This is a genomic window from Gilliamella sp. Pas-s25, from assembly GCF_009795885.1.
Taxonomy (GTDB): Bacteria; Pseudomonadota; Gammaproteobacteria; order Enterobacterales; family Orbaceae; genus Gilliamella.
In genome coordinates this window covers 1-47,064 of record NZ_WTEV01000020.1, presented here as the reverse complement: position 1 = coordinate 47,064, position 47,064 = coordinate 1, and the positions used below count along the sequence as shown (strand labels likewise).

Genomic DNA, 47,064 nt, shown 5'->3' with positions numbered 1-47,064 from the left:
TTAAGCAAGAAAGGGTGTCCTTATGACAATGCGGTAGCGGAAGCGACATTTAAAACAATTAAAACGGAATTTGTAAAAGGCCAACGTTTCAACTCAACGGCTGAGTTACAACGCGCTTTTTCGGCTTATGCTTATTGGTATAATCATAAACGATTACATTCTTCGTTAGGCTACTTGCCTCCCGTTGAATTTAAAAAACACTTATCCCTTAATTTTTTTGTTTGAAAATGTGTTGCCATTCCACTATGTACCAAAACAAAAAAAAGCCTAATTTTCCGCCCAAAAATCGGTCAGAAAAGATATTAATTTTATTGAAGTTTTTGTACGGTGTTTTTTACCAAAACTCATAAAAAAACCCAGCATAAGCTGGGTTCTTATTTTAACCAACTAAGTCGGGTAGCAACGACACATTACTGTATCGCCGCCCCCTAAGAACTGTACGAGCGAATTTCTCCGCATACAGCTCAAGCCTTTCTATTAACTTATTGCTAAGTCGGTTTCAATACGTCTAACTTCAGTGCATGAACTTTAGTATGACATACAGGATGTAATAAAACCCTGTTTTTCAGCTTATTATCCCCGCCATTTACACGGTATATGATATGGTGGTCATGCCAACCCGTCTCTTTTGTGATAGGAAGATGACATAATCCACAACGCCCTTTTTGTTCCTTATACAACCTTTGCCATTGACTTCTGTGCGAATAATCCTCGTACATCCGTTTTTGGTATAATGTTTCACCGTATAATTCCCATTCGGGTAAAAATGGGTTGTACTCCGATTTTACCTTTACATGACGTTTAATTTCTGTCCTACTGCAAAACAGTAATTCAGTCCATATCTTTTCACCGTGCCGATTCGTTGTATGTGTGCCAAATATCCAGTCCCTGCTTTGTATCTTTGTAAAGTATTTCGCTTTAACAAATCGTTTCCGCCTGTTACTGTGTCTTCGACAACACCATCGCCAAATCGCTTGCCAGACTAAATGGTCTACTTTACTGTACGTTTCTTTAGCGACAATGCTGCGGTGATAGTTAGCCCATCCCCTTAACATTGGATTTAACTTTCCTATTAATATGTCTTGTTTAACCATCTTCATGGCACTGATTGTTTCTTTCACCTTGCGATAGAATGCTTTCACATTCTTTTTACTTGGCTTAATCAACAATTTGCCTTTAAATGATTTCACCGTCCAACCAAGAAAATCAAACCCTTGCTCGATATTAACAACGTGAGTTTTCTTTTCCGATAAGGTTAATCCCCTCTCTTTCAAAAATTCCCGCATTATTGGCAGAACTTCATTTTCAAGTAATTCTTTCGAACTCCCCGATATAATAAAATCGTCCGCATATCGAACCATATACACCTTATTAGCTCGCCGTTGTCTATTTCCAATTACACCAAAGTGTTTAGTTAATAGCTCGTCTATGCCATCTAGTGCCATGTTTGCTAAAGTTGGTGAGATGATACCCCCTTGTGGTGTACCCTCTTCCGTCCGCTTGACCTGTCCCATGTCTACTACGCCCGATTTTAACCATTTTGATAATATCCGTTTATTCATCGGAATATTTTCGATTAACCACTCGTGGTTAATATGGTCAAAGCAACCCTGTATATCGGCATCCAATACCCATTGCGCCGTTTGTCTCATTTGACGCCCTTTGCGTGAAAATATCTTATGCACGTGGCTTATCGCATCCGCCGTTGAGCGATTGATACGAAATCCATACGAGTTTTTATCTGCTGTCGTTTCGGCTACAGGCTGTAAAGCAAATAAATACAGCGCTTGCATTGCTCTGTCTTTCATGGTCGGAATGCCTAAAGGGCGCTTCTTTCCGTCAGACTTGGGAATATAAACTCGCCTTAACGGCATGGGTTTATATCCTTTACTTGTCAGCGTTGCAATGGCTTTCCATTTACTCATTGGCGTTGACCATGTTACCTTGTCAACTCCTGCCGTCCTTTTACCTCTGTTTTCTGTCACTCTTCGAACCGCTAATTGCTTAGCATACGTTGAGCGTGTTAGTAACCTTTGTAAGCGTTTGACCTTACGGTAGTCACCTTCAATTGTTGCCTTCGCAATCCGTACCTGCAATCCCTTAACATGTTTTGTTGCTTTAACCCAATCAATATTGTGCCATAGCTCATTCATGTCAGGAGTCGCTGGAGCTGGACTACTTTTAACTTTTTCGTTAAACTTAGTGTACTCTTTCATACTTACTCCTGTAGTAACAGAAATAAGCAGAAATCTACTTGGTTTTTGGTGAATAATTTCTTCGTCCAGTGAAAAGAAGAAGAATTATTCAGGTTACCAAATAAATTCTACTTCTCTGTCACATGGTGAATTGTTAGAGTAGGGAAATGGGCTTGTTTTCACTTGCCTGTTTCCTTTCCTCACCCAATCATTCCCGAAGAAATGACCATAAAGGATTAGCCAACATCTTACGATGAAAGACCAGTTAGAAGTCTGCACCCTTTCGAGTTAGGTCATGTTTCATACCCTATATCAGCCATTACAGCCAATCATTCGCTTTCTCTAACCTCCTTTACCTGCACCCCCATCAGTATCGCTTGCGCTTTACCTGCCCTAAGGCGGAAATACAGGCTTACCAAGTTCCATTATTATCACACAAATAGTTAAGATGCTGTCTGTTCGCCGATAGTGTTATGATGACGTATCCCCAATCTAAAAAGAGATAACCCACTATGTACCTTTTGGTTAGAGCTTGTCAGTAGCTTAAGCTCTTTAACGATCACGACGTTTATCAACAATTCACTTACGTTCATCTTTCTATTTAGCCTAGCCCCTCATGGCATACTACTTGCCATTACTTAATGTTATCTCACGATAAACATTAACCTTGCTATTCCTCAAGGGGGTACATTGTCAGGAAGCTCCGCACCAAACCGTTACCAGTTTCGCACTATCCCTAGACTACTGTTAGTCATATAACAGGTTGACTCGCACTTTTACCTCATTTATCAGTAATTGTACTTCAACAATGATAATAACAGCTTATGCACTTATAACTTCACAATAGGTCAATTCTAGCTTAAACTATATGCTGATGGATTCTTTCGTTTCCTTGGTCGATTCAATAATTTCTTATTGAACTCCTTGGAATCTTCCAGAATATCAGATAGGATTAATTGAATTGTCCAAAGAATTTTGTTCTTTAGTTATGAGATTTGTCTCTCACAGACTAAGGTAAATTCTTTACCGAATATAGGTTATGCAATATCCTTTCGGACATTGTATAACGTCTTACTCAGATATTGCAGGGAGTGGCTAGTTAAAGTTATTCACCTTAATAGCCCACCTAACTTTTGATTAAAAATCAAAGGTTTAGGTGTATAAGCACGCCTTTGTCGCACTTAAATTTTCGTTGTAAATGTACGAGCAATAACATCGCGTTGTTGTTCAGCAGTTAGTGAGTTAAAACGTACCGCATAACCAGAAACACGAATAGTTAATTGTGGGTATTTTTCAGGATTTTTTACAGCGTCTTCTAATGTTTCACGGCGAAGTACATTAACATTTAAATGTTGACCGCCTTCAACTTTAATAGTTGGGGCAACATCTAATGGAACTTCACGATATTCGAATTTACCTAGTTCTGCAGTTGGGATCACTTGATCTTCTTTATAAACTGATTTAGCAGCTACACAACGTGCTTCTTTTGTAGCGTCGTCTAATAACCAGAAAGAGTTAAGAAGTGCTGCATTATCTGCTTTAGTAATTTGGATACCTGTAATCATTTTAAATCCTCCTAACGGGGCCTTATTGCCCTAAAATAATTAGGGTTAATATAGCACTTTGGATATTTGATTAAAGTCAAAAAAAGCTATCAATTCAATAAGCAATACCTTTGTTTAGTATTTTAGTTATGATTGTATGAAAACTATTTATTACATTAATTATTTTTTTATTTATTCCTCCTTGTCAATTGTCTTTTTAACAATATAAGGAGCACAACTTAATATTCGATTTAGCCAAACTGATTGTGATTTAAAATTTTGTAAAAATATGTCATTAATATTGAAGCATTAAATACTTGGTTGTATTGCGTGTCTAACTGAATATTTAATAATCTTGCTGTAGTGAGGTTTAAGCTGATTAGCATTAGGTTTATTATTATTTTTAGGTATAATTATTGTAATCAGCAAATAGTGTTGTTGAGTCATATAAAATTATAGTATAGGTATTGTATGAGTAATCAATTAACATGGCATGACGTCATCGGCGGTGAAAAACAGAAGCCCTATTTTCAACATATAATACAATTTGTGGCATCTGAGCGCGCTAATGGTAAGATTGTGTATCCACCCCAGCATGATGTGTTTAATGCGTTTCGCTTCACGCCATTTGATCAAATCAAAGTCGTGATTTTAGGGCAAGATCCTTATCATGGACCTAATCAAGCTCACGGACTTTCATTTTCTGTTTTACCGGGAATTAAGCCACCACCATCGTTAATGAATATCTATAAAGAGCTATCAACGGATATTGCGGGGTTTACAATTCCTTCTCATGGCTATTTAGCTTCTTGGGCGACTCAAGGCGTATTATTATTAAATAATGTGCTCACTGTTGAAGCAGGGCAGGCGCATTCTCATGCAAAAATAGGTTGGGAAACTTTTACTGATCATGTGATAGCAGCAATTGATAAACATCTTGAGGGTGTGGTTTTTTTATTGTGGGGATCGCCAGCACAAAAAAAAGGGCAGTTTATTAATCGTCAAAAACACCATGTATTAACGTCAGTGCATCCATCACCGTTATCTGCTCATCGTGGATTTTTGGGCTGTAAGCATTTTTCAAAAGCAAATGATCTTATTGTACAACAAGGTAAAGTAGCTATAAATTGGCAGCCAACGCTACCGGAAAAAGTGAATGAATAGCCATAAAAAACGTCGAACGGGTTTGCAAGAAATCGCCAATTTAATTGGGATTAGTAAAATGACAGTTAGCCGTTTTTTACGTGATCCTAATTTGGTCTCTAAACCTCTTCAATTACAAATTTCAGCCGCGATAGATGAGCTAGGCTATATTCCGAATAAAGCCCCTGATATGCTATCTAATGCTAAAAGCAATGCAATTGGTATTGTGTTTCCTTCTTTTACCAATCAAGTTTTTGCTGATATTTTAAAAGGGATTGAAACGGTGACGGATGCTCGGGGATATCAAACCATGATTACTCATACTGGATACAGTTCAGATAAAGAAGAATCACGGTTGCGATCATTACTTTCTTATAATATTGATGGATTAATTCTAACCGAAAGAACACATACTCCAGCAACTTTAAAAATGATTGAAATTTCGGGCATACCTGTGGTTGAAATTATGGATAGTGTTTCACCTTGCATTGATATGGCGGTTGGATTTGATAATTTTACTGCGACTAAAAATATGATTCAGCGCATGATAACTAAAGGGCGTCGAAATATTGTCTATTTTAGCGCAAGGCAAGATCAACGGAGTATTATTCGCCAACAAGGTTATGAAAAGGCGATGGAAGATGCAGGATTAATCCCACGAACACTAGCGACTAAAGAAGCGTCGTCTTACGAATTGGGGGCGAGATTTTTGCATCAAATTTTAACAGAATTTCCTTGTGTTGACGGTATTTTTAGTACTAATGATGACTTAGCTCTAGGGGTATTACTTGAATGTCAAAGGATGGGGATTGAAGTGCCCAAAAAAATAGCGATTGTTGGTTTTCATGGACATCAAATTGGTCAATTTATGAATCCCAAATTGGCGTCTATACAGACACCAAGGATTGAAATGGGAAAAATTGCCGCAGAGCTGTTATTAAAACGGATTAATGGTGAACAAATTGATAAAAAAGTGATTGATTTGCCGGTTGAGTATTTAGACGGGGAAAGTATTTGATAAAACAGAAAGTGCATTTTGAATGATTTAACCTTATCACTTTTAGTGATAAGGTTAATGGTAATTACATCCCTTTAGGATTTTCACCGTATTGGTTGCTACCTGGTGTTGAGTCTAGCATGCATAAGACTAATATTATAATACCACCTACGTATGGAATAAATTGCAACAAAATCCACCAACCGGATTTATTTGTATCATGTAAGCGGCGTACAGTAACCGCTAAATTAGGAAGAAGCAGTGCTAACGACAAAATACAGGTTACAATCATCAGGTCGTTTCCAATTATTTTATCAATGATGATTGTTAAAACTGCTAAAATAACACTGAATAAAACGAACATCCAATATTCTTTACGACGCGCTCGTCCATTAAAATTTGCATAATTTTTTGTAATACAATCAATAAACCAATTCATTTCTTTATATTCCTTTTTAGTTTAATTAATAAAACAAGTTATTTATATTAGTTATTTTAATGAAAATAAAATGAAAATAAAAATTATTTTTATGATTAAATTTCCTATTTTTTATTTTTTTATCGATAGTTATATCATTGATAGCTTGTTGATTCGAGGTTTTCATAAAATGATAACTATGTTAGAATTATCGCTCAGTGGTTATTTATACCGATTAACAGATTATAGAAAATAGCACTGAGGCCCTCCATGAAAATAGTTGAAGTAAAACATCCTCTTGTACGCCATAAAATTGGATTAATGCGCGAACACGATATTAGCACCAAAGACTTTCGTGATCTTGCCAGCGAAGTTGGCAGTTTATTAACTTATGAAGCAACTGCTGATTTACCAACTGAAACAGTGACTATAAAAGGTTGGTGTGGACCTGTGCAAGTTGAACGAATTAAAGGTAAAAAAATTACGGTGGTACCAATTTTACGTGCGGGTTTAGGTATGATGGATGGTGTGCTTGAACATATACCAAGCGCCCGAATTAGCGTTGTGGGTTTTTACCGTAACGAAGAGACACTTGAACCAGTTCCTTATTTCGAAAAGTTAACCTCTGATATTGAAGAGCGAATGGCTTTGGTTGTTGATCCAATGCTGGCAACAGGCGGTTCAATGGTTGCGACGATCGATCTGCTTAAAAAAGCAGGTTGTAAAAATATTAAAGTATTAGTTTTGGTTGCTGCACCAGAAGGCATTAAAGTGCTTGAACAAGCTCATCCTGACGTTGAACTTTATACCGCATCAATCGATGAGAGGTTGAACGAAAAAGGCTACATATTGCCAGGACTTGGGGACGCTGGAGATAAAATCTTCGGCACAAAATAAAATCTCAAATTTTAGACCGGTTAATCCGGTTTTTTTATGCCTGTCAATTAGGCAAGTTATACAACAAATTAGTTAAGTAAGAGAGGCGCGATGTGAGCAATATCACAACAGACAAAACAAAAAATATAACATCTCTGCATAAGCATTCTTGGCAGGATATTTTTACTGGCGCACAAATGTTATTTGTCGCATTTGGTGCATTAGTGTTAGTACCGTTGTTAACGGGGTTAAATCCAAATGTAGCGCTGTTTACTGCTGGAGTTGGTACTTTACTATTTCAATTAACCACTAAAGGTAAAGTGCCGGTATTTTTAGCTTCATCATTTGCTTTTATTGCCCCTATCTCATTTGGTGTTGCTCAGTGGGGGATCCCCGCTACGTTAGGTGGTTTAGTTGCCGCTGGTTTTGTATTTATGCTTTTTGCTTTTTTAGTCAAAATGAATGGTAGTGATGTTATTGACCGCATTTTACCACCGGTTGTGACCGGTCCAATTATTATGGTTATTGGCTTATCGCTTGCACCGGTTACTGTTGGGATGGCAATGGGTAAAGATAGTGGCCTGCAAGCAGAAAATTATCAATTGATTCTTATTTCAATGGCTTCACTATTAACAACTTTAGTGGTGGCTATTTGGGCAAAAGGGTTTTTAAAATTATTACCAATTATTTCTGGTATTGTGGTTGGTTATGCGCTTTCTTGTTTGTTTGGTATTGTCAATTTTCAACCGGTGATTGATGCACCATGGTTTAAAGTACCTGATTTCACGTTTCCTGAATTTCACTGGCAAGCGATTTTGTATATGCTGCCAATTGTGATTGCACCAACCATTGAACATGTTGGTGATATTATGGCAATTAGTACTGTTACAGGTAAAGATTATACGCGTGATCCTGGTTTACAGCGCACATTACTCGGTGATGGATTAGCAACTTCGACAGCTGGATTTTTTGGTGGACCACCTTGTATTACTTATGCCGAAGTGATTGGTGCGGTTACATTAACGCGTAATTTTAAAACTCGCGTTATGACATGGGCGGCAATTTGGGCTATTTTAATGTCTTTTATTGGTAAAATCGGTGCATTTTTAGGATCAATTCCAACTGTAGTCATGGGGGGAATTATGGTGCTATTGTTTGGTTCAATTGCATCAGTAGGCATTAATATCTTAGTCAAACATAAAGTAGATCTATCCGTGCCTCGAAATATGTGTATTGTCTCATTAGTCTTAGTTTTTGGAATTGGTGGAATGATTTTTGATTTTGGGTCATATGCTCTACAAGGTATCAGTTTGTGTGGTATTTTAGCCATTGTGTTAAATCTGATCTTACCACATCAAGTTAAACCGACTGATAGCCACTAAATTAATTCACATTTCGTTGACTATATTTATAGTCAACGATAGCCATAATATGGCTATGTTAACCTATTATTATAAATTCTCAATTAATCACCAAACGGTATAGACTCCTGAATATTTTTTACAAAAATATCACTTAAACGTGCATATCCCATTTTCATTAAAGTCACCATCTCTTTTTGTTTTCTTATGCATTGGTGGGCAAGCTATTTTGTGAATTGTTGATTGATACCATGGTTATGACTAATTGATGCTATAAATGCTCAATTAATCACGAAACGGTATAGACTCCTGAATATTTTTTACAAAAATATCACTTAAACGTGCATATCCCATTTTCATTAAAGTCACCATCTCTTTCTGTTTTCTTATGCATTGGTGGGCAAGCTATTTTGTGAATTGTTGATTGATACCATGGTTATGACTGATTGATGCTACAAATGCTCAATTAATCACGAAACGGTATAGACTCCTGAATATTTTTTACAAAAAATATAACCTAAAAATTGAATAGGTAGGTAGATACCTCATAGTTAGTACACAACTTATGTATAAAATTATGTTGCCTGTTTTTATTCAATGCATTTTACAATTTTATTTATGATATAAGCTGCTTATCCGTGATAAAGTGAAGGTTTTTATATGGTTATTACAGTTGTTTGTCAAAAAGTTTCAGGAAACTATGTGTTTGAGTATAAAAGTGTTTGAGTATAAAAGTGTTTGAGTATAAAAACACACTTATCATAAAATAAGTGTGTTTTTAGTAAAAAGTTATTTATTTGATTGGACGCATAGTCGGGAATAAAATAACATCACGAATAGTATGACTATTGGTAAATAGCATCACGGTGCGGTCAATACCAATCCCAAGTCCTGCTGTAGGTGGTAAGCCGTGTTCAAGTGCAGTAATATAATCTTCATCATAAAACATGGCTTCATCATCACCCGCATCTTTTTGTGACACTTGGTCAGCAAAGCGCTGTGCTTGATCTTCCGCATCATTAAGTTCTGAAAATCCATTACCAATTTCACGACCACCAATAAAGAATTCGAATCGATCAGTAACAAATGGGTTGTCATCGTTACGGCGAGCAAGTGGTGATACTTCTGCAGGATATTCAGTAATAAACGTTGGTTGAATTAAATTTGCTTCAGCCACTTCTTCAAAAATTTCAGTGACAACCCGACCAAGTCCCCAGCCTTTTTCAATCTTAATACCAATAGATTGCGCAATGGTACACGCTTTTTCAAAATCATCTAAATCGGCATTATTGGTTTCAGGACGATAATGGCAAATGGCTTCACGCATCGTCATTTTTACAAATGGTTTGCCAAAATCAAAGGTATGATCGCCATATTGCACAACAGCATCACCTGTCACTGCAATCGCTAAACGACGGAATAAGGCTTCTGTTAACACAATTAGATCTTTATAATCAGCATAAGCCATATACATTTCCATCATGGTAAATTCTGGATTATGTCTTGGCGATACGCCTTCATTACGGAAGTTACGGTTAATTTCAAAAACACGCTCAAAACCACCAACAACTAAACGTTTTAAATAAAGTTCGGGTGCAATACGCATATACATATCTAAATCAAGTGCATTGTGATGCGTAATAAATGGTTTAGCTGATGCTCCACCTGGAATGACTTGCATCATTGGAGTTTCAACTTCCATAAAGTGATGTTCAAGCATAAAGTTACGGATTTCGCTAACCACTTTTGAACGAGCCTTAAACGTCTCTCTTGACTCTTGATTGGTGATAAGATCCAAGTAACGTTGACGATAGCGCATTTCTTGATCGGCAAGTCCATGAAACTTATCAGGTAATGGACGTAGTGCTTTGGTTAATAAGCGAATTTCTTCACAATGAATAGAAAGTTCGCCTGTTTTCGTTTTAAATAGGTAGCCTTTCGCACCGACAATATCACCTAAATCCCATTTTTTAAATTGTTCGTTATAAAAACCTTCAGGGAGATCATCGCGGGTAACATAAAGTTGGATCTGCCCAGCAACATCTTGCAAAGAAACAAACGACGCTTTACCCATAATACGGCGCATCATCATACGCCCAGCAACTGTTACAGTAATTTTGTTTTCAATAAGTTCTTCGTTAGTTTTATCGCCATACTGTTTGTGGAGATCATTGGAAATCGCATCACGGCGAAAATCATTAGGAAAAGCAACACCTTGTTCCCGAAGGTGAGCGAGCTTTTCGCGACGTACTTTTAGTTCGTTATTTAACTCTTCAATTTGGTTTTGTTGCTCTTGCTGCTGTGTTGACATAGTTTTCCCTTTTATTTATAACTAAGCTGTTTTTATAACCCTGCTTTCAAGCTTTCTTCAATAAATTGATCTAAATTGCCATCTAATACGGCCTGTGTATTACGTGTTTCAACGCCAGTGCGTAAATCTTTAATACGCGAATCATCAAGTACGTAAGAGCGAATTTGACTACCCCAGCCGATGTCAGATTTGTTTTCTTCCATCTGTTGTTTTTCGGCATTTTTTTTCTGCATCTCAAGCTCATACAGTTTTGCTTTTAACTGTTTCATGGCTTGATCTTTATTGCTATGTTGTGAACGGTTATTTTGACACTGCGTCACAATACCGGTTGGCACATGGGTAATACGTACAGCAGACTCAGTTTTATTCACATGCTGCCCACCCGCACCCGATGCACGGTATACATCAATGCGAAGATCAGCTGGGTTAATGTCGATATCAATATCATCATCAATTTCAGGATAAACAAATACTGACGAAAACGAGGTGTGACGTCGATTGCCTGAATCAAATGGACTTTTACGGACAAGGCGATGCACACCTGTTTCAGTACGTAACCAACCGTAAGCATAATCACCGGATACTTTAATAGTTGCTGATTTAATACCGGCAACATCGCCATCAGAGACTTCCATTACCTCGGTTGCAAAGCCTTTTGATTCAGCCCAACGCAAATACATTCTCAGTAGCATTTCAGCCCAATCTTGTGCTTCAGTACCGCCCGATCCAGATTGAATATCCAAATAACAATCTGCACTATCGTAATTGCCTGAAAACATACGCCGAAACTCAAGTCCGGCCAGTTTTTTTTCTAGTTGTTCAAGTTCGCTATTTGCTTCATCGAAAGTCTCTTGATCGTCCGCTTCAATAGCCAGCTCAAGTAAACCTTCAACATCGTCAAGACCTTGATTTAACGAATTGATAGTATTGATAATTTCGTCTAGTGCAACGCGCTCTTTACCTAACGCTTGTGCTTTTTCGGGGTCGGCCCAAACTTCAGATTGCTCTAATTCAGCATTAACTTCTTCGAGCCGTTCTTTTTTTAGATCATAGTCAAAGATACCCCCGAATCACAGCTGTGCGTTCGGTAAGTTCTGCTATCTTTGATTTAACAGGATTAATTTCAAACATGATTTAAATTGGTTTGCTCAGTTTCATGATTTTTTAACAAGCGTTCATTGTAGCGGATTTGGGCATAATTTAGCAATTGCCAATTGCCATTTTTGGCTTGAAGTTGATAAATGAAGTATTGGTTTGAAAAGCAAAGATGGCGCAACAAGCGCCATCTTTTAAGTTGAAAATAATGAGTGCAACCGAATTATTTTTTTGCTTCAGCATATAGCTCAGCAACTTTATCCCAGTTAACTACATTCCAAAATGCACCGATGTAATCAACACGACGATTTTGGTATTTCAAGTAATAAGCATGTTCCCAAACATCAAGCGTTAGGATAGGTGTACCAGAAACACCAGCAAATTTTTCGCCCATCAATGGTGAATCTTGGTTAGCTGTTGAAACAACTTCAAGTTTACCATTTTGTAATACTAACCAAGCCCAACCAGATCCAAATCGAGTGGCTGCCGCTGCTGCAAATTTTTCTTTAAATGCATCAACTGAACCAAAATCTTTTTCGATGGCTGCTTTAAGTTCACCTTTAAGCTCGGTACCGACTTTTAATAGTTCCCAAAAAAGAGTGTGATTAACATGACCACCTACGTTATTTTTAATGCCTGTAAGTTTATCAGCGGGTACTTTATCTAAATTTTTTAATAAATCGCTTGGGCTAAATTCTTTAATTTCAGCAGATAAAGTTTCAATGATAGCATTGGCATTGTTGACATAGGTTTGATGATGTTTATCGTGATGAAGATGCATTGTTTCAGAATCAATATAAGGTTCTAATGCATCATAAGCATAAGGTAAGGGAGGTAAAGTATAAGCCATGAAATTTGCTCCTTTCATATATTAGGTATTATTAACTACTTTATCTTGTGAGTATACGGGCTATTAGTATAGCCCTCAAACTATCACTTAGATAGTTAGTGGCTATCTGTAATTAGGGTGATTATTATTTTTCCAATTAGCTTTCATTACTTGCTATAAATGGGGTATACATCATAATTGCGTGATTTTCGCTGATGAGCTTTTCTTCGACATGGTTATCAATTAAATGTGTTTTGCGTTGCCATATTTTATTATGTCTGGTATAGCCTCCCCACCACTGTTGTTCAATGCGATGATCGGTTTCTAGGATTACATAATGATGAGTTAAGGGGGTATCAGCAAGTAATTCACCATGTAAATACTGATCATCAAGCCAAAGATTAAGCCGGTAAGTGATATTGGTTTTATTGATTAATTGTAAATCAACATAGTTATAAGACAAGGTTGCGCCACAAGCAAAAGGAATCGTACGATTGATATCGGGGAAAACATCAAAACTATGCCGCCAACGCTCCGTAATGGTGAGATCAGAATGTAACACGATCCAATAAATCAAATTACCTAATTGGCATAATCCTCCGCCAATGTCTTTGCCTATCTGCCCGTTATGTAATGATAGTCCTTCTAAAAATCCTCGTTTTTTCGATGGGCGTCCTACTTTTTGCCAGATCGAAAAACGTTGATTGGGCTTAATGATTGAACCATTAAGTTTTTCAATGGCTAATCTAAGATTAGTGATTTTATTATATTGTAAATACATATCAACATCTTTTAGTTGCCTTAATAAAACAGACTGATGTTTTTTGTGTGAATAACAACAAGTATTATTATTGATGTCGACAGTACTATAGGCGTGACGATGCCGCCACCACTCAAATTTTCTCTTTAAAATAAAATACTCTTTGCCTAATTTTAGCCTTAATTTACTGCGTTTTATCGGTTTATCGACAATGATATCCTTCATATTTTTCCATTCCTTTATCTACAATATATAATCAGTTATTTTTCTAAAGATGACAGATAGTGCTCGCTCAACTTGTCGAGAAAAGCGAAAAGTTTTTGATTCATTGTCGTGTAATCATGCGAGCGAAGCGTATCAGGCGTATCAACAAAGCGGTAATTTGCAGCTTGTTTAAGCTCTTTTTGCGAATGGGCAATCAGCAATTCAACGACTTCAGGCGTGAACTCCATATGGCATTGAAATCCATAAACGAAGTCATTATAAGCAATGATTTGCCGAGGGCAGCCTGCACTATAAGCTATAATTTGGGCATCTTGGGTTAAACCAGGCATATCATTGTGCCAATGACCGACTTCTAATGTATTGCCAAAATCAGCAAATAGAGGATTGGTTTTACCCAGTTGCGTTAATGTAATTGGGAATTTTCCAATCTCTTTTTCTGGGCTTTGGGCATGACTTGCGCCTAACGCCTCACCAATTAATTGAGCGCCTAGACACACGCCAATAACTATTTTACCGGCATTTATCATAGATAAGATCACAGCTTGTTCTGCTATAGAATCAAAATGAGCACACTCTTGTTTGGTTGTTGACGGTGATTGTGGACCACCCATAACAATAAGAAAGTCGATATCATCAATGCAATTAGGAAGTGGTTCACCAAGATAAACGCGACAATAGGTTATGGAGTGATGATGCATGCTAGCCCATAGCTCATAGGCACCAGGTGCTTCGAAAGCTTCATGAATAATAAAATGTATATGCATTAATAAAGGTTCCTTGCCTATAAATATTATCACCAAAAATCATGGTTCAATGACATTATACATATCTAAAGATAAATTTATTATTGAATTATTATGAATAATTTTTTCGCAAATACAATATAGACTTTTGATATCAACAGGATAAAAATTTGGAAGAAAAAAGAAGTTTGGTAGAGGTAATTTATCTAAGATGGTTTTGGAATTTAGAAATTGGCTCCTCCAACAGGACTTGAACCTGTGACATACGGATTAACAGTCCGCCGTTCTACCGACTGAACTATGGAGGAACCGAAATGTAGCGCGCATATTATAGATTTTATGGCGCTATGTCAATAGTTAAATGCTTTTTTTGTATGAACTTGCCTCCTTTATAATCATTCAAGTGTTAGGATTGTCTTGAATAAATGTTTTTGTCTGAGTAATTGTTGGGGATGCGAACCAAGCTCTTGTTGTGGGATGCTCTGTTTTAGATCGCGATAATAATCAATCCAATAAGGCAAAATTTGATTTGTCGTTACATCCTTAAAATTCATTGGATATAATGCGAAATAATCACTACCTTGTTTAGTTTTAAAAGCATAAGTAATTAGTTCACTGCAATAAAACCCATCTGTATTTTGATTAAAGCTATGATTGTAAGGTGAACCTAAGCAATGTTTAGCTCGCTTTAATGCATTTTGAATAACAGCCAAATCATGGATTCTACCAATGATATTACGTCTAGCCGCACCAACAAAGTCAGTCAAAGATTGTTCAATCACGCCATATTTTTGTGTGGCTTCAATGACGCTATTATTGCCAATATATAAACCGACATGATTGATATTTTTTGTTATCTCATCCATGTTAGGCACTGCACCAGAACGGTTTATAGCGTCACTAAAATCATCATCTTCGTTAAGGCTTTGAAAGATGATATCGCCACTTTGAATATTATTTATTTTTAGCACGATAACGCCATAGTGAAAACATTACACAAGTTGCAATAATAAATTTAAGTGCATCAATACCAACAAATGGAAAATAACCTACTTTTAACGCATCAATAAGTGTAATGTGTAAATAGCCCATTAAATAGACAACACCAAATACAAATAACAATTGATGCGCACAAGCGAATGCAATTAAGCCTAAAATAAAGCGACGATCGTACCCTCTTTCTGCTGCAAAACCGGCTAAATAGGCACTAAATACATAGCCATATAAGTAACCAGAAGAAGGTGACGCTAATGCCATAATCCCACCACTGCCATTAGCAAATAGCGGTAATCCCATTGCGCCTAAAAAAAGGTATTGGATTATTGCTAATGCGCCTAATTTACGACCTAAAAAAGCACCAATTAACAATACCGCCAATGATTGTAGTGTAAATGGAACAGGGTAAGTTGGAATACTAATATTAGCCGCTAATCCTAAAAGTAATGCTGCACTGGTAGTAGTCAATAGCTTACGTTGCCAAGAAGATAAATTAACCAGTGTCGTGATAAATGTTGGATAATACGAAGTAATTTGTTGTTTCATTATTTTCTACCTTTGATACATAAATAGTAGAACTATAATAGCGCAACGCATTTTAATGTAAACTATTTTTTTATTTAAAAGTTTACATTGAGTTTAAATTTTGTTATCACACCCAAAACAAAGAGCGTGATAACAAAAAATAAGGTTCTGCTTAAACTAAGTAAGGATTGCTTATTCGTTCATGACCAAAACTTGACATAGGGCCGTGTCCTGGCACAAAAATAAAGTCATCACCAAGTGGTAATAATTTATTAGTGATTGATGAAATTAAATCGGTATGGTTGCCTCGAGGAAAATCTGTTCGTCCTATACTGCCTTTAAATAATACATCACCGACAAAAGCTAGTTTATCCAAATGATTAATAAAAACAATATGTCCTGGAGTATGACCAGGGCAGAAAAGAACATCAAGGGTTATGTTACCTACTTGAATTTGGTCGCCTTCTTTTAACCAACGATCAGGTAAAAAGCTGTCAGTATGAGGAAAACCAAATTGTATGCATTGTTGTGGCAAACTTGTTAGCAAAAATTCATCTTCTTGGCTTGGTCCAATAATTTTTACATCATAATATTGAGCTAATGTGGTTGCCGCACCAACATGATCTAAATGTCCATGGGTTAATAAAATCTGTTTAATATTTACGCCTAGTTTTTCAACGGCTTTTTTCAGTAGTTCTGATTCACCACCAGGATCAATCAGTGTGCCTTCCATGGTTTGATCACACCAAATAATGCTACAGTTTTCTTGAAAAGCGGTAACGGGGATGATTTGATACTGAAACATATATTTATCTCCTTGTTTCTTGGCGATGGGTGATTAGATTTTTGCCATCTTCATTTTTTAGTTGCGCAAAAATAAAGCTTGATAGCACTGTAACCACACCGAGTATAACAAACGTTAATTGAAATGCGTGAATAGTACCAGTTGAGTTGCTAATTAATCGCAGTAAAACTGCACCAAATCCTGTACCAAAACTGATTGCAAGCTGTTGATTAACTGCCATTAAACTATTACCACTACTCGTATTTTCGTTTTCTAAGTTCGCTAAAGTTATGCTATTCATCGCGGTATATTGCATAGAATTAATACCACCTATACAAAATAACAATAAACTGATTAAGATAAGGGGCGTCGATAAATTTAGTAGAGACATTAAAACAATCATGACGCCCGCTAAAATGGTATTAGCAACGAGCACAAAACGATAGCCTAAACGAGCTAAAATACGTGGAATAAAAATTCGAGTACAAATTGATGCAATGGCCATTGGCATTAGCATCACACCGGCAAAAACAGCCGAGTAGCCAAAACCGACTTGTAATAACAATGGAATTAAAAAAGGCACACCAGATATACCTAATCGGCAAATTAAATTGCCAATAATGCCTATTTTGAACGTATGGATCTGAAAAAGTGATAGTGGGAATAAGGGGGTTGGTTTCTTTTTTGCATACCCATAATAAACAAGTAGAAAAACGAAGCTGATTACGGCAAGTAGCAATGGAAAATCATATGTCTGATTTTGGTTTAAAACCTCTACACTTAAAGTGGCACTAATAAAGGCAATCACAATAAATATAAAGCCAAACAGATCAAAAGGCATGTGTTCACCCTTTAGATTGGGCATATATTTCCAACTAATTATCACACCTAAAATACCAATGGGTAAATTAATAAAAAACACCCAATGCCAACTCACCATATCAACCAAATATCCTCCTAATACCGGTCCTAAAACAGGTCCAATTAAACCGGGAATGGTGGCAGTATTTAAGGCGGCTAAAAAATCACTACGCTTAAAAGATTTAATTAATACTAAACGTGATATCGGTACCATCATTGAGCCACCAATACCTTGAATAACACGCGAGATATCTAAAAAAATTAATGAATTGGATAAAGCACAAAGCAATGAGCCAAGGGTGAACAGTGAAACTGCCATCACAAAAATATTTCTAGTGCCAAATTTATCTGATAAAAAACCACTGACTGGAATAAATAATGCCAAGGTTAAAGCATAGCTTATCACTGCTGATTGCATATTTAAGGGGGATTCATTAAGATCTTTAGCCATCGTGGGAAGCGCAGTGTTTAATATCGAGGTATCAAGCGATTGCATAAAAAATGCAAATGCTGCAATCCATGGTAATATTCGATAAACAAAGGGTGGTAACTGTAATTCGCTATTCATTTTAATTTTGCCTAAAATTAATTTAAATGCTGGATGAGCAGTTGGCTATAAGCTCGGAAAATTAAGCTCTCTTACTACCTATTTTATTAAGAAAAAGAGCAGATAAATGCTATTTTACAATATTATTTGCTAATTATTGGCTTTTTTCTTATTTTTAACAGGTTTATCTTGCCGATAGCCAGCTAGTAATGACCCAGAAATATTGTGCCAAACCGAAAATACTACAGCGGGCAGCATTGATAAAAGAGAGGTAATCGATCGAACAAATAGTTGATAAAATTGTCTGGTCATATAAACCTGCTATGAGTCTAATAAAATTATTCTATAATAATGATAAAGTTATTTTAGTTTCTTTGTGTGATTTTTGCTCTATTGAGTCTACTAAATAGCGTCAAGGTATTTGCTAAAATCGTGTGCATTATGTGCTCTGCTGACTCATTGCGTAATTGAGTCAAGATTTTAAATACTTCTGCGATATATTCAGGGCGATTTATTTGACCTTGACGACCACTTAATGGCATATCGGGAGCATCCGTTTCAAGCACAAGACTTTCTAGCGGTAATTGAGCAATCGTATTGCGCGTTTTATTCGCTCGTTCATAACTAATTACGCCACCTACACCAATATAATAGCCCAGCTTAACAAATTGCATAGCTTGCTGATAGCTACCTGAAAATCCATGTATTACACCACGGCAAGGTAGGTTGGCACGGTGTAATTCATGGTACATAATATCGTGCGCTTTGCGTGAATGAATCAAAACGGGTAAATCAAATTGTTTAGCAAGCGCTAATTGTGATCTAAAAAATGATAGCTGCTGTTGCCAATCAATACTTAAATCATAGCGATCAAGTCCTATCTCTCCAATGGCAATTAATTTATTAGGTTTTGTTTTAACGATATCGGTTAACCGCTCTAAATCAACCATGGTATGTTGATAAATAGGATGCAGTCCCAAAGCGGCATAGATTTCGTTATAATCATCCGTAAGTTGTAAAACAGTATCAAAATAGTTAGCACTAACTGCGGGTATGATTAACCCAACAATATCTGCTTGGCGAATTTTAGCTATTGAATCGGCAAGATGATCAGTAAAAGGCGGAAAATCAAAATGACAGTGTGTATCAATAAACATAATGCCCCTTATTCTACGGTTGTTTGATGTAATAAAATTGGCAGTAAAAATCGTTGGGCAGCAAAAATAATTTGTTCAATTAATGCGTCGGTTAAGTCAGGGTAAAGGCGAGTATAATAACTGTCGCACTCAGCAGATCGGTTAAAGCCGCCTTGCCAAGTATTTAAAAGCTGATTGATAGCTTTATCGCTCTCGACAATCTCGCCTGTTTTTTTATTATAGGCTGCAATTAACCAACTCCATGCGCTTTGCACTGGTAATAATAAAGGCTGATTAATACCGTGCAAATAACCTTCCACCAATGTGGTTAATATCGCAATTGCTTGATCATGGGGTAAGTGTAAAAAACGCCACTCAGTATCTTCTCGGCCATAGATGCGGCTTTGATTTTCAACTTGATCTGGATTTAAGATGCAATACACTAAATGATCAATCCATAGCGAAATACCATCTCGAATCGACAGTTTTGCAGGGCGCCATGTTAAAATACCATCATCTTGAATATGGGTTAACCAACCTTGTAATTGGGCATGTTGCCCATTGGTCAAAATAGTTAAATTGACCTCTTGCGTTGTCATAACCAAGCGTTCTTGGTTAATTTTATTCGCTAATGGTTGCAGTGATTCAAATTGATTATCATAAATAATTTCACCAAAGGCACCATCTGGTAATTCACCTGTTAATGCTAAACGCTGATAAAAATCATCGGATTGTGGTGGTTCATTAGAGATCAGCTGATTTAAAATCAGCAAGTTCAATTGATAACGTTTTAAACTATCAAGATTAAAATTTTCGGCATCCGGTAAGGTATCATCTAGATAATTGATATAAAAATTAAACCGTTTTTGTAAAAAAAACCGAATAGAGTGTTGGTAAAATCGTTTTAATTCATCGAGATTGATATTATCAATTCCAATAACAGGTATTTCACTAATAAATAATTGGTTTTCACCTTGTTGCAATGCCGCAGGTAACCACTCATCGGCATAGCTTTTTGGTTCTTGTAAAAAATTTTGCGGATTAAACGGTGTGCGTGTATGGTTTACACGTAAACAATCCAAGCTGTTAGTAGAAATTGCTGTGTTATTTGCAGGTTTATTATAATATTGGGCAATATACTCCCAGAGTTCATCAACAAGTATAGAGGGATAACGCTCACTATCATCTTTCATTTCGCGACCAATATAACTGATATACAGCTGTTTTTGCGCAGATAAAATTGCCTCTAAAAAAAGGTAACGATCATCGGTGCGACGACTGCGATCACCTCGTCTTGGATGCTGTGCAATTAAATCAAAGTCAAGTGGAAGCGACGTTCTTGGATAATCCCCGTCATTCATTCCCAATAAACAAACAACTTTAAAGGGAATCGAGCGCATTGGCATCATGGTACAAAAATTTATCTTACCAACTAAAAAACGATGTGCTAAATGATTTTGTTCTAAGCGCAATTGCATGGCATCATGCAAAATCGTGATAGAAATATTATCCATATAATTGGCTGACAAACCACTATTAATCAACGCTTGCCACTCTTGTGCTATCATCAATAAAATGGATTCACGTTGTGAATTGCTGACAAAAAAATCATTAATCAATTCAAGACAACAAGGTTGCCAATCAATGAGCGGTTTTTCTTCGTTTAAGATAGCAAACCACTTCTTTACCACTTTAATAAATTCGGCTAATTGACCGATTAGTTCGGCATCTAAACCAGTTGCCCCATCATAAGGTAATATCTGTTGCCATCCCCCTTGCTCACTATTCATCGTATAGCCAAGTAATAACCGTTCAAGCCCAAATAACCAACTATGTGCGCTATCAAGCCCAAAACGAATGCCTGACTCAACAATCCAAGTCCTCAACAAGGTTAGCTGTGATTGGTTAATTGCAAATTTTTCACAAATAGCTGGGATCTCAAGCAAATTAAAAAGTTCTTCTGCTGTAAAGCGGCTATTTGGAAAATTTAAAATAGTAAAAAAACCTTGAACAATTGGATCGATATTTCGTGCTTTTTGATCTGAAATGGTAAAAGGTAAATAGCGCTTTTCATAAGCATTAGCAAAAACAGCGCGAATATAAGGCACATACTTATCAATATCCGAAACCATAACTATGCAATCACGTAATTCTAGTGTGGGATCAGCGTCAAAAACCGATAGCAGATAATCATACAACACTTCAACTTCACGTTGTTCACTATGGCAGGCATGAAACGAAATTGACTTATCTGTTGCTGCAATATGCTTATTACCAAAATCGTTTGGATACAGATCTAAAATATCTTGCTGAATGGCATTTAATAAACAAGATCGCCCTTGATCAACAAATGCTTCAATATCTTGTTTATTATTAAATTCCTGTAACAGGAACAGATTATCACGTCCCAATTTTCCCCACGAGGTTAAAAGGGGATTGGGGATTTTATCGGGGGTATTGAATATATCTGACAACTGCTTTTCAACAATATCGCCCCAATACCATTTACACGGATTGTTAAACATTAAATGGACATCAATATGTTTCCCAAGTGCTGACAGTAACGAAAGATAAATAGGAGGAAGAGAAGTAATACCAAAAATAAAAATACGATTAGGTAATAGAGCTAAACGTGAACGCTCAAAGTTATTATCTAACAAAATTTCAAGCATTTGTTGATAAATATTAGCGCGATGATAAGGTTGACTGATGGATATTAGCTTTCGCCATAGCTCTGCTTGCCACTTTTCATCGGAATGATGATTTAATTCACTAACAGTCTGATTGGCCTCCCACTTTGCTAGCCAATCAGGGCGATAAACTAAGTATTGGTCAAATAACCGCGCTATACGGGTTGCAAGCTGATATCGTTTTTTATCTTGTTTATCAATATCTAGATAATGTTTAAGTGCGCTAAACTCAGGTTGTTCAATAACTTGGGGCAACAAATAATACAAACGCCAACTCATTGCTTCAATACTATAACTATTTTCAATGGGCGCATCGGGCAATAATTTTTGATAAAGTTGCCAAATCAATTGAGTTGGAAAAAGAAAATCAACATTAGCAACAATACCAAGTTCATCCGCTAACGCAATTTGCAACCATTGTGCCATACCTTGACTTTGCACCATAACTATATCAGGTGTAAATACATCCTCTAATGGTTGCCTGCGCATCAATTCACTCAATAACGTCTTGAGTAAATCGACCTGATTTGAATGATAAATGGTAAACATAACAACACTAATTATTGATAAGAGAAGATTAAGATTATCGCTGATCGTTACTCATAAATCTAGTTGCTATTCTCGTGTCAACTTTATAGGCAAAAAAACTACAAGTTATGGCATGCCACAAACGAGTCGAACTTACCCTAGCAGTAGCAAGAATTTTTATGTCTAATTAGTTCGGCCTGCTGTTTGCAATGTATGATAAGAGGATTCTAATAACAATCTAATTTTTACACATCTAAAAAAATGGTACACTTTGCGATTGAATCTACAAGAAATCAATTTAGGTAATAATATGAAAAAACTATCTATACTAATATTACTAATGTTGTGCCCATTAGTATCCTTAGCCAAAGGGCCTAATTGTTATACTTGGCCCATGAATATGACCGAGGTTTGGATGAAAAATGAAAAGATAGTGGATATTCAAGACTTGGATGAATCGAAAACCAAAATAACGCAATTGGCCTCAGAGGAGATAAAAAAAGGTTTGTATAAACAAATTTATCACTTTGTTTTTTATGATAAAAATGGTAATAGTTACGAAGTTATTACAAAAAGCCAAGCATCATACGAAGAATGTTCAATAAGTGATGTGAATAAATATCTAATATCCAAAAGCCAAGTTCATCAGTAGGTTATCTAATAATAGGTAAGTAAATCCAGTATTTTAGACTGTTTTTAGTCAACGATGAAAGTAATATAAGGTAAAAAAGAATAATTTAAGGTAATTATATGAAAAAGCTTTCTTTAGTAATATTGTTAATATTATGCCCGATTCTATCCTTTGCTAAAGGACCAGATTGCCATAATCATGCTTTGAATAAAGCTAAGGAGTGGTTAAAAAGTAGTAATATAGTGGAGATTGAAAACTTGATTCAATCAAAATTGAGAATAACACTTTTAGCATCTGAACAGAAAAGTAAGGATTTATATACGCAAATTTATCATTTTGTTTTTTATGATAATCAAAACAAAGCTTATGAAGTTATCACAAAAAGTGAAGCTTCTAATAAAGACTGTTCGATAGGTGAAGTTGATAGTTATCTAGTATCAAAACGCCAGATTGATTATTTTGATTAATGCGTAAAATTGTCAACGGTTTCAGACATGTTTAACCAAATCATATAATTGCTTTATCAATTAGCTAAATGAATACGGCAAGACAAAAATTAAAGGTTATAAAATGAAAAAATTTTTTTTAATTATTGGGCTAATAATGTGGCCTATAATCTCTTTTGCTAAAACACCTGATTGTGCAAATGCTTTCATGAACGATGCGGCTCGGTGGATGCAATATAATGGAGGAATCGTTGAGATGGCTGATTTAGATCCATCAAAAACAACAGTAACATTATTGGCATCAGAAAAAAAGAAAAATACAAATACTATGATAAAGAAAAAATATGTATATACCCAAATTTATCGCTTCGTTTTTTATGATGATAATGGCAATAGCTATCAAGTTATAACAAAAGGTGATGCTGTAGAGGTTAACGAAAATGATATTACTGAATTTTGTTCAACAGGGGGGAGCGATATTTATTTTGTATCGAAAGATAATTTAAAAGTAGATCGTAAATAGCTGGACTGACATAGGCTATGTTAATAGATGCAATTAAAGAACTCTATTAACTCAACTCCTTGGTCGCGTGGTGTTAACAACATGATAGATAATACAAAATTTTCTAGAGAATGGCTTCATTTAAAAGAATCTGAAACAAATCTATTTTCTTCTAAATATTATTTTAGAAAATCAAAATGTTTTTTTAAGCAATTACTATTAGCACTCAATACATTATCAGAACAAGGAACAGCATTAAGATTTATAAGAGATGATGATTTTAATGACGAAGAATTAGAAATATTAATCCCCATAATTATAAATATATCAATAGATGGCAATATTGATAATATTCCTATAGCTAGAGATATATTGATCAAGCTTAAAGAAAATAAAATCGTAAAAAATAAATTATCTAGTCTGTTAGATAATGGCCTTGATTCTTTCGATGACTTTATATTCCGAAGATTAGCTGAATTACTGCAATATTTAAATTTCTCAGACCTAAAAATCAAATTAATGGATAAATGCCAAAAGAGCGAAAATGAGAATTTAATTGAAATATATCAAGATTTCATTGAAAAATAAAGTTACGTGCATAACAAATTAGATTTATTTTATAAGAAATTTTTGTGAAATTTGTAGTTTATTTAGATGTTTAATCGACTTCTTTAGTGAAGAAAAAAGTTACAACACGGTAATGTTGTAACTTTCTATTTATGCAGAAACATCAAAAGCAAACTATTGCCCCATGCGGCGCGTTAATTCTATAACACGAATTTTTGCCAACGCTTTTGATAGCTCGGCAGAAGCTTGAGCAAATGACATATCATCGCTTGGGTGATTAATATGTTCTTGCGCTTGTCTTACTGCTTCTTGTGCTCTTGCTTCATCTAGATCTTCGCCACGGATAGCGGTATCCGCTAAGATGGTTACGATGTTAGGTTGAACTTCCAATATGCCACCAGATAGGTAGATGAACTCTTCTTTACCATCTGCTTTCACAATGCCAACCATACCGGGTTTTATGGTTGTCAGTAAAGGGGTATGACCAGGGTAAATCCCAAGTTCACCTTCTTTACCTGTGATTCTGATTCGCTGAACATCACCTGAAAACAGGTGAGATTCAGCACTAACAACTTCTAATTGATAGGAAGTTAGTGCCATAATACGATCTCCATTAAATACGATCTTCGTTCAATGAATCTCTTAGAGAGATTTTGCCTTCTCAATCGCTTCATCGATTGAACCAACCATATAGAATGCTTGTTCAGGAATGTGGTCATAATCACCGTTCATGATTCCTTTAAATGCGCTGATCGTGTCTTTCAAAGGTACATATTTTCCTGGTGAGCCAGTGAATACTTCTGCAACAAAGAATGGTTGAGATAAGAAGCGTTGAATTTTACGAGCACGAGCAACGATCAATTTATCATCTTCTGATAACTCATCCATACCAAGAATGGCAATAATGTCTTTCAATTCTTGATAACGTTGTAAAATTGACTGAACGCCACGGGCACAATCATAGTGCTCTTGACCAACAACTAAAGGATCTAATTGACGGCTAGTAGAATCTAATGGATCTACGGCCGGATAGATACCTAAAGAAGCAATTTGTCGACTTAATACGATTGTTGCATCTAAGTGAGCAAAGGTTGTTGCTGGTGATGGGTCAGTTAAGTCATCTGCTGGTACGTATACGGCTTGGATTGACGTTATCGAACCCGTTTTAGTCGATGTGATACGTTCTTGTAGTAAGCCCATTTCTTCGGCTAATGTTGGTTGATAACCTACCGCCGATGGCATACGACCTAATAGTGCAGATACTTCAGTACCGGCTAAGGTATAACGGTAAATATTATCGATAAATAATAAAACGTCTTTACCTTCATCACGGAATTTTTCAGCCATGGTTAAACCCGTTAACGCAACACGTAAACGGTTTCCAGGTGGCTCATTCATCTGACCATAAACTAACGATACTTTATCAAGTACGTTTGATTCTTTCATTTCGTGGTAAAAGTCATTACCTTCACGAGTACGTTCACCCACACCAGTAAACACAGAGTAGCCTGAGTGTTCGATAGCGATATTACGGATTAACTCCATCATGTTAACGGTTTTACCGACACCCGCACCACCGAATAGACCCACTTTACCACCTTTAGCAAATGGACAAATTAAGTCGATAACTTTAATACCGGTTTCAAGCAGTTCAGTTGAGTTTGCGAGTTCTTCATAGGTTGGCGCTGCACGGTGAATAGCCCAACGCTCTTCTTCACCAATTGGACCTGCTTTATCAACAGGATCGCCAAGCACGTTCATAATACGACCCAGTGTTTTAGTCCCCACTGGTACTTCAATGCCGTGACCTGTGTTTACAACTTTAAGTCCACGTCTTAAGCCATCAGATGATCCCATTGCGATACAACAAACAACGCCACCACCTAATTGTTGCTGAACTTCCAGAACTAATTTTTCAGTGCCTGTTTCCACTTCTAATGCATCATATACCTTTGGTACTGCATCTTCTGGGAATTCGACATCAACCACCGCACCGATGATCTGGACAATCTTTCCAGTAGCCATTTTTAATCCTCTACGTCTTTTTCTTAACTATAAGCCAATATTTAGCACTAACCTGAAACAGCGGCTGCACCGGATACAATATCAATCAATTCATTAGTGATAGCACCTTGACGTGCTTTGTTATACACAATTTGTAATTCATTAATTAGGTTTGCACCGTTATCTGTTGCCGCTTTCATGGCCACCATTCTTGCTGCTTGTTCACTCGCTAAATTATCAACCACTGCTTGATAGACTTGTGATTCAATATAGCGACGTAAAATCACGTCTAATAGTGATTTAGCATCAGGCTCATAAATATAATCCCATGATGAAGCTTTGAGTTCTTTATCTTCTGATGGTGGTAAAGGTAATAATTGCTGAATTGTTGGCTTTTGCGACATGGTATTAATAAATTTATTCGTCACAATATATAATTTATCAATTTTACCATTGTCATATGCCTCAAGCATTGTTTTTACCGGACCAATTAAATCGGATAAATTGGGTTCATCCCCTAAGTTAGTCACTTGAGTTAAGATGTTTGCTTTTATTGATGAGAAAAACGAAACACCACGAGAACCAACTAAAGCAACATCAGCTTCAACACCTTTTTCCTGCCATGCTGACATGTCAGCAATGACAGTTTTAAAAAGATTGATATTTAAACCACCACATAAACCACGATCGGTTGAAATAATAAGGTAGCCAACTCGCTTTACATCTCTTTCTTCTAAATAAGGATGTTTGGCGCCTATCTGAGCTAACGCTAAATGTCCAATTACTTCGCGGATCATTTCAGCATAAGGTCGACTAGCTGCCATTCTATCTTGCGTTTTACGCATTTTAGAATTGGCAACCATTTCCATTGCTTTTGTGATCTTTTGCGTACTTTGGATACTGGCAATTTTTGTTCTAATCTCTTTTGCATTAGCCATTTGTTACCTCACCCTTACCAAGTTTGAGTTGATTTAAAGCTTTCAAGTAATGCTTTTAGCTTACTTTCAATCTCATCATTGTAATTACCCGTCTCGTCGATTAATTTGACAAAATCGGCATATTGACTATGGGCATAAGCAAGTAGTGCTGTTTCAAATGATAATACTTTAGCCAGTTCTACATCTTCAAGATAACCACGTTCAGCAGCGTAAAGCACAATTGATTGTTCAGCAACAGTCATTGGAGAGTATTGCTTTTGCTTTAACAATTCGGTTACTTTTTCACCGTGGCTTAATTGGTTTCTTGTTGCTTCATCTAAATCTGATGCAAACTGAGAGAACGCGGCTAACTCACGATACTGTGCCAGTGCGGTACGAATACCACCTGATAATTTTTTCATGATCTTCGTTTGCGCAGCACCACCCACACGTGAAACCGAAATACCCGGGTTAACCGCAGGGCGGATACCTGAGTTAAATAGGCTAGTTTCGAGGAATATCTGACCATCAGTAATCGAAATTACGTTAGTTGGTACGAATGCCGAAACGTCACCAGCTTGAGTTTCAATAATTGGTAATGCTGTTAATGAACCTGTTTTGCCTTTAACTTCGCCTTTTGTGTACTGTTCAACATAAGCTTCGTTCACGCGCGCTGCACGTTCAAGTAAACGAGAGTGAAGATAAAATACATCACCTGGGTAAGCTTCACGTCCAGGTGGACGACGAAGTAGTAATGAAATTTGACGATAAGCAACGGCTTGTTTAGATAAATCATCATAAACAATTAATGCATCTTGACCACGGTCGCGGAAGTATTCACCCATTGCACAACCAGCATAAGGAGCTAAGTATTGTAACGCAGCTGATTCAGACGCTGATGCTACAACGACAATTGTGTTTTTAAGTGCACCATGGTCTTCCAGTTTACGCACAACATTAGCAATAGTTGATTGTTTTTGACCAATGGCAACATAAATACATTTTACCCCTGAGTCGCGTTGATTGATGATGGCATCGACAGCAAGCGCTGTTTTACCTGTTTGACGGTCACCAATGATAAGCTCACGTTGACCTCGTCCAATTGGAATCATTGAGTCAACGGCTTTATAACCGGTTTGTAATGCTTGGTCAACGGATTTACGATCGATAACACCTGGAGCAACCACTTCGACAGGTGAAAAACCATCATGTTGAAGTGAGCCTTTACCGTCAATTGGTTCGCCTAGCGTGTTAATTACGCGACCTAATAAACCTTCACCAACTGGTACTTGTAAAATACGACCAGTACATTGTACTTTCATACCTTCGGACAAGTCTTCGTATGGTCCCATGACTACCGCACCGACAGAGTCTCTTTCAAGGTTTAATGCCATTGCATATCGGTTGCCAGGTAATGCAATCATCTCACCTTGCATTACATCAGTTAATCCGTGGATTCGAAGAATACCATCACTTACAGATATGATAGTTCCTTCATTGTGAGCATCACTCACAATATTGAACTGAGCTATCCGCTCTTTAATTAGTTCACTTATTTCAGTTGAATTTAGCTGCATTATCAGTCCCCTTAAGACTGTAGAGCGTCATTTAAACGATTTAAACGCCCTCTGATACTACTATCAATAACCATATCGCCCGTACGAATAATAAAACCAGAAATGAGCGATTTATCTATATGACATTTTAGTTTTACTTTTCGTGATAAACGTTTTTCGACAGCGACAGAAATTTTATTAAGTTGTTCATTAGTTAGCTCACTGGCAGAAATAACATCTACATCTGCTTGTGCTTCTCTATCTAAACAATATTGTTCAAACAAGGTTAAGACTTCAGGAAGAAGTGATAATCGCTTGTTTTCAGCCATAATCTTAATAAAGTTAGTGCTAAACTCATCTAATACATCTTTACAGATGTTGATGAGTAAATTAGCCACCGAATCGGTTTTCATGTCTGATGTTAAAACACTTCTTATTTGAGCATCTTTACTCACTTCAGATGTTAACACTAACATGTTATGCCATGATTCGATGCTATTTCTTTCTACTGCAAAATCGAAAGCGGCTTTAGCATAAGGGCGAGCAATTGTAATTAAGTCAGCCATTGCTCTATTCTCCTTATAGTTCAGCTACGAGTTTATCAATGATGTCGCTATTTGCGGCTTCATTAACAGAACGTTGAATAATTTTTTCTGCACCAGCAATAGCAAGTGTAGCGACTTGTTGTTTGAGCTCTTCTTTAACTCGTTTGCGCTCGGCCTCTACTTCGGCAAGTCCTTGCGCAACAATTCGTTCTTTTTCGCGAGAAGCTTCTTGTTTTGCTTCTTCAAGAATGGCTGCTTTACGTTTGTTGGCTTGCTCAATAATTGCATTAGCCTCAACCTTAGCCTGTTGCATTATGTCAGATGTATTTGCTTTGGCTAATTCCAAATCTTTTTTTGCTGTTTCTGCTGAAGCAAGTCCTTCGGCGATCTCTTTTTGGCGTTTTTCAATTGCGCCAATAACAGGAGGCCAAACAAACTTCATACAGAACCAAACAAACAATACAAATGTAATTGCTTGGCCGAGGAGAGTTGCGTTCATATTCATGACACGATTCCTCTTAAATTTTTATTAACCTGCGACAGCAAAAATAACATAAAGTGCAATACCCACACAGATCATTGGGATCGCATCAACTAGGCCCATAACGATAAAGAATTGAGTACGTAACATAGGCATCAATTCTGGTTGACGAGCAGCACCTTCTAAAAATTTGCCACCTAATAAACCAATACCAACTGCACCACCAATTGCAGCTAATCCCATCATGATGCCTGCGGCTACAAATAACATACTATCCATTATATACTCCAGTTTATTATCAAAAAAATATTAAAATTAATGATCTTCCGTTGCCGACGCCATAGCTAAATAGACGATCGTCAACACCATAAAAATAAAAGCTTGTAACGTAATTATTAAAATATGGAAAATGGCCCATGGTAACGATAATACCCACTGTGACCACCAAGGTAATAATGCAGCAATTAGGATGAAGATAAGTTCACCTGCGTACATATTTCCAAAAAGTCGAAGTCCTAAAGAAACAGGTTTAGCTAATAGGCTAACTAATTCAAGTACTAAGTTGATAGGCGCAAATGCCCAGTGATTAAATGGATGTAAGGTATATTCTTTGATAAAACCTGAAATCCCTTTGTACTTAATTGAATAAATGATGATAAGTGCAAACACACCTAAAGACATTGACATGGTAATGCTAACATCTGCAGTTGGCACTACTCTTAAATGTGATAGACCCAAATATTGACCGGCATAAGGGAGAAAGTCAACCGGGATAAGATCCATTAAATTCATCAAGAAAACCCAAATAAATACCGTTAATGCTAACGGTGCAATGAGTTTATTTTGACCGGTGAACATGTCTTTAACGGTATTGTTGACAAACTCAAAGATCATTTCTACTGCACATTGTAGTTTACTTGGTACGCCGCTGGTTGCTTTTCGGGCAACACGATGAAAAATCCACAAAAAGATAATACCAAGTAGAATCGAAAAGAACAACGAGTCAAGATTAAAGGTCCAAAAACCTGAACCTACTTGCAAGTTCTCAAGATGGTGCTTGATATAAGCTTGTGGTGAAGCTGGAGAGGAAACTGACATATAACCCTCTTAACCTATTTCTAAAAAATAAAAATATTGCTCATGTTTTCATTTGAAAGATATAAGCAATCGCTGTAATAATCCGAAGTTGCTATTTTAAACCTAATTGCCTATATTAAGTCAACCTTTGATTAACAAAATTAAGAATTTAGACACTTTTTACTAATTTTGCGTAAATTAATACAACTTTGTGCATTATTTTGAATCGAATTTAGCTCAATTTATGGCTGAACTAATGGCGTAAATGAGGCTATTTCTAAGCTTTAACTGCAATTGCGATAGTTTCGGCTAAGTTTTGCACTTCATGTTCATTGCTTCCCTCTACCATGACACGAATTAGCGGTTCAGTTCCTGATTTACGAATCAAAACACGCCCATGATGAGCAAGTTGTTTTTCTGCTTGCGCAATAGCCAATTTTACCTCAGCGCTATTGAGTGGATCGTGTTCACCGGCAAATCGAACATTAATTAATACTTGTGGCAACATTGTCATGCCACTGCATAAATCAGCTAATGACATATCATTACGTACCATTGCGGCTAGTACTTGTAAGCCAGCAACAATCCCATCACCGGTGGTGGTTTTGTCTAATAATAACACGTGTCCTGAATTTTCAGCACCTAAGCGCCAATTTTTCTCGACTAATTTTTCCAATACATAACGATCGCCAACCTTGGCACGGACAAAAGGAATACCAAGCTTTTTAAGTGCTATCTCAAGCCCCATATTACTCATTAATGTGCCGACTACGCCGCCTTTTAGTTGACCTTGTCTTAATGCTTCACGTGCAATGATATAGATAATTAAATCACCATCAATTTTACGGCCTTCATGATCAACCATGATGATGCGATCGCCATCGCCATCTAATGCAAAACCTAGATTGGCCTTTTCGTCAATTACACATTTGGCTAGTGCTTTTACATCAGTTGCGCCACAATTTTCATTAATATTAACGCCATTAGGTTCACATCCCATTTTTATTACTTGTGCTCCAAGTTCTCGTAATACTTTAGGGGCGATATGGTAAGTTGCACCATTAGCACAATCGACAACAATTTTTAAACCAGCCAAACTTAAATCATGATCGAATGTACTTTTACAAAATTCGATATAACGACCGGCAGCATCGGTAATACGGCTTGCTCGACCAAGTTGTTTGGACTCTACGCAATCGATCTCTTTTTCAAGTTCGGCTTCGATTTCTAGTTCGATTGTATCATCAAGCTTTTTCCCTTCGGTCGAAAAGAATTTAATGCCATTATCATAAAAAGGGTTGTGTGAGGCAGAAATAACTACACCGGCATCGGCTCGGAAAGTACGGGTTAAATAGGCAATTGCAGGGGTTGGCATGGGGCCTGTAAAAGCAGCTGCAACGCCGGCTGAAGCAAATCCTGCTTCGAGTGCTGATTCAAGCATATAGCCTGAAATGCGAGTATCTTTACCGATTAATACTTTTTTCACGCCATCTTTGGCAAGCACACGACCTGCTGCCCAGCCTAATTTAAGCGCAAAATCTGGTGTGATAGGATACTCCCCAACTTTACCGCGAATCCCATCGGTACCAAAATATTTTCGATTAGACATTTTATTTCCTCACACTAAATTATTTTTGATAAACGCATATTTTTATTTGTAAAAAACTTTCAGGAAAGTATACCGCTTAGTATAAAGTTACTCTCGATTATCATTGGCAAATTTTAATAATACTTGGCTCTCTTTAATAAAGCGCTCTGCGTAAGAGCCAAACCAAGCGGTTACTTCATTAAAATTTTTGATAAATTTTGCTTTGTCTCGCTGTTCAATTAATTTAACCATTTGTCCAAAGCGTTCGTAGTAGCGTTTAATTAATTCGATATTATCATCTGATGCCATGATGATATCGGCATAAAGCTCAGGATCTTGAGCAAACAAGCGCCCAACCATCATCAGTTCAAGACGATAAATAGGCGAGGAGAGCGCAATTAATTGTTCTAAATCAGCCTGTTCACGTTGCAAATTAACGCCATATGAAAAAGAAGTAAAATGGCGCAGAGCTTGGATGAACGACATGCATTTGTCATGTTCTTTGGCATCAATTGCGCATAAATTAGCGCCCCATATACGCATTTGCTCAATTAGCCATTGATATTTTGGTTGATCGCGTCCATCGCAATAAACAATGATTTGTTTTGCTAAATTAGGGACGTCGGGACCAAACATTGGGTGTAACCCGACTACTGGACCTTGATGTTTATCAAGCATGGCTTGGAGTGGCTTGACTTTTATGGATGTGAAATCTGTTAAAATACAATCTTTAGGTAATGGTGGTAATTGTTTGATGATTTCACAAGTTTTGTTTATTGGCACTGTCACAATCACAGCCGCTGCATCGGCAACCACCTCGGCTGCTTGATGCATCGTTTTGGAACCCAATGTTTTAACCTGATAGCCAGATAAGGTAAATAATCGAGTAAATAACCGACCCATTTGTCCATTACCACCAACGATGACTATCGAGCCTTGACCGTGATAAATTTTTTTAAAGCCTTTATCATTTTCGCTAATATAAGATTCACGCATTAAACGACGTAAAATATCCTCAATCAAAGCGGGCGATAAGCCTGCTTTTTCAGCCTCTTGTCGTCTTTTGGCTAGCATATCTGCTTCACGCTTAGGATCATAAATCGGAATACCGTGTTTACTCTTTACTTCGCCGACTTCGGCAACTAATGCTAATCGCTTGGTAATTAAAGATAAAATAGATTTATCAACTTCATCGATTTTATCGCGCAAGGCAAGTAATTCCGTAGACATATTTGGTGATTCCTTTTATCACAAATGATAACTGTTTCTGTAATAGCTTAACAGTATAACGTATTTTTGGTAGGATTGGACAACTGCAACACTAAATCTAACGCAATAAAATAATTATGAAAGTTATCTCGTTTAATATTAATAGCCTTCGCGCGCGCATTCATCAGTTAGCCGCAATTATTGACACTCACCAACCAGACATTATTGGTTTACAAGAAACTAAAGTTCATAACGATCAATTTCCCGTTGAGGAATTAGCTCAGTTTGGTTATCACCTACATTACCACGGACAAAAAAGCCACTATGGAGTGGCGTTATTAACCAAACAAAAGCCTTTATCAGTACAATGTGGCTTTCCAACCGATAGTGATGATGCGCAATGTCGTTTGATCATAGCTGAGTTACCAACTAGTCAAGGCAAGTTAACAGTAATTAATGGTTATTTTCCTCAAGGTGAAAGTTTACATCATGAAATTAAATACCCAGCTAAACGTAAATTTTATCAGGATTTAGTAACCTATATTAATCAGCAGCAATTAAGTAGTCAGTTATCTTTAATTATGGGGGATATGAATATTTGCCCAACTGATTTAGATATTGGCATTTCACAAGAGAGCCGTAAACGTTGGCTACGCACGGGTAAATGTTCATTTTTGCCCGAGGAACGTGAATGGATGAACAGGGTAATGTCACTTGGTTTTATTGATACTTATCGCAATGTTCACCCAACAGAGCTTGAGTATTCTTGGTTTGACTATCGTTCAAAAGGTTTTGATACGCATACCGGGTTACGAATCGATTTAATATTAGCTAGCCAAAAAATGCTGGCGCATTGCAAGCAAGCGGGTATTGATTATGATATTCGTGCAATGGAAAAGGCATCTGATCATGCGCCAATTTGGGCTCAATTTGATATAGTATAAACTTGTATAGTTATAATTGTAATAAGGATAATCGCATGCAAAACAGTTCGATTTTATCGGTCAAAGATCTTAATCAAATGGTTAAAGAGCTGCTTTGTGATGCTATCGGTCAGATTTGGTTAATGGGTGAAATTTCAAACTTTTCACGCCCTTCATCTGGTCATTGGTATTTTTCATTAAAAGATGATAGTGCACAAGTACGCTGTGCTATGTTTCGCAATAGTAATTTTCGTGCTGGTTTTACGCCACAAAATGGGCAGCAGGTTTTAGTTAGAGCAACTGTTACACTGTATGAGGCACGTGGTGAATATCAACTGGTTATTGATAAAATTCAACCCGCAGGTGCGGGACTATTGCAGCAAAAGTTTGAACTGTTAAAACAAAAACTGTTTGACGAAGGGTTATTTGATCCTATTTATAAACAGCCATTGCCTGAAAACATTCGCACAGTTGGGATTATTACTTCTTCAACGGGAGCTGCACTGCATGATATTTGCCAAATATTAAAACGCCGTGATCCGAGTTTGCATTTGATTATCTACCCAACGCAAGTACAAGGCAGCGAAGCTGCGGGGCAAATTGCTAAAATGATTCAAATTGCCAATTTTCGTCAAGAGTGTGATGTATTAATTGTTGGGCGCGGTGGTGGCTCGCTTGAAGATTTATGGTCATTTAATGAAGAGGTGGTAGCAAGGGCTATTTTTGCTAGTCAATTACCCATCGTCAGTGCGGTTGGGCATGAAATTGATTTTACCATTGCCGATTTTGTGGCTGATGTTAGAGCAGCAACACCATCTGCTGCGGCAGAATTAGTAAGTCACGATAATTTGGATCAAATAAAACGTATTGAAGCAAAACAACAGCATTTATCTATGGCTATGGATTATTATTTAATACAGTGCCGAGAAAAACTCAATAAATGGCATCATCAATTGCAGACCCAACATCCACAAACAAAACTAGAAAAACAATTGAATCAACTTTTAATTTATCGCCATTTATTATATGACAATATTCAGCAATATTTACTCAAGCAGTCAAATCGTCATAATTTTCTAGATAAACGGCTATTACGCGTATCGCCACAAAATAACATGACTTATTTAAGGCAAGAGGTTCGACAAAAACAGCAACAGATCATTAATTTAATTGAGCAGAAGTTAACAAAGTCACAGCATCAATTTGTGTTACAAACTTCGCAACTGCATAGTGTCAGCCCGCTGGCTACACTTGAACGAGGTTACTGTGTTACCACAGACCAAAACAATACAGTGGTTCGTCGCTGTGAGCAGGTGACTGTTGGGGAATTTATCGTTACAAAATTAAAAAAAGGCAAACTGGTTAGTCAAATTAAGGAAATTAACGAATAAACTTATCATCTTTAAAGAACATGCATAGACTTTTTTTACCGTTTTTTAACATCATTTTTGCAATTAAAGTGATCAATAGTATATAATCTAAACAATAGTGAATTATTATATTATTCAGAAAGTTTATGCATTATCCAATCGGTATTGATTTAGGCACTACAAACAGTTTAATTTGTGTTTGGCACGATGGTCAGCCAGTCCTTATTCCGAATTCAATTGGTGAAGTTGTTACACCATCTGCAGTAAGTGTTGATGAAGACGATTCTATTTTAGTCGGACACGCGGCATTGTCCCGTTTAACCACGCATCCCAATCGTAGCGCAGCCGCTTTTAAACGCTTTTTAGGTTCAAACAAAGTCTTCGAATTAGGCGACAAAAAATTTACGCCAACCGAACTTTCAGCCATAATTTTGAAATCACTAAAGGCAGATGCCGAAGCATTTTTAAAACAAGAAATTCGTGATGTGGTCATTTCGGTTCCTGCTTATTTTAATGATGAACAACGCAAGCAGACCCGGTTTGCTGCTGAGTTAGCTGGATTAAATGCTGTACGCTTAATTAATGAGCCAACAGCCGCTGCCATGGCATATGGATTACACGAAGAGCAATCGGGTAATACTTTAGTATTTGATTTAGGTGGTGGCACGTTTGATGTGACCGTGCTTGAATATTCGATGCCAATTATTGAAGTGCATGCTTCGGCAGGTGATAACTATTTAGGTGGTGAAGATTTTACTCAAGAGCTTGTTAAAGCTTGCTTAAGTGAATGGAATCTTAAACAACAAGATATTCCGACCCATGATTATGCTCGCCTGTTAGATTTAGCTGAGCAACTAAAATGTAAATTAAATGGTGAAGAATCACACACGTTAACTTGGTTTTGGCAAGATAAGCAGTGGCAATTTTCCTTGAACGAAAGCCGAGCTAAAACGTTATGGTTACCACTACTTAATCGACTACGAGCACCAATTGAACAGGCATTAAGTGATGCACGATTAAAACCTAATCAGCTTGAACATATCGTATTAGTCGGTGGGTCATCGCAATTAGGTATTGTACGTGAGCTGGTGACCAAATTATTTGGTAAATTACCGTATCGCCATATCAATCCGATTACTATCGTGGCTCAAGGTGCCGCAGTTCAAGCGGCTTGTCGATTACGTAATGTTGATGTTGAAGAAGTCATTCTTACTGATGTGTGTCCTTATACTCTAGGTATTGAAAGCTGTTCAAATAATGTCAGTGGAGTGTTTTCACCCATTATTGAACGTAACACCATTGTACCAACATCAAAAGTAAAAACATTTTACACAACGTATCCTCAACAAAAGGTGATATGTATTTCGGTTTATCAAGGTGAAAACCCTCGTGTTGAAAATAATGTTTTAATTGATGAGTTTGAAGTGCTCCTAACACCAATGGAAAGAGCACAAGGAATTGATGTCCGCTTTAGTTATGATCTAAATGGTTTATTAGAAGTTGATGTGGTTTTGCTTGAAACAGGTAAGCAACATGGCAAAGTGATTGATCATAGTCCAATAGGTTTAACAGACAAACAAAAACAAGACAGTCATGAACGCTTAAAATCACTTAAGATTCATCCACGTGACGAAATGCCAAATCGTACCTTATTAGCTAGATTAGAACGGGCATGGGCACAATCATTGGGTGATGAACGACTATTAATTGGATCATATATCGAAGTTTTTATGGAAGTACTAAATAGACAAAATTCTGAAGAAATTAACGAAATTCGTTGTGAAATTGAATCTAATTTACAAGATCTAAATCGATAACCAATAAAATTTTAAAAATATAAAAAGTCCTCTTTTTTAGAGATAAAAAAGAGGACTTTATTTTGTTCACTTTTCCTTTTCTTTGGCTGTTTTTTCTACTGGTGGTCCAAAACGGTTAGTGTGTTTGATGCCAGAAACCCAAAATGGCGCAAAAAATAAGGAAAAAACCAATATTTCGGCCACAAAACCGATGAGCGGTTCACCTCTATCGATATCATTAAAACGTCGTTTTAATGCAAAAACCGTATTGGCTACAGCAATAGAATAACAAATCATAGAGAAAGTAGGACTATTCAATTCAAAATTGTTGTTAAGCACGGTCATCAATCCTAACACAATGAAGCTACAACATAATTGTATAATAAAACCTTTTATATTAGTTCGTCCTTTCCAACGCCAAAACTGCCACCATTTATTTTTAGGTAATGGCTGTGATTCCAGTTTTTGTTGATTTTCACGATTTTTTGCCATAAGCAATGCCGCACAAAGCCGTAAGACTAAATCATTGTCACAGCTGTTTTTTAACTCGTCTAACATTTCAAGTTCATTGTTATCACATATACCGTAATAGTTAGACAAACAACGTTCAGCAAGTGTCTTTATTGTATCAACTTGTTTGGTATAATTGTATTTTTTTTTGCTATCAGAAGATGGTGTAATCCACTTATCTTGCAAATTTTTGGCTATTTTTATTAACTCTTTATTATCACCAGTAATATCTTGTAAAATTGTATCTAATTTGTTTTTTTGCTCAGGTTTATTTAATACAATTATGTATAACAGCATTAAATAAATTGGATTTCTATTCGCCAGTTTTTGTGTCCATGTGTGCTCCATTTTTTGCTCAATATCGTCAAAATCAATAAGGTGAGGCTCATAAATAAACCATTCAATCGAATTTGGATAATTAATTAAAACATTATTATTTAACACACTATCATTATTAATTAGGTTATACAGCTCGGTTTCATTTTGCCAGTTACCATGCTTAAATATCTCTATTAATGGTTTAAATGGGTTATTTTCATCAATAATAAAAGTATTATTTTCTTGTCGAAGAAATTTTGCAGTTTCTGTTGGTTCACAATAAATTGCGATGACTAATAAATAACAACGATACCATTGCCAATAAGCTTCTTTATTATTAGCAATAACCGAAAGATCTGGAGATTTTGGTAGTTGATAATAATCATTACATTTTAAATACGTAACCCAATCAAACATTTTCATATTTGAATAAGAAAAACTTTGATATAAATGTGATTTAGCAATATCAGGAATATCGTTGAATCTATCTAGCCATAAACTGGCATATAAAGCTAGCTTGCCATTCTCATCGGGATCAAATTGGGGTGGAAGTTGGGCATTTTCATTATTATCAAATAACCATGTTTTAAATTCTTGCACGGGTGGAAGTTCTGTAAGCCATGCAAGATGTTGTCGTGCTTGGCGTTGTAAATGTTGCAAAATAAATTGTTCAAATGGATCATCACTTTGCTCATCTAAAATTTCTTGTAATAATCTTTCGTTACCATGGCGCAACATAATGGCATGTCGATATAAACGATATAATCGATTATTACCATCATCACGTAACAATATTGATAAGACTTGTTTATAATTCCAGTTTGTATTTAAAGCCCAATTAACAAAGTCGACAATTTCTTTTGGATATTCATCAATATCTTCTAATCCTGCTAATCGTGCTGTTGTGGTTACCGTTATTTGTGGAATAGTATGCAAATAATTTTCCGTTTTATCGACAGCGACACAATAACTATTATTCAACGCCATAACTAATAATGGGAAGTAATTTTTTTCAAAATAAACACACCAACCTGCTATCCAGCTTTCTGCTTTTTGTTGATAATGGCCTGAATAATACAATTCTAACCAAGCCTGTAAGGCATTTTGTTTATATTCGAGCAAAGTATATTGGATAGCGGCAATATATTTCCACTCGATAATAATATTTTCGTCTTCATCGCCTTCGGCAATACATTTTAAAGCATAATCCAAAATAGATTGATTTTTTAGGCTTGCAGTACTATACCAATGAGAAAACTCGAGCATAAATTTTTTATCATTAGGAAGGTAAATAACGGTATCTTGAGATAAAAATGCATAAACATCTTCTGATCTACGCTCCCAAAATAACCATTTGGTATAATAGATATAATCGATAGTTGTATTTTGCAGTATTTTATTTGTTGTCGGTAAGCATGTGTAATCAAAGACATCGCCACGATCAATGTGATTTAAATAATTATCATATTTTTCAAATTCATCAGTAAATTGTGTCATCAATTGCTGACGCCAGCGCAAATTATCGGCTAAAATTTTGACACATGATTCAGATATATTTGTTGTTTCGTAACTTAACTCTAATAGTCGCCATTTTACCGAATCAATAACTGTCATGGGATAGTCATAGAATGAGCCGATAAATTTTTGCCATTCATCAATGTTATAGCAACGCAGTGGATCTTCTAATAGGGCTTGATAAGCATCGCAAATTTCATTCGCTTTAATTTGCTCTTCTGTTAATGGTGGCGCTTCTTTTTCTTCTGATTTCTGCGCAGTTTCGTCAACGGCTGTTTTGGGCGAATTTGCATAATTCATTGCCGATTCGTAAGCTTCGCGCAATGCTTTAAACCCGTCAGGATCCGTTTCAGGATGATATGAGGGTAATTTTGCACGATAGGCTTGACGAATAACCGTTGTATCTGTTGTTTTTTCGATGCCCAGTAATTGCCAAAAATTTGTACTCATGACCAATCATACTCCGTTAGTGATTCAGGCTTTTCTAGTTCATCAATCTCAATATACCAAGGCAGGCGATTGCAAGGAGAATCCTTGTCGCTAATTAATATCTTCATGGTATTTGTTTGTGATGCTCGGGTTAATTCACAGCGTAATACTTCAAGATCTTCTTTATTGTTAAGTGATTCCCAAAATTGAAAACCAACCGACCAACTCGCAAAGTAGTTATGCCAAGATTCATAAAAATATTGAGAACGAGCAGCAATTCTTGAAAAAATCCATAGCGCTTCTTCTTCGGTAATATATTTATTGGTCGTGCCATTGCGTAGCACATATCCCATACGTGCATAATCCCAACTACGAATGCCACCATAGCCACATACGCAAAAAGTTTGTTCAACAAACTCTAGTAATATTTTTTGATAATCATCTTGTGCTTGGCAATAATCACGCCATTCAGATTCAGAAAATCGAGAATAGATTGAATAATATCTAGATAATAAAGGTGCATGCCCATCATCAACCATATCAAACACACGGTTTAGTAATGTTTGGCGAGAACCTATTCCCCAATCATCTTCCATATCAACAAAAGTTCTGTCGGGGAAAAAAAATGGCGAAGTATAACTTGCACCATATCTTTTATTTAAAGCAACCATTGGTGCAGACAAGCCATATAACCAATCAATAACATCTTGATTCATATTTTTATTCCAATCACCTGATTTATTTTTTATCAAAAGATAGCAGATTTTACACTAAAATAAAAATTGAAATTCAAGGCGGGAATTTATGGTGTGACGAAGTTATAATGAAATATAAATACCGCTATAAGCCTGCATAAATCATAAAATCATTTTGCAAATCAATATCTACAAGGCATAATAATGACAAATTTATTGGAATTTGATTATTACTAAGTAATAAGTCATAAGGAGTGATAATGAAAAAAATTACCTTAATGATAATGTTAATATTTTGTACATTAACATTACAAGGTTGTGTTGCTGCAGTTATTGGTGTTGGTGCAGGAGCAACAGCAAAAGTTGCCACAGATCCTCGTACCACTGGTACTCAAGTTGATGACACAACGCTCAGTTCACGCATGGGTATAAAAATTAAAGACCATGGACCTTTGTTTATTGGCTCACGTATTGTTTCGAGTGCTTATGGTGGTAATATCCTTTTAGTTGGACAAGCAAATAGTGATCAAGTTGAACAAGCAGAAAAGCTTGCTTATCAAGTTGAAGGGGTAAAAAAAGTCTATAACCAAATTCGTATTGGTGAACCCGTTGGCGCAGGTACAATTACCAATGATGCTTGGATAACGACTCAAGTTAAATCGCAATTAATTTTAAATGCGCAAACAAAAGCACGCAACATTAAAGTTGTTACTGAAAATAACGAAGTATTTTTAATCGGTATTGTTACACCAGAAGAAGGTAAAGCAGCAGCTGAGGTTGCAAGTAAAGTCAGTGGTGTAAAAAAAGTTATCACACTATTTACTTATACTGAAAAATAGACAGTAGCTATAAAAGGTAGGGGCGGTGTATTAGCCCCTTTTTTATGCAACCGATTTTATGCGTTCAATTAATTTGGCAAGCCCTTGCAACCGTGATTGGCTTAGCTCATCAGAAATTTTTAACTGACTTAATAGTGATGAAAAATCGATAGCCGTAATTTCTTGCGCAGTTTTATTATTGGCAATCATAATTAAAATTGCTAATAACCCTTTCACTATTCGACCTTCACTATCGCCACTAAAAATATAGGTATTATCTGCTTGTTTTTGATAAGTTAGCCAAACTTGGTTTTCGCAACCATTCACTTGATTTTGCGCTATTTTTTGCTGTTCAGGAAAATCAGGTAATTGCTTTGCTAACATTATTAACTGTCGATAACGATCTTGCCAAGTATGTTGCTTTGCAAATAACTCGGTTAAATTTTGCAGTGATAGCATAATATTGACCTATTTATGGTTGACTATTTTGTAAAAAACTTTCAGAAGTCTATCATTTGATATATAAAACTATTTTTCGGTAGTTTTAATTTAACAGGATAAAGTTAGGTGGTAAACTAAGTCGTTCAAAAATGGATCAACGTACAGTATTGATAACAACAATATGAAAAAATTGTATTACCTAAATAAACAATTTATGATGTGGTATGCTGAAAATAAAAGCATATTTAGGTTATATGCCATAAAGTGCTAGCTTAGTTGTACCTTTGTTGACGCAAAAATAAGGATTAAATAGTATTATGATACGTCAAAATAACAGACCCTATTTTAGATATAACATTGAACAATTACAAAATCTTGCCGAAGAAAATAATAATAATCTTGAAATCTTAAATCTGATTGTGATGGAATTAGAATGCCGTTCAACCAAGAAAGCTATGATTTTATTAGAAAAAACTAGTAGTTATCTGTCAAAAAATAAAAATATTGTATCGTTAAAAGAAAAAGTGAACAATCAGAATTCTGATAGTCAACATTTTAGTGAAAAGATAATAAACAACAAACAAGCAATAGAAAAAGATTCACAATTTCAGTGTTGTGTACAGGTAGAAAAAGTAAACGACAATAAGATTATTTTAAAAGACGTGGATGTAAATCGTCATCTTGACTATCAACATGCGACTCAAACGGTCGAGCAATCTAGCCACACAGCGGAGTGTATGCATAAAGTTCAGACTTACTCTCAATTACCAGAAATAAAAAGAATAAACGAACAAGTGAATAGTCTTAGAATAGATAGAAACAACGATCCATTATCGATTCTCTCAAGTTGGAGTGCGTTAGAAGCTTTGGCGCCTCAAACTTACAAAAAACCAGAAGATTTAGCTAATGGTGATCGTAGTAATATTATCAATACAACTCATACGGGTTTGCCGTGGTTACAGCAGCAAAAAAGCAGACCTAATTATAAGGTCTATTATCAGGTGTGCTTAGGTTCAATTTCTATGTCAGAAGCAATCAAAGATCTTATTAAAGTATTTGGTCGAGATGAGGAACTAAACCAAAGAACTACAGAACACGCTGTTATCGGTTCATTACTGGTCGATAATAATGGTGTTTTACTAGAAGAAAACGGTATTGCAATTTCTAGTTTTGCTTGGGCTTTACCTTTAACATTAAATAAACAATTAAATGGACTTAATCAATGGGTAAACATTGAACGCACCATTCTGGCGCATCTTCAAAAATTATTACGTAAAACCAATGAGCAAGGTCAACTGATACCATTAAATGAAACAATGATAATTAATGCTTTTTATTGGTTAGTTAATCAGTTTGAACTACCCGATCATCTTGTTCACCCACCTGAGTATATTATTCGTACGTACCACCATTTCAAAGCGAAAACGCCTCCAGAACTACCACTATTAAATTCATTCTATTTTAATGATCTACTTAAAATCACTCAACAAGTAGAAAACAAAACAGCTAATAAAGGAATTAAAGCCTATTTGGGTATAACAGAAATAAAAAATGTGAATGATTTATTGACTAATCACGTGCTTTTAGAACAAGTTTTGGCTCCAAAGAATATAAGTTTATCCCGTTGGCCTTCGCCAGGTGGACATCCGTTGGTTACTTTGCAACAAGCGGCTGTCAATTTAACGAGAATGGAATTGAGGGATAATGGTGGCATTATTGCTGTAAATGGCCCTCCTGGAACGGGTAAAACAACATTGCTAAGGGACATTGTGGCTTCGGCTGTTGTTGATCGTGCTCTGGCAATGTGTGCCTTTGATGAACCCGAGAAAGCTTTTATACCTGTTGGGGGTAAAATTCCCGCAGGAAAAGGATTTTATCAGCTTTATCAACTAGATGCTTGCTTAAAAGGGCATGAAATAGTTGTGGCTTCAAGTAATAATAAAGCGGTCGAAAACATCAGTAAAGAGTTACCAGCAAGTAAAGCTATTGGTTATTCGGTTGATGAATTTAACTATTTTAGTGCAATAAGTAATCATGTTTATAATTTATCGATTGATGATAATAAGCAAACCGATAATTCAAATTTACCATTGAATGAAACTTGGGGCATGATGGCTGCTGTGCTTGGCAATAGCAAAAATCGGGCAATTTTTCAAAAAACGTTTTGGTGGAATGAAGAGTATGGTTTTCGCATTTATTTAAAAGCTGCTAAAGGTGATGATGTTACAAAAGAGATTACAGATGAGCAAGGTAACGTTATTGCGCGTAAAATACCAGAAATTGTCTCAATAGAGCGACCAACGACAACACTTCAACAAGCTGTAAGCTTATGGCAAGCAAAAAAAAATGAATTCTTGACACTTAAATCAGAAATTGAAGCTGCATTAAAGACATTAGAACAACTACGACAAGCTTGTTTAAATAAGCAAAAAATTAGTCAGAAAGTTACTGAACAATATACTGTTCAACAAAATTATCAACAAAAGAAACAAGAACTAGATTTACAATTAGCGCAGCAACAAGCGGAATATCAGTCATATGAAGCATTGTATGAGAAATCTAAATATATTGAAAACCTAAGTAAGAAAAAAAAGCCGGGATTGTTTGCTCGTTTATTTCGTACTCAGGCTTGGATACAATGGTCACATAAACATAAAGAATTACAACAATCATTATACTCTAGAAAAAAACTTTTTCTTAATGCGCAAGCAGTTGTAGAACAACTTTTATCTGAAAAACAAAAATTAGAACAAAAACAATCGAATATACAACAATCCCAAATTAAACAGCAAAATGAGCTAGCGCGATTAAACCAATATATTGATTCTTATCGCACTAAACTCGGTAATCGTCTTATTGAGGATAAAACTTTTTTTGCTGATCATCAGCTTTACAATCTAAATTCCCCTTGGTTACCAAATGAATTACATAAAAAACGAGAACGGCTGTTCATGCTAGCTATGGATCTTCACAAAGCCTTTATAAATGCTAGTGCTCAAAAAATCCTACATAATTTAAGTATTTTTATGATGCCTGGTGCGCTAAAAGAACAAGACAAAAAACAATTTTTATCTGATTTATGGTCAACGCTGTTTCTTGCCGTGCCTGTTATATCAACAACATTTGCTTCTTTTGAACGTATGATGGGAGATCTAAATCAAGATTCAATTGGCTGGCTATTAATTGATGAAGCAGGACAAGCATTGCCTCAAGCTGCTGTGGGTGCTATAGCTCGTGCCAAAAGAACCATTGTTGTTGGTGATCCATTACAAATTCCGCCCGTTACTTCTATTCCATTACGTTTAAACGAAGAGATATGTCGATTTTTTAACGTAAATAAAACACTTTGGAGCGCACCTGATGCTTCTGTTCAAACACTAGCTGATAGAGCTTCTTGTTACCAATCTTCTTTTAGGAATGATACCGGAGGACGTAATGTCGGGATCCCATTATTAGTGCATCGACGCTGTTGTGAGCCAATGTTTAGCATTTCTAATCATATTGCTTATGATGGACAAATGGTTTATGCAGCAGGTCACCACCAACCAGGCGTGATTGGTAATATATTGGGTTCTTCTTGTTGGTTTGATTTAAATGGTCAAGCGGATACAAAATGGTGTCCTGATGAAGGAAAAATAGTGATTGAGCTTTTAAATAAAATTGCCCATCAAGGCATTACCGAGCCCGATTTATTTATTATTACGCCATTTAAGATAGTAGCTAACGAATTAAGAAACTGTTTAAGAAAAGAAAAAGACCTTTTTGAAAAACTTAATATTGATTTAAATCAATGGATAATTGACCGAATTGGAACTATTCATACAGTTCAAGGGCGGGAAGCAGATAGCGTGATATTAGTGCTAGGAGCTCCAGAAAATAAACATAATGGAGCGCGTCTATGGGCGGCTGGTACACCTAATATTATTAACGTTGCGGCATCAAGAGCTAAACAGAACTTTTATGTTATTGGCTCTTATGCTTCTTGGTCAGGAGTAGGGCATTGTCGAATAATGGCGCAGTATTTACCAGTGAAATAATTATCGATAAATAAAAATTTAACTGTTAGGGGCTGTTGACCTTTGCTGTACATAAATTACTCAACAATACATTGGCAGCCACATTAACATAAATGCCAGTGATACCATACTGGCATAATTCCTTT

At 36.3% G+C, this 47,064-nt stretch carries 41 protein-coding genes, 1 tRNA gene and 1 pseudogene; 14 read left to right on the top strand and 29 right to left on the bottom strand.

The features are described 5' to 3' along the window. On the top strand, window positions 1–225 hold a 225-nt coding region (locus tag GQ593_RS09685), incomplete at its 5' end, for an IS3 family transposase (RefSeq protein ID WP_160431832.1). Between the two features lie 263 nt (window positions 226–488). Here the strand turns inward: GQ593_RS09685 and ltrA are convergent. After that, window positions 489–2,153 carry a group II intron reverse transcriptase/maturase gene (gene ltrA / locus GQ593_RS09680; RefSeq protein WP_202115448.1) on the bottom strand — a complete coding sequence of 555 codons (1,665 nt, stop codon included), beginning with the start codon at window positions 2,151–2,153 and terminating at the stop codon, window positions 489–491. Between the two features lie 1,223 nt (window positions 2,154–3,376). Then, on the bottom strand, window positions 3,377–3,760 hold the full coding sequence (gene grcA, locus GQ593_RS09675) for an autonomous glycyl radical cofactor GrcA (protein WP_160431830.1): 384 nt from the start codon (window positions 3,758–3,760) through the stop codon (window positions 3,377–3,379). Between the two features lie 450 nt (window positions 3,761–4,210). Here grcA and ung point away from each other — a divergent pair, with 450 nt between their 5' ends. Then, window positions 4,211–4,903 (top strand): uracil-DNA glycosylase, encoded by a 693-nt coding sequence (gene ung, locus GQ593_RS09670; RefSeq protein WP_160431829.1) that lies wholly within the window; start codon window positions 4,211–4,213, stop codon window positions 4,901–4,903. After that, the gene (gene gntR / locus GQ593_RS09665) at window positions 4,896–5,900 is read left to right on the top strand and encodes a gluconate operon transcriptional repressor GntR (RefSeq protein ID WP_085246962.1); all 1,005 of its coding nucleotides are present in this window, start codon (window positions 4,896–4,898) and stop codon (window positions 5,898–5,900) included. Before ung ends, gntR begins: the two co-directional genes overlap by 8 nt. Before the next feature lie 64 nt (window positions 5,901–5,964). On the opposite strand, the gene GQ593_RS09660 is transcribed toward gntR, so the two are convergent. Next, window positions 5,965–6,318, bottom strand: coding sequence for a DUF805 domain-containing protein (locus GQ593_RS09660; RefSeq protein ID WP_160431828.1), 354 nt, complete (start codon window positions 6,316–6,318; stop codon window positions 5,965–5,967). A gap of 249 nt (window positions 6,319–6,567) precedes the next feature. On the opposite strand from GQ593_RS09660, the gene upp reads away from it, so the two are divergent. Together upp and GQ593_RS09650 are read left to right on the top strand one after the other, a co-directional pair. Further along, window positions 6,568–7,194, top strand: coding sequence for a uracil phosphoribosyltransferase (gene upp, locus GQ593_RS09655; RefSeq protein WP_160431827.1), 627 nt, complete (start codon window positions 6,568–6,570; stop codon window positions 7,192–7,194). Window positions 7,195–7,286: 92 nt separating this feature from the next. Next, entirely contained in the window at window positions 7,287–8,555 is a 1,269-nt protein-coding gene (locus tag GQ593_RS09650) for a solute carrier family 23 protein (RefSeq protein WP_202115447.1), read from the top strand. Window positions 8,556–9,327: 772 nt separating this feature from the next. On the opposite strand, the gene lysS is transcribed toward GQ593_RS09650, so the two are convergent. The 13 genes and pseudogenes from lysS to recC form a co-directional block, all read right to left on the bottom strand. Next, window positions 9,328–10,845 carry a lysine--tRNA ligase gene (gene lysS, locus GQ593_RS09645; protein WP_160431826.1) on the bottom strand — a complete coding sequence of 506 codons (1,518 nt, stop codon included), beginning with the start codon at window positions 10,843–10,845 and terminating at the stop codon, window positions 9,328–9,330. A 32-nt stretch (window positions 10,846–10,877) separates the two neighbouring features. Further along, a protein-coding gene (prfB, locus tag GQ593_RS09640; protein ID WP_160402362.1) for a peptide chain release factor 2 occupies window positions 10,878–11,976 on the bottom strand; the annotation gives its coding sequence in 2 pieces (ribosomal slippage) (window positions 10,878–11,900 and window positions 11,902–11,976; 1,098 coding nt in all). Between the two features lie 187 nt (window positions 11,977–12,163). After that, window positions 12,164–12,790, bottom strand: a complete 627-nt coding sequence (locus GQ593_RS09635; protein WP_091350432.1) for a Fe-Mn family superoxide dismutase — start codon at window positions 12,788–12,790, stop codon at window positions 12,164–12,166. Between the two features lie 136 nt (window positions 12,791–12,926). Further along, on the bottom strand, window positions 12,927–13,754 hold the full coding sequence (locus GQ593_RS09630; protein WP_160431825.1) for a VanW family protein: 828 nt from the start codon (window positions 13,752–13,754) through the stop codon (window positions 12,927–12,929). A gap of 35 nt (window positions 13,755–13,789) precedes the next feature. Continuing rightward, window positions 13,790–14,518, bottom strand: a complete 729-nt coding sequence (locus tag GQ593_RS09625; RefSeq protein WP_160431824.1) for a type 1 glutamine amidotransferase — start codon at window positions 14,516–14,518, stop codon at window positions 13,790–13,792. 211 nt (window positions 14,519–14,729) lie between these two features. Beyond that, window positions 14,730–14,805 (bottom strand) — tRNA-Asn (locus tag GQ593_RS09620). An 87-nt stretch (window positions 14,806–14,892) separates the two neighbouring features. Then, a complete protein-coding gene (locus GQ593_RS09615) occupies window positions 14,893–15,468 on the bottom strand; it encodes a YiiX/YebB-like N1pC/P60 family cysteine hydrolase (protein ID WP_160402366.1) in 576 nt (191 codons plus the stop codon). Then, window positions 15,452–16,039 carry a biotin transporter BioY gene (locus GQ593_RS09610; RefSeq protein ID WP_160402367.1) on the bottom strand — a complete coding sequence of 196 codons (588 nt, stop codon included), beginning with the start codon at window positions 16,037–16,039 and terminating at the stop codon, window positions 15,452–15,454. The genes GQ593_RS09615 and GQ593_RS09610 overlap by 17 nt, the downstream gene beginning before the upstream one ends. A gap of 151 nt (window positions 16,040–16,190) precedes the next feature. Then, on the bottom strand, window positions 16,191–16,823 hold the full coding sequence (locus tag GQ593_RS09605) for an MBL fold metallo-hydrolase (RefSeq protein ID WP_160431823.1): 633 nt from the start codon (window positions 16,821–16,823) through the stop codon (window positions 16,191–16,193). A 4-nt stretch (window positions 16,824–16,827) separates the two neighbouring features. Continuing rightward, complete coding sequence (locus GQ593_RS09600) at window positions 16,828–18,231, bottom strand: DHA2 family efflux MFS transporter permease subunit (RefSeq protein WP_160431822.1); 1,404 nt, start codon at window positions 18,229–18,231, stop codon at window positions 16,828–16,830. A 129-nt stretch (window positions 18,232–18,360) separates the two neighbouring features. Beyond that, window positions 18,361–18,480: pseudogene (locus GQ593_RS09595) on the bottom strand (bile acid:sodium symporter); the annotation flags it as partial. 95 nt (window positions 18,481–18,575) lie between these two features. Continuing rightward, window positions 18,576–19,367 (bottom strand): TatD family hydrolase, encoded by a 792-nt coding sequence (locus GQ593_RS09590; RefSeq protein ID WP_160431820.1) that lies wholly within the window; start codon window positions 19,365–19,367, stop codon window positions 18,576–18,578. A gap of 8 nt (window positions 19,368–19,375) precedes the next feature. After that, on the bottom strand, window positions 19,376–22,585 hold the full coding sequence (recC, locus tag GQ593_RS09585) for an exodeoxyribonuclease V subunit gamma (protein ID WP_160431819.1): 3,210 nt from the start codon (window positions 22,583–22,585) through the stop codon (window positions 19,376–19,378). A gap of 289 nt (window positions 22,586–22,874) precedes the next feature. On the opposite strand from recC, the gene GQ593_RS09580 reads away from it, so the two are divergent. The 4 genes from GQ593_RS09580 (at window position 22,875) to GQ593_RS09565 (ending at window position 24,731) form a co-directional block, all read left to right on the top strand. Continuing rightward, window positions 22,875–23,216, top strand: a complete 342-nt coding sequence (locus tag GQ593_RS09580) for a hypothetical protein (protein WP_160431818.1) — start codon at window positions 22,875–22,877, stop codon at window positions 23,214–23,216. A gap of 98 nt (window positions 23,217–23,314) precedes the next feature. Further along, complete coding sequence (locus tag GQ593_RS09575) at window positions 23,315–23,662, top strand: hypothetical protein (RefSeq protein WP_160431817.1); 348 nt, start codon at window positions 23,315–23,317, stop codon at window positions 23,660–23,662. Between the two features lie 103 nt (window positions 23,663–23,765). Further along, window positions 23,766–24,164 carry a hypothetical protein gene (locus tag GQ593_RS09570; protein ID WP_160431816.1) on the top strand — a complete coding sequence of 133 codons (399 nt, stop codon included), beginning with the start codon at window positions 23,766–23,768 and terminating at the stop codon, window positions 24,162–24,164. An 81-nt stretch (window positions 24,165–24,245) separates the two neighbouring features. Further along, the gene (locus GQ593_RS09565) at window positions 24,246–24,731 is read left to right on the top strand and encodes a hypothetical protein (protein ID WP_160431815.1); all 486 of its coding nucleotides are present in this window, start codon (window positions 24,246–24,248) and stop codon (window positions 24,729–24,731) included. 153 nt (window positions 24,732–24,884) lie between these two features. On the opposite strand, the gene GQ593_RS09560 is transcribed toward GQ593_RS09565, so the two are convergent. The 10 genes from GQ593_RS09560 to tyrA form a co-directional block, all read right to left on the bottom strand. Beyond that, window positions 24,885–25,310, bottom strand: coding sequence for a F0F1 ATP synthase subunit epsilon (locus GQ593_RS09560; RefSeq protein ID WP_091350461.1), 426 nt, complete (start codon window positions 25,308–25,310; stop codon window positions 24,885–24,887). Between the two features lie 42 nt (window positions 25,311–25,352). Next, a complete protein-coding gene (atpD, locus tag GQ593_RS09555) occupies window positions 25,353–26,735 on the bottom strand; it encodes a F0F1 ATP synthase subunit beta (protein ID WP_065635973.1) in 1,383 nt (460 codons plus the stop codon). 47 nt (window positions 26,736–26,782) lie between these two features. Next, window positions 26,783–27,652, bottom strand: a complete 870-nt coding sequence (gene atpG, locus GQ593_RS09550; RefSeq protein ID WP_085247559.1) for a F0F1 ATP synthase subunit gamma — start codon at window positions 27,650–27,652, stop codon at window positions 26,783–26,785. A 14-nt stretch (window positions 27,653–27,666) separates the two neighbouring features. Further along, window positions 27,667–29,208: a F0F1 ATP synthase subunit alpha gene (gene atpA, locus GQ593_RS09545; RefSeq protein ID WP_085247558.1), complete on the bottom strand. Its 1,542-nt coding sequence runs from the start codon at window positions 29,206–29,208 to the stop codon at window positions 27,667–27,669. Window positions 29,209–29,219: 11 nt separating this feature from the next. Next, window positions 29,220–29,753, bottom strand: a complete 534-nt coding sequence (gene atpH, locus GQ593_RS09540) for a F0F1 ATP synthase subunit delta (RefSeq protein ID WP_085247557.1) — start codon at window positions 29,751–29,753, stop codon at window positions 29,220–29,222. 13 nt (window positions 29,754–29,766) lie between these two features. After that, entirely contained in the window at window positions 29,767–30,237 is a 471-nt protein-coding gene (gene atpF / locus GQ593_RS09535) for a F0F1 ATP synthase subunit B (RefSeq protein WP_085247556.1), read from the bottom strand. A gap of 24 nt (window positions 30,238–30,261) precedes the next feature. After that, window positions 30,262–30,492, bottom strand: a complete 231-nt coding sequence (gene atpE, locus GQ593_RS09530) for a F0F1 ATP synthase subunit C (RefSeq protein WP_034901511.1) — start codon at window positions 30,490–30,492, stop codon at window positions 30,262–30,264. Between the two features lie 36 nt (window positions 30,493–30,528). After that, the gene (gene atpB, locus GQ593_RS09525; RefSeq protein WP_085247555.1) at window positions 30,529–31,311 is read right to left on the bottom strand and encodes a F0F1 ATP synthase subunit A; all 783 of its coding nucleotides are present in this window, start codon (window positions 31,309–31,311) and stop codon (window positions 30,529–30,531) included. A gap of 256 nt (window positions 31,312–31,567) precedes the next feature. Continuing rightward, window positions 31,568–32,899 (bottom strand): phosphoglucosamine mutase, encoded by a 1,332-nt coding sequence (gene glmM, locus GQ593_RS09520; protein ID WP_160431814.1) that lies wholly within the window; start codon window positions 32,897–32,899, stop codon window positions 31,568–31,570. 87 nt (window positions 32,900–32,986) lie between these two features. Continuing rightward, window positions 32,987–34,108, bottom strand: coding sequence for a bifunctional chorismate mutase/prephenate dehydrogenase (gene tyrA / locus GQ593_RS09515; RefSeq protein ID WP_160431813.1), 1,122 nt, complete (start codon window positions 34,106–34,108; stop codon window positions 32,987–32,989). Between the two features lie 116 nt (window positions 34,109–34,224). Here tyrA and xthA point away from each other — a divergent pair, with 116 nt between their 5' ends. From xthA to GQ593_RS09500, 3 genes are all read left to right on the top strand, one after another. Next, entirely contained in the window at window positions 34,225–35,031 is an 807-nt protein-coding gene (gene xthA, locus GQ593_RS09510) for an exodeoxyribonuclease III (protein ID WP_160431812.1), read from the top strand. Between the two features lie 35 nt (window positions 35,032–35,066). Further along, window positions 35,067–36,401: an exodeoxyribonuclease VII large subunit gene (xseA, locus tag GQ593_RS09505; protein WP_160431811.1), complete on the top strand. Its 1,335-nt coding sequence runs from the start codon at window positions 35,067–35,069 to the stop codon at window positions 36,399–36,401. Window positions 36,402–36,526: 125 nt separating this feature from the next. Beyond that, on the top strand, window positions 36,527–38,197 hold the full coding sequence (locus GQ593_RS09500; protein ID WP_160431810.1) for a molecular chaperone HscC: 1,671 nt from the start codon (window positions 36,527–36,529) through the stop codon (window positions 38,195–38,197). 66 nt (window positions 38,198–38,263) lie between these two features. On the opposite strand, the gene GQ593_RS09495 is transcribed toward GQ593_RS09500, so the two are convergent. After that, window positions 38,264–40,969, bottom strand: coding sequence for a hypothetical protein (locus GQ593_RS09495; protein WP_160431809.1), 2,706 nt, complete (start codon window positions 40,967–40,969; stop codon window positions 38,264–38,266). Then, window positions 40,966–41,664: a DUF1266 domain-containing protein gene (locus tag GQ593_RS09490; protein WP_160431808.1), complete on the bottom strand. Its 699-nt coding sequence runs from the start codon at window positions 41,662–41,664 to the stop codon at window positions 40,966–40,968. Before GQ593_RS09490 ends, GQ593_RS09495 begins: the two co-directional genes overlap by 4 nt. 239 nt (window positions 41,665–41,903) lie before the next feature. On the opposite strand from GQ593_RS09490, the gene dolP reads away from it, so the two are divergent. Then, window positions 41,904–42,482: a division/outer membrane stress-associated lipid-binding lipoprotein gene (dolP, locus tag GQ593_RS09485; RefSeq protein ID WP_160431807.1), complete on the top strand. Its 579-nt coding sequence runs from the start codon at window positions 41,904–41,906 to the stop codon at window positions 42,480–42,482. A gap of 42 nt (window positions 42,483–42,524) precedes the next feature. On the opposite strand, the gene csdE is transcribed toward dolP, so the two are convergent. Continuing rightward, on the bottom strand, window positions 42,525–42,920 hold the full coding sequence (gene csdE / locus GQ593_RS09480) for a cysteine desulfurase sulfur acceptor subunit CsdE (protein WP_160431806.1): 396 nt from the start codon (window positions 42,918–42,920) through the stop codon (window positions 42,525–42,527). 299 nt (window positions 42,921–43,219) lie between these two features. On the opposite strand from csdE, the gene GQ593_RS09475 reads away from it, so the two are divergent. Next, window positions 43,220–46,939: a DEAD/DEAH box helicase gene (locus GQ593_RS09475; RefSeq protein WP_202115446.1), complete on the top strand. Its 3,720-nt coding sequence runs from the start codon at window positions 43,220–43,222 to the stop codon at window positions 46,937–46,939. The last annotated feature ends 125 nt before the right edge of the window (window positions 46,940–47,064 follow it).

What these genes read in the sequence shown, in the direction of transcription:
- upp (WP_160431827.1), top strand. Translation starts at nt 6,568, where the DNA reads ATGAAAATAGTTGAAGTAAAACATCCTCTTGTACGCCATAAAATTGGA.
- atpH (WP_085247557.1), bottom strand. Translation starts at nt 29,753, where the DNA reads ATGGCTGACTTAATTACAATTGCTCGCCCTTATGCTAAAGCCGCTTTC.
- GQ593_RS09625 (WP_160431824.1), bottom strand. Translation starts at nt 14,518, where the DNA reads ATGCATATACATTTTATTATTCATGAAGCTTTCGAAGCACCTGGTGCC.
- atpA (WP_085247558.1), bottom strand. Translation starts at nt 29,208, where the DNA reads ATGCAGCTAAATTCAACTGAAATAAGTGAACTAATTAAAGAGCGGATA.
- atpB (WP_085247555.1), bottom strand. Translation starts at nt 31,311, where the DNA reads ATGTCAGTTTCCTCTCCAGCTTCACCACAAGCTTATATCAAGCACCAT.
- GQ593_RS09660 (WP_160431828.1), bottom strand. Translation starts at nt 6,318, where the DNA reads ATGAATTGGTTTATTGATTGTATTACAAAAAATTATGCAAATTTTAAT.
- recC (WP_160431819.1), bottom strand. Translation starts at nt 22,585, where the DNA reads ATGTTTACCATTTATCATTCAAATCAGGTCGATTTACTCAAGACGTTA.
- GQ593_RS09580 (WP_160431818.1), top strand. Translation starts at nt 22,875, where the DNA reads ATGAAAAAACTATCTATACTAATATTACTAATGTTGTGCCCATTAGTA.
- GQ593_RS09500 (WP_160431810.1), top strand. Translation starts at nt 36,527, where the DNA reads ATGCATTATCCAATCGGTATTGATTTAGGCACTACAAACAGTTTAATT.
- atpG (WP_085247559.1), bottom strand. Translation starts at nt 27,652, where the DNA reads ATGGCTAATGCAAAAGAGATTAGAACAAAAATTGCCAGTATCCAAAGT.
- ung (WP_160431829.1), top strand. Translation starts at nt 4,211, where the DNA reads ATGAGTAATCAATTAACATGGCATGACGTCATCGGCGGTGAAAAACAG.
- xthA (WP_160431812.1), top strand. Translation starts at nt 34,225, where the DNA reads ATGAAAGTTATCTCGTTTAATATTAATAGCCTTCGCGCGCGCATTCAT.
- GQ593_RS09560 (WP_091350461.1), bottom strand. Translation starts at nt 25,310, where the DNA reads ATGGCACTAACTTCCTATCAATTAGAAGTTGTTAGTGCTGAATCTCAC.
- GQ593_RS09475 (WP_202115446.1), top strand. Translation starts at nt 43,220, where the DNA reads ATGATACGTCAAAATAACAGACCCTATTTTAGATATAACATTGAACAA.
- glmM (WP_160431814.1), bottom strand. Translation starts at nt 32,899, where the DNA reads ATGTCTAATCGAAAATATTTTGGTACCGATGGGATTCGCGGTAAAGTT.
- xseA (WP_160431811.1), top strand. Translation starts at nt 35,067, where the DNA reads ATGCAAAACAGTTCGATTTTATCGGTCAAAGATCTTAATCAAATGGTT.
- GQ593_RS09490 (WP_160431808.1), bottom strand. Translation starts at nt 41,664, where the DNA reads ATGAATCAAGATGTTATTGATTGGTTATATGGCTTGTCTGCACCAATG.
- GQ593_RS09630 (WP_160431825.1), bottom strand. Translation starts at nt 13,754, where the DNA reads ATGAAGGATATCATTGTCGATAAACCGATAAAACGCAGTAAATTAAGG.
- grcA (WP_160431830.1), bottom strand. Translation starts at nt 3,760, where the DNA reads ATGATTACAGGTATCCAAATTACTAAAGCAGATAATGCAGCACTTCTT.
- GQ593_RS09565 (WP_160431815.1), top strand. Translation starts at nt 24,246, where the DNA reads ATGATAGATAATACAAAATTTTCTAGAGAATGGCTTCATTTAAAAGAA.
- atpF (WP_085247556.1), bottom strand. Translation starts at nt 30,237, where the DNA reads ATGAATATGAACGCAACTCTCCTCGGCCAAGCAATTACATTTGTATTG.
- dolP (WP_160431807.1), top strand. Translation starts at nt 41,904, where the DNA reads ATGAAAAAAATTACCTTAATGATAATGTTAATATTTTGTACATTAACA.
- GQ593_RS09635 (WP_091350432.1), bottom strand. Translation starts at nt 12,790, where the DNA reads ATGGCTTATACTTTACCTCCCTTACCTTATGCTTATGATGCATTAGAA.
- lysS (WP_160431826.1), bottom strand. Translation starts at nt 10,845, where the DNA reads ATGTCAACACAGCAGCAAGAGCAACAAAACCAAATTGAAGAGTTAAAT.
- GQ593_RS09570 (WP_160431816.1), top strand. Translation starts at nt 23,766, where the DNA reads ATGAAAAAATTTTTTTTAATTATTGGGCTAATAATGTGGCCTATAATC.
- GQ593_RS09610 (WP_160402367.1), bottom strand. Translation starts at nt 16,039, where the DNA reads ATGAAACAACAAATTACTTCGTATTATCCAACATTTATCACGACACTG.
- csdE (WP_160431806.1), bottom strand. Translation starts at nt 42,920, where the DNA reads ATGCTATCACTGCAAAATTTAACCGAGTTATTTGCAAAGCAACATACT.
- GQ593_RS09600 (WP_160431822.1), bottom strand. Translation starts at nt 18,231, where the DNA reads ATGAATAGCGAATTACAGTTACCACCCTTTGTTTATCGAATATTACCA.
- ltrA (WP_202115448.1), bottom strand. Translation starts at nt 2,153, where the DNA reads ATGAATGAGCTATGGCACAATATTGATTGGGTTAAAGCAACAAAACAT.
- GQ593_RS09590 (WP_160431820.1), bottom strand. Translation starts at nt 19,367, where the DNA reads ATGTTTATTGATACACACTGTCATTTTGATTTTCCGCCTTTTACTGAT.
- GQ593_RS09605 (WP_160431823.1), bottom strand. Translation starts at nt 16,823, where the DNA reads ATGTTTCAGTATCAAATCATCCCCGTTACCGCTTTTCAAGAAAACTGT.
- gntR (WP_085246962.1), top strand. Translation starts at nt 4,896, where the DNA reads ATGAATAGCCATAAAAAACGTCGAACGGGTTTGCAAGAAATCGCCAAT.
- atpD (WP_065635973.1), bottom strand. Translation starts at nt 26,735, where the DNA reads ATGGCTACTGGAAAGATTGTCCAGATCATCGGTGCGGTGGTTGATGTC.
- GQ593_RS09575 (WP_160431817.1), top strand. Translation starts at nt 23,315, where the DNA reads ATGAAAAAGCTTTCTTTAGTAATATTGTTAATATTATGCCCGATTCTA.
- atpE (WP_034901511.1), bottom strand. Translation starts at nt 30,492, where the DNA reads ATGGATAGTATGTTATTTGTAGCCGCAGGCATCATGATGGGATTAGCT.
- tyrA (WP_160431813.1), bottom strand. Translation starts at nt 34,108, where the DNA reads ATGTCTACGGAATTACTTGCCTTGCGCGATAAAATCGATGAAGTTGAT.
- GQ593_RS09495 (WP_160431809.1), bottom strand. Translation starts at nt 40,969, where the DNA reads ATGAGTACAAATTTTTGGCAATTACTGGGCATCGAAAAAACAACAGAT.